The organism is Paenibacillus xylaniclasticus (genome assembly GCF_004001065.1).
Taxonomy (GTDB): domain Bacteria; phylum Bacillota; class Bacilli; order Paenibacillales; family Paenibacillaceae; genus Paenibacillus_T; species Paenibacillus_T xylaniclasticus.
This window is the reverse complement of record NZ_BIML01000005.1, coordinates 346,029-403,699: the sequence shown is the minus strand read 5'-3', so window position 1 is coordinate 403,699 and position 57,671 is coordinate 346,029. Positions and strand designations below refer to the sequence as shown.

Here is a 57,671-nt window from a genome sequence, read left to right as displayed (position 1 = left end):
TAATCGAGCCGACAATAGGCTTTCTCGTTTGCTGCTGGTCTATGCTGTTGGGCTGTTGAGGATAAGGTCTATATTGAGCCTGATAGACAAGATGAAGCTCTTCTTTCTCAAATGCCTCTCTCAGAATGCACTCAAGCTCGACTCTCTTTAAATTGGCTGGAGGATGAATGTGGTGTGGTTCGGTCGCAGTCTGATAACGAGGGTCTTTATCATGCGGCTCACTATGAAAAGATAGTATCGTGTTCCCGCTTTGATCCACCCAGTAGTATGAAACATCTATGCTGTCACTGTCCAATTCCTCAGTGACAAGTAAACGCGACCCATCGACGAAGACGAATGTATGGCGTGTAAATTTGCGAGAGGACATCAAACCAGATCCGTCTCCGTCTCTAGAGTCCATAATGATGTGGGCGTAATCCCGTTCTAATTGCGTAATGTTTGATGAAGGTCTTACCGCTCTTTGAGACTTGGTCAAGAGTCGGCTCCCCGCCTTTCGATTGAACGCAACAAGCCCCCCCACTGCTGTGCGTCACGGGTCTCGTTAGCGGTTAGCTTCGGCTGCTTCTGCTACTGTTGATTTCACGCCAGTTGGAGCAACGTATATGGCATTTTCGGGTATACGAGCCTGCTTAAACCGTTCGCCTTTCTCAACGCCGATGAAGCGTCCTTGATTGATCCAGTTATTGATCGTGGCGACACTGACGCCGAAGAAGCGCGCAACTTCTCCCGTCAACTTGCCGTTGCGGACAGCGTGGTGAACCTGCTTTATAAGTAGGGCGGTTGTTTAGCATATTTCAGATTCGTAAATTATTGTCGATCTTGACGAAGAGATCTGAGATGCCCTTTGCGGTAAGCAAAAATCAGCATAGGGATGGCAATCAACAGGCTGATGATAACGGGCACGATCGAAGCCTCAAGGCCGAATTGGCCTCCAGTAAGAAGGGTCGGACCCGTAACCTCAACTGTGAAAAGGCCTGTGGAGGGGTGGCCTGATACGGGAATACCGCTAAGTCCCTCTATTGTATTCCACATGAAGTGGAGACCTATGATGAACCAAACATTGCGACGCCACAGGAAGGCTGCACCCAGTAATACGCCAGCTTCAAGGGCAATACAGACGGCTCCCCAAACCGTAGCTCCTGGGTTGCCCAGGTGAGCGATCCCAAAGAATAGTGATGTTAGGGCTAGTGCAAGTAAGCTTCCGCCCATCTTCTCAATGGCTTGAAAGGCAAGCCCTCGAAAGACCAATTCTTCTACGAAGGCAGCGCCAAGTTGTGCGGCGATAATAGGCAAGACGACAGAGCTGACGTTGTCGGCTGACCACTTGAATGAATACCCGCCCAACAGGACGATGAGGGCTGTAGAGACGATAATAAAGATAAGGCCGATGACAGCGCCGAGAATACTTTCCGATAATGCACGCCGTGGGATTAGAAGCTCAGGAACCGGTCGCCGCGCCAGAAGCTTCATCGCAAGCCAGTAGACAACGATGGCAACCGCGCTTCCGAGGAGTGCCAATGTAATGGATCCTAGTGCTTGTGAATCCCTGGATAATGACCCGAATATCACTTTGGTAAGTATGATCCCGAACGCTCCCACGAGCATCCAGATGAGGGGGAACTGAAAGAACGAAACAATCTTAGATTTTCTCCTATCGTTAAGTGCTTCATTATTTTGTACAGTAGTCTTTCTCATGAGTAGTAGCCGCTCCTTTCCTCTGACAGATATTGATTTTCTATATAATAATTTATAAAAGTCATACGGCAGTAGTGCCGTTTCGTCATATCATAGTCATTTGAAGCTCACCAAATAAAAGCCGAAGCCGACATCCGTTATGATGTCGGCTTCGGGCAGATTAGCTGCATTCTTCTGCAGGGCGTATTCTTTAACAATCTATAATTCCAGTTTCCCTAGCCTTATAGGCTGCTTCCCTTCTCCCTTTTACATTCAATTTCGAATAAATATTCGAGATGTAATTTTTAACCGTACCTTCACTAAGATATAATGCCTTAGCGATGTCCTGATTGCGTAGACCTAAGGCCAGCTTGTGAAGAACTTGGACTTCGCGGGCGCTAAGTCCGAATTCATTGTTTCTCTCAAGCCATTCGGCTTCCGGGGCCTCTGTATCCATTGTCGATGAATTACCGCTTTCGAGCATTCTTTTAATCATTTTGTCTGCCATTTCCGGCGAAATGAGTGTGCCGCCTGTGTGAACCACCCGTATGCCGGCGATGAGGTTTTTGGGATGGATGGCTTTGAGCAGGAAGCCTTCAGCTCCATGGCTTAACGCCGCCAGCACATATTCAACCTCTTTGTAAGAAGTTAAAATAATAATTTTCGTTAATGGGAATCGAGGCTTGATCTTCTCAGTAGCAACAACGCCATCCATAATCGGCATATTGATATCCATGAGAATGATATCCGGCTCGGATTTCTCACAGCAGCGGATTGCCTCTTCACCATTCTTAGCCAATCCGACAACCTCGATATCGTCTTCCATCTCGAGTACAATTTTTAGACTTTCGAGGATCAACTCTTGATCATCCACGATGAGTACTTTAATTTTCGGCATCCGACTTATCTCCTTTCAGTGGTATTTCGCACCTGACTTCAACGCCAGTGACCGCTAAGGTGGAGATGGAAAAGGTACCCCCAAGCATCTCAATTCGATTCTTCATCGTTGTCAGCCCGAACCCATGCTCAATCTTGCCCAAGGGCCTTCCGTTATTACGAATAGAAACCTGCAGGGTTGATGGATAGAAGTGGAGGTCCAGCTCGATTTCCGTTGCTTTGCCATGCTTCAGCGCATTCGTGAAAGACTCCTGTATCACCCGAATAATCGATTGCTGCACATCGAAACGAAGGACCCGATCTGCTCCGTTCAGCGTGAATCGAATGGCTGTCCCGGTGTATTCTCGAAAGCTGTTAATGAGTCGCTCCACGTGGTCCACTAAACTTAAATTCTCTTCCTCTCCCATTTGGTGCACGATGTCTCTCATTTTATCTAAGTTCTGTTCTGTCAATCCTCTTATACGAATCAATTTATCTTTTGCTAGATCTGGATTTTTGTCTAGAAGTGCGATAGCGGCATCGAGGCTCATAATAAGGGAAATAAAAGAATGTCCTAACGTGTCATGCATCTCTTTGGACATACGATTTCGTTCCTCCAGGAGAGTCATCCTTTCAATCTCGGCAGCATATTGGGTTAACAATTTATTCTGCTCATCAATTTCTTTGGCTAATTTATTTTTCTCATGATAAGCCTTGGCAATGTAGTTGACCCAAATTCCGATAAAAGAGAAGAGAATATTATCTGAGCTTGAACCGAGCGCCAAGATCCATGTAACCTTTCCGAATATCATGCTGGTAAAGGGCAGCAATAATAATACTGGCATTGACCAGGCCGTCTTTCGGGTTAGTAAGTAACCGATTGTAAGGCTTGGAATGAGATAATCGACACTCCCGAGCTGCTCCGACTGCATGAACGATATAAAATAAAAGGACCCTCCCAGCAATAGTTCAAGTAAGATGAACCATTCCTTGCTCTTCCTAATTGGCGGAAACCAGAATAAAATCGGAATAATAAAGGCCGCTAAAAGCCAAGCAATGCTCACGGGCGAATATTCATTCTCCATTAAAATATGAGATAACAACAAAATATAATAATAAGACCGGAGCCCGAATATCCCCCAATCCATGAAATAAAAAACTTTCTTCATCGGTATCCTTCCTTACTCAAGCGCAGCTGGCCAAATTTCCTTAATTATACACCAAATAAACTACACTTATTGTAAGCAGAAGACGCGGTAAAAACAAAGGGGCACCGCTTTCTGTCCCGGCTTTGACTTGGGCTATTTTCCCAGAGCCGCAATGTGATCTACAAAAACTATGGGAACGCATCTATACTGAGTGGTTCCCGACATCCGGATACGAGCAGGTTGAGGCTCCTCAATTCGAAATGTATTATGGAATGTCGGGGCATACACAGGGTGAGATCTGGATACCTGGACTCATTATCTTACAATATAGACAACTGTCTCTTAGAGTAGATTTGTGCTGTAATAGAGAAGTAACTTTTTCGGGCACAAATTGTTGCGAATCCAAATTCTGGCCCATCTATACTTGGGTATGAAAGGAGGGACTTAGATGGAGTGGCTTGAACGAATGAATCGGGCGGTAGACTATATTGAAGCAAGGCTGGCCGATAAGATCGATCTGGGCGAGGCAGCCCGTATGGCCTGTTGTTCGTCGTACCAGTTCCAACGGATGTTCTCGTTTATTACAGACGTAACGCTGGCGGAGTATATACGGCGCAGGCGTCTGACACTTGCGGCTCTGGAGCTGCAGAACGATGGGGATGCGAAAGTGATTGATGTCGCGCTTAAGTACGGTTACGAATCGCCTGTCTCGTTCGCACGGGCATTCTATGCATTGCATGGGATAACGCCGGCTATGGCTCGCCAGGAAGGAATCGTTCTTAAAGCCTACCCCCGTCTGTCCTTTCATATCACAATTAAGGGGGCAGAAGCGATGAATTATCGGATTGAAACGAAGGAAAGCTTTGAAGTGTTCGGCATTGAAGGTCTATTTCGAGTTGACGGAAGCGGAGAGGCTCCACAGACACCGGCCAAGCTGTGGGAGCAGTGTCTGGCGAACGGCGACGTGAAGCGGCTTGAAGAAGCCGCAGGTCGATTGCCATCGTTCGTCAGTCAGAATTTGCATCTCGTGAATGCGGTGTGCAGCTACCGTAAGACGGGGCCAGATACGTTCCCGTATATGCTGTTCGCCTTCAAAGACGAAAGCAGCAGAACGGATGGATATACGACTGTGACGATCCCGGCGCATACGTGGGTGATCTTCCCGTCGGAGCCGCATCCGGAGGAAAGGTTTGGCGAGGTCATAGAAACGCTGTACAAACGCTTTTACACCGAGTGGCTGCCGACAGCAGGCTATGAGCAAGCAGAAGGAATTGAACTTGAAATATCCGGAACCAAGGATGGACTCAACTATGTCGAGCTTTGGTTCGCGGTGCGGAAGTCGTAATGGGTATTGAGAATAACATATGAGATGATCCACAAGGCCGTTCTAATATAGGAGCGGCTTTGTGTTATTTAATAGAGAGTATATTCAAGTCTATACTATGGGATTTATTTCCCGTATTCTGTTAATGCTTGTAAGAAAAATGTGTGTCGGGGGGTGCTGTTTTGGCTAACAATTTGGTAAATCCAAGAACCCATAAGGATTGGTTAACGCCCCATTCTCGTGAATGGTATGCTCAGCTCGGCCAATTGACGGGACGATATTCACTGCCGTGGAATTCCACAGCGGCGGAGCCGGATGCTGAGGCATTGTTCGAAGAAGAGGTCTCTCGAATGGTTGTTCACCGTAAGGTTCTCGATGTCGGCTGTGGACACGGCGACTTTACGATTCGTTGGAGCTCGGCAGCCAAGCAAATTGTAGGAATCGATATTACGAGTGGTTTTATTGAAACCAGCAGAAACTATAAGATATCGAATGTTTCCTTTGTAGTTGCCGACACGGGCAATCGCCTTCCGTTTGAAGATGAGGAATTTGATTGTGCGTATAATCGCAAGGGTCCGACTTCTGCTTATCAGGATTTAAGAAGAATTATTAAACCAGGCGGGCGCATTGTTAGTCTCCATCCCGGCGATCATTCGTACCCAGAATTATCATATTTCTTCCCGAACCTATTCGAACCGGTCAGTGAAGGGACTCCAATATTGGATAGAATAAAGGCCAATTTGGAACGGGGGATGCTGCTCAAGCAGGCGAGCATTGAAATGATTAGAAGTGTTTCTTATTTACTTGAGCCTATGGATGTCGTCAGAGTGTGCTGTTTTGGACAGGTGCTGTCGGTGTATGAGATGGTCATTAACGAGAGTATGCGTGAGATAGAAAGAATATTTTTCGATAACGCAACAGAACAAGGGCTTCGCGTCACGAATGAGATGTATATGGTTCGCATAACCGTGTAACAGATCTTGAGTATCTATGCTCTAATAAACTGTGATTCTGGTTATTCTTGCGGCAGTAGGAATGGGTCTCTGGTTTACAGTTCGTCTGCCTGTCTCCGTGGCTAATATTGCACATCGTTATGCTGGACATGCTAGAATTGATACAGCGTATACTCCGTGTGCGAATTAAGAGAGGGGATAAGGCGATGAAAATTATTGTTTTTGGTGCAACGGGCGGTGTAGGCCAATTCGTTGTGAAGCAGGGGCTTGAGGCTGGGCTGAAAGTAACGGCATTCGTACGAAATCCTGCAAAGCTTGAAGGATCGCATAGCCATTTGCGCGTTATTCAAGGGGATGCGCTCAATCAAGAGGAGGTCACAGCGGCGATTGCAGGTCATGATGTTGTTGTGTCATGTTTAGGTTCAAGCAAAGGGATGAAGAAATCTACGGAGCTTCAAGAAATGGCGAAATGCATGGTGAATGGCATGCAGGAGCATCATATAACAAGAATAGTCTACACCGCGTCTGCGGGAGTCCATAGAGAATTGTCAGGCGCTATCGGAAAGCTGGTCATGGCCATGCTTCGCAATCCTCTAGCCGATCATCGGGCTGCTGTAGATTATATTCAAGCGCATGGGTTGAACTATACAATCGTTAGACCAATGGGATTAACGAATCACCCCTTTACAGGACGGTATAGAGAAGCGGCGGTAGGTGTACCTGAGAAGTCCAGGTCGATCCCACGCGCTGATGTTGCACATTTTATTATCAAAGCATTACAAGATCCCCGTTATGATCATACGTCGATCGGACTCGCTACTTAATCATATACCTACTGTCCTTTATAGGTAACGAAGCTGACATCATAGATAACAGGAAGGGCAAAGACATGAACGACAGAGTAGTTATGCCAATATGGATGTTTGGCGTGTTTATTATCGTGATGAACACAACAATGTTTAATGTATCGATTCCAGGGATCATTACCGAGTTTCATATTACAGCAGACTTAGGATCATGGATTATTTCCAGCTATTCCATAGGCTATGCCTTATCGACGATGATATACAGCCGGTTGTCAGACAGTATCCCTATGCGAGGGCTGTTATTGACGGGCTTGACCATCCTAAGTTTATCCTCGATATTCGGAATTTTCGCTCACAGCTTTGAGTTGCTGCTAACCGTACGCATTCTGCAATCAGCGGGCGCGGGAACGATGGCAGGCTTAGGCCTAGTCATGGCGAGCCGTTACATTCCTTTCGAACGGCGTGGGCGAGCGATCGCTATGATCTCGACAGGCAGTGCCATGGCTTTTGGGTTCGGTCCGATTATTGGGGGCGTTCTCAGTGAATATTTCGGATTTAATGGGCTGTTTGCTGTCACCTGCTTAATTCTTGTCGTGCTTCCTATATTAATGCGACTGCTTCCGAAAGAAGAGCCAAAGCCGCTTCGTTTCGACGTTCCCGGAGCGATCTTCACGATTGTAAATGTCGTGACCTTATTAATCGCTGTCATGCAGCGCTCTCTATTGTGGGTCTCCGGAAGCCTGCTCTCTCTGGTCCTGCATGCTTGGTATTTGAAGAAAGTGAAGAGAGAAACCTTCATTAACCCAAAACTTCTGCTACAAAGGGATTATCGAAAACTAACAACGGTCGGATTCTGTATCTTAATACTGAACTTAGGAAATTTATTTCTAATGCCACTGGCCTTAGCTAATTTGGGTGATCAATCGGAGATCGCCATTGGATTAACTATAGCACCGGGAGCGTTAGTATCGGCGCTGCTAACCCGATATGTGGGCAAATGGATCGATCAATATGGGAATATTAAATTTCTGCTCCTAGGCCATATTGTACTGGCGGTTGTGCTGGCCGTATTCTCATTTGCTATTGAGGTCTCCCCTCTCATTATTCTGTGTGGATATTTATGTTTCTCGCCTTCGTTCTCTGCCACATTATCTGCATTAAATAATGAAACGACTCGCATACTGCCGAAGCAGTGGATTGGCTCAGGCATGGGGCTGACGCAGCTAATTCAATTCTTTGGAGGATCGGTATCGGTTGCTGTAATTGGGATGATTCTTGCCTTGGAGAAAGACATGCCCCTTGGGTTAGCGTATGAGAATGTATACCGCATTCTGCTCGCCGTATGCCTGCTCTCTCTAGCTATTGTGGTGTGGTACATCAAGACAATAGGAAAGTCGGAGAAAATGGCGTAGCTGCGATTGCACGACAGCTATATCATCGTGTCGTTCGAGACAGACAGTTGGAATGGATAGAATGATAGATAAGGAAGCGAGCCTTTAATGGGCCGCTTCTTTTTTTAAGGATTAATTAATAGGTCATGAGTATGCTGTAGAGCAACACATATTTCAGTGATCTTTATCACTGATTGTATTGTTGGTTCTTGTTATAGTTTTCCTAGAGAATGGAATTATTTCACTCTAATATTTTAAATATGTATTGTTAAAGCGGAGGAAAACAACGATGAAGCATGCAGCATTCGATAGGCTTTCTGCAATATCCATGCGTACGAAGCTATTTCTTTTAATTTTAATTATTTTAATGGGCTCATTCTCGATGATGGGTTACCAGCAAGCAGCAAATATTACGACCGTAATCCAAAGGGATGCGTTGGAAAAAGCACAATCAGACCTGATGACAGGTATGGAAATTATCGATGCACAATATCCGGGGGATTGGCATGTCAAAGAGAATCAGTTATACAAAGGGGAGACATTAATCAACAATAATTATGAGTTCATTGACCTTATTGGCCAGTTAACGAATGGGGATACAGCTACTATCTTTCTTGGCGACACCCGGATTACAACTAATATTATTGTGAATGGACAACGTGCAGTAGGCACGCAAGCGTCAAGCAAAGTGGTTGAGCAGGTTCTTCACCAAGGCAAGACGTATTTAGGTACAGCTGATGTTGTGGGGAATACCTATCAGGCTGCGTATATGCCGATTCATGATTCTAGCGGCAAGGTCATCGGAATGTGGTATGTGGGTGCTCCTGATGCGGACGAACGTGTTCAACAAGTAAAGAAAGACATGATGATCCGGCTGACCGTTGAAGGAACTATTATTCTTGTTGCTGCGTTCTTGCTGTTTCTCGTGCTCACCCGTCCATTGATTCGACGTATTGGAGACGCTGCCCAAGCTCTGCAGGTTGTGGCAAGCGGTGATCTGACGTCTAAGGAGCTGCGTGTGAAGAGTAAGGATGAGACAGGAATGCTGCTTGCCGCGGTGAATACTATGTCAGCCGATCTTCGCGCTGTCATTAGTCGGGTTAAGGAGTCCTCCTTGCTCGTTGCGTCCTCGTCCGAGCAGTTGACAGCCAGCATAGAGCAGTCGACTCAAGCGACCGGACAAATTAACATGGCGATTCAGGAGGTAGCAGCAGGGGCAGCTGAGCAATCGACCAGCGTGACTCATTCAACCGAAGCCGTACTCGAAATTTCGAGAGGCATGGATCAAGTTGCGGAAGCTATTCAAAGTATGGCAGATTTCTCATCTGCTGTAAGCAGCAATGCAAGTCTAGGAACCCAAGTGGTATCCGAGAGTATCGAGCATATGAATTTGGTGAAAAGCACAGTTGAGAATGCCTCGCGGATCATGAACAACTTAGAGGTGAAATCGAAGGAAATCGATGAAATCGTAGTTGCGATTACAGCGATTGCGAGCCAGACTCATTTATTAGCTCTTAATGCTTCTATAGAAGCTGCCCGCGCTGGAGAACAAGGTAAAGGCTTTGCTGTCGTCGCATCGGAGGTGAAGAAGCTGGCGGACCAGTCAGGGCAGTCGGCGGAGCGGGTTAGTGAGCTTATTCGACAAATTCAAGCGGATTCATATAAGGCTGCGCTAGCTATGAATCAAGGGACGAAGGTCGTAGAGCAAGGGCTGTATCAAGTGCAGCAATCCGGTATGACCTTTCGAGATATTGCCAACGCTATAAGTGAAATTTCATCGCAGTCTCAAGAGGTATCCGCCATTGTCGAACAGGTTCATGCCAATTCCCATGAAACGGTAAACAGGATGGAGCGGATTACGGAGATTCTGCAGAAGGCTTCTGACAATACCACCGATATTGCGGCCTCTTTGGAAGAGCAGAATGCGGCAAGTGAAGAGATTTCCGCTGCCGTCGTCCATCTGAGTGAAATGGCAGAGGAATTGCAGCAGCTAGTCCAGACGTTTAAGGTGTAGTGGAATTTGCATGACCATTATTTTTTGTTGGAAAATTATATAAATTATAGCTTCTAGTGGTATGATTATTTCTTAACTGGATAGAGAAGTCGATTTACTGCCATTTCATTCGCAACTAGCTCCTGAAAGTGGTATCATTCTATATGTAGGGGAGGCAATCCTTGAGCGATTTTCGCAAGAAGCGAGGGGCGCACCCATAATGCTTTTAACGAAATGAGGCTGAACATGGAGATGGGACAGAAGGAAGAAAGACAACAATCTGTCATGCTGAGAAGGATTATGAGAGGATTCATGATCGTCATTGGGGCGTTCATTACGGCATATGGGCTTGAAGCCGTATTAATTCCGAATAGTGTATCCGACGGCGGCGTGACGGGTCTTAGTATCGTAGGCTCGAAGCTGATCGGGTTGCCTTTGGGACTTCTTATCGCGGTTCTTAATATTCCGTTCATCTTCCTGGGGTACAAGCAGATTGGCAAAAGCTTTGCGATCTATTCTGTACTGGGGATTGCTTCGCTTGCAGTCGGTACTGCCGTCATGCATGAATTAACGCCTATTATTGAAGGGGATACGCTGCTGGTAACCGTCGTGGGCGGTATTATTATCGGTTTTGGTATGGGTCTGGCCTTGCGGAACGGCGGCGCATTAGACGGTATCGATATGCTGGCCGTACTGCTCTCCCGCAAATTGCCTTTCGGTACCAGCGATCTTATTCTATTCCTGAACACCTTTGTATTCATTGTCGTTTCGAGTGTATTTGGTCTCAAAGGGGCAATTCTATCGGGTATTGCTTATTTCATCGCCTCGAAGGTGATCCATATCGTCGAGGAAGGCTTAAGCGGAGCCAAAACGTTCAAAATCATTACGAGACAGCCGGAGGCGATGGTCGAGACGATTCGCAACCGTTTAGGACGCAGTGCTACGTATAACCTCGTGTCAGGCGGATACTCGAACGAGCAATTCAAAGAAATTACTTGTGTCATTAACCGAATGGAAGAAAGTAAAATGAAAGAGATTATTCATGAGCTTGACCCACATGCTTTCGTAATGGTGTACGACGTCGCGGAAGTGAAGGGCGGTAACTTCAAGAAGAAGGACATCCACTGATTTAAGGGGATGGAGCATCTTAGCTGAAGTTAGCTGTGTTAATCTAGAGTGAACATGAAGACAATCGGGGCGCCCTAACGGGGCGCCCTATTTCGTACCGGCTTCAGTTGTTTTCTTGAGCTTTCGTTTCTTTAAGTAATAGAATACTCCGATGACCAGAACTATGAAGACAGTCAGCACCAGATAAATAAAGTTATGCACGGACGCCGATAGGATGCCGAAGGATACGGAAGATAGGACAAGTCCGTAGATTAAGTTGCCAATCGTTGTCGCAACGATAAAGTGCAGCGTCTTGATGGAGCTCAATCCTGATGTAATATTAATTAAGTTAGTCGGCATAAAGGGAAGAATGCGTCCGAGCAGCACGAAGGTGAAGCCGTTCTTCTCGATTTTATCTTGAAGCTGCCGCAGCTTCGGTGAGTCTTTGAATAGACCATGAAATAAGAAACGAACTGACAGGAAGACTAGCGTACTGCCAATCACACTGCATAAACAGCCATACAGATAACCGTTCCAGAAGCCGAATAAGGTGATATTCGCTGTAATGACTAGAATAAGCGGAATAAAGGTGAAGATGTTCTGCAGCGTCATAATGACGAGCATGATCAGCATGAGCAGGGCAGTGTTGTCGTGTGCGATCTCCCGGATCGCTTCTGGTGTGATGTCTGCTACCGTGTAGCCGCTGCTTCTTAATATGAAGAACAAGCAAAGCAAGAAGATGATATAGCCGGTAATACGTATGATCAGTTTGCGTTTATTCATGGCGTACGGGCTCCTTTGGACTACAAACATAACTACATCATTATATCGAAGATTATCTCCCGGATGTAAGATTTAAGCAAAAATTAGGATAGGAGGCTTGGAAATTGTCAGGAGCTTGAACAGATGCTTTTATTGCTTGACACATTGTATACAATTGAATACAATCATACTTGAATTCTTGTATACAAATGTATACGAAAGTGAGTGAGCGTATGAAGGCCTCTGATAAACCAATGGATGGGGATTGTCATCACAGAGCAGGACATAAAGGCAGGATGCATCATTATCGCGGGGCGCAGACCTTTCGAAGGGGAAGGGCTCTAGAGTTTTTCGACCGATTGGCGGCAAGACGAAATACGTTAAGGCAGCAGCTTGATGCGCCGGAGTTCGAGGAGATCAAGCTCCTCATTCAAGGGGAGCTTAAAGCTCTTGAATCGGTAATTGATGATTACACCCGGCATTTCGAGCTTCAAGAAGTCGAACAACTTAAATCATAAGGATGAAGAAAAGGAAGCTTATAGTATGTGGGGATTACGAGCTTATATTAAACCGTACTGGAAATATTTCATTCTCGGGCCGCTGTTCATGCTGTTTGAGGTGTTTTTTGATCTACTCCAGCCGCGCTTGGCTGCCCATATCGTCGATTCCGGCGTTGCGGAGCGCGATTTTTCGGTCATCCAGCAAACCGGGCTTATGATGGTGGCGGTGACGGTATTCTCGCTCATTTCGGGCGTAACCTGCAATATTTTTGCCAGCCGTGCTTCACAGAACTTCGGAGCTGATATTCGAGAGGCATTGTTCACGAAGATTCAGACCTTCTCGTTCGAGAATGTGGACCGTTTCCAATCGGGTTCGCTCATTACGCGCATGACCAGCGACGTGTCGCAGGTGCAGAATTTGATGCAGATTTTGCTGCAGCGTATTGTGCGTGCGCCGAGCCTGCTCATCGGCAGTGTCGTGATGGCGCTTCTTATCAATTTTAGGCTGGGCATGATTCTACTTGGTGCATTGATTGTGCTCGTAGCGGTGCTCGTCTTGTTGATTCGGTTCTCGATTCCGATGTTTAAGAGCATTCAGGATAGGCTCGATAACCTGAATATGCGTATGCAGGAGAATCTCGCTGGAATTCGGGTCGTCAAAGCCTTTGACCGTGCGGACTATGAGACGAAGCGGTTTGCCGCGGTCAATCTGGATTTTACTGAAATCTCGATAAAAGCGGCCCGTTTTATTGCCTTGAACTCACCGATCGTCACGTTGATTATGAATGTGTGCTTGGTGATCATTGTGATGTACGGCGGAAACTTGGTGTGGGATGAGTCGATGCGGGTAGGCGATCTAGTCGCTTTCGTTAACTATGTCGTTCAGGTGCTGTCATCCTTGCTTATGGTTAGCGGTCTATTGATGAATATTTCGCAGGCCAACGTGTCTGCCAAACGCATCAGCGAGGTTCTGGCAGAAAAACCGAGCATTGAGGACAAGGAGCAGAGCGCACTCGACAAGCTTCCGGCCAGCCATTTGAAGTTTGATCACGTATCCTTTTCTTATCCGGGCGCTATTAACGCAGCCGACTTGGTATTAAAGGACATTAGTCTGGAGGCGCGGCGCGGTGAGACGGTTGCAATCATTGGCTCTACAGGCTCGGGGAAATCGACACTGGTTCAGCTCATCCCGAGACTGTATGACGTTACATCCGGCTCCATTCAGATGGATGGGAAGGACATTCGTGATTTGCCTGTAATGGAGCTGCGCCGCCGTATTGGGATGATCCTTCAGGAATCGTTCTTGTTCACTGGTACGATCCGGGACAATATTTCGTTCGGCAAGCCTAATGCGTCGCAAGAGGAGATAGAAGAGACTGCAAGAATCGCTCAAGCGCATGATTTCATCCTGCAGCTTCCGGACGGCTATAATACGAGGCTGGGGCAGAAGGGCGTGAATCTGTCTGGCGGTCAGAAGCAGCGTCTTGCTATCGCCCGGGCGCTGCTCATTAAGCCGTCGGTTCTAATTCTAGACGACAGTACGAGCGCTCTGGATCTTGGAACAGAGAAGCGGCTGCGCCAAGCGTTGAACGATCTAATGAAGGAAAGCATCACGCTGCTGATTGCTCAGCGCATTACTTCTGTGATGCATGCCGACACCATTCTAGTCTTGGACAATGGAGCGATCGAAGGAATGGGCACACATGACCAATTAATGGCGACGTGTGAGGTTTATCGGGATATATATCGATCGCAATTCGGGGAGCGGGAGATGCAGGATGTCGAAGCAAAACCAATCTGATTCAGCTGAACTGGATAAGGGCATGGCAGATTTGTCACAGATGGGATTACAGCAGGGCCGCGGGCCGCGTCCTGGGGAAGTACAGAAGGTCAGATCGAAGGATGCTGCCGGGACGGTTCGCCGCCTTTGGGGATATTTGAAGCTGCAGCAGCAAGCGTTATGGATCGTTGTAGGATGTACCTTAGTTACGACGATGCTTACTCTGCTAGGGCCTTATTTGATCGGTAAAATGATTGATAATCATATTGTGCCGCATCAATATGACGGGTTTGTACGCATGGGTATGATACTGCTGAGCGTGTATGTGATGGGGGCGCTTTTCACTTGGATTCAGCAATATGTCGCTTCCAGCCTGTCGCAGAATACAGTTAAGGATATGCGGCAGGATCTGTTCGAGCAGTATCAGCGCTTGCCGATACAGTTCTTCGACAAGCGGACGCATGGGGAGCTGATGAGCCGGGCGACCAATGATTTGACGAACGTCTCGAATACGCTGAACCAGACCGTCGTGCAGCTCATCTCCAGCGTATTGATTTTAGTGGGCAGCGTTGTCATGATGCTGAGCTTGAGCCTCTGGATGACGCTTGTGACCGTTCTCACTGTACCGCTAATTGCCTGGATCACGCAGCGGATCACGAAGTATACGCGCACATTCTTCTCTCAGCAGCAGAAGCAATTAGGCGAAGTGAATGGTTTCGTGCAAGAGAATGTTTCCGGTCTGAAGGTGGTTAAGCTATTCGTTCGGGAATCGGAAGCTGTCGAGCAGTTCCGCGAGATGAATGAGCGGCTGCGGTCCATTGGCGTGAAGGCGCAAAGTCTATCTGGCTCGATGGGCCCGATTATGAACTCGATGCGCAATCTGAACTTTGTCGTCATTGCGGTGTGCGGCGGTATGTTTGCCTATCATGATGTGATTACAATTGGTGTTATTGCCAGCTTTCTAAGCTATTCCAGTCAGTTCAGTCAGCCGATTAACCAGCTCGCTAATCAATACAATTTGTTGCAGGCCGCTATTGCCGGTGCTGAGCGGATCTTCGAGATCATGGACCAAGAGCCGGAGACGATGCAAGGCGAGGATACGGATGCGAAGCGGCCGATTCAAGGGGAAGTGGTGTTCGATCAGGTTCGTTTCGGTTATAAGCCAGAGCTTCCTGTATTGAACAATGTGTCCTTGCACGCGATGCCAGGTCAGATGATTGCCTTGGTTGGACCTACAGGCGCGGGCAAGACGACCATTATTAATTTGCTAACGCGATTCTATGAGATTCAATCCGGGCAAATCCTGATAGATGGTAAGGATATTCGGCAGATGGACAAGCATGTGCTGCGTCAGCAAATTGGATTGGTGCTGCAGGATGCGTATGTATTCTCGGGCACGATTCGGGATAGTATTCGATACGGCCGTCTGGATGCGACGGATGCGGAGGTTGAGGAAGCGGCGCGACTGGCTAATGCCGATGCGTTCATCCGCAAGCTGCCGAGCGGCTATGATACGTATCTGAGTGCGGAGGGCGGCAACATAAGCCAAGGCCAACGGCAGCTGCTTACTATAGCGCGCGCGATACTGGCCAATCCGGCCATCCTCATTCTGGACGAGGCGACCAGCAGTGTGGATACACGCACGGAGCTTCATATTCAAGCGGCGATGAAGACGCTCATGAAGGGGAGAACAAGCTTCGTCATTGCCCATCGGCTCAGTACAATCCGCGAGGCAGATCAGATTCTTGTGATCAAGAGCGGCGGAATTATCGAGCAAGGCTCGCATGAGGAGCTGTTAAGGCAGAAGGGCTTCTATGCGGATTTGTACCAAAATCAGTTTGTACAAGGGTCGGCAGGCTGATGGGAGCGAGGGCTATCCCGTTAAGGGATGGCCCTCTTGCTATGGAATTAGCCAGCGAGGCGTGGTTTTATATATAATATAGAAAATGGTCAACAATTAGAGGGTGATCCGCATGGGGAGAAAGCAGGCATTCACGAGGTCGGAGCTGCTTGAACAAACGAAGAAATTGCTGCTTGAAACCGGATATGAAGGGTTCCAGCTGAAGCTGTTATCAAAGCACTTGGTTGGAGCGAGAAGCACCATTTATCGATACTATTCGAATAAAGAAGAAATTGTCGCCGCCTGCATGAGAAATGTAATGGAGGAAGTTCTGGACAGAGCAATGGCTGTGGATGAGACCGATTGTATGAGCGCCCTGCAAAGCCTGCTTACGGTTTATTTGGGAGAGGCGAGCCTCCATCAGCTGCTCGGCAGCGCCCATAAGATCAATAAATTGAACTCCGCGGCGGCGGCTCATGATTTGGAATATGTGGAGCAGGCGCATATCACGTTAAAGAAACAGCTTGAGCGACTGTTTGCTCGCGCGCAAGAAGAGGGCTGCTTAAAGACGGACATTCCGCTTCCTGCTGTTATTTCGGTATTCTTCAATCTTATCGATACTCCCAATATGATGAATATTCCTGTCCCGCAATGGAGCGAGCTGTTATTTCGAATGTGGTTAGGCGGAGTGGGAAGGCAATAGGAGGAACAAGGAATTTGACATGCGTGTCGAAATGGAGTTATATTGTTGTGTAGTCGTATACAAGCGATTAATTTGACACGTGTGTCATATATGAAAGTGAAGGAGAGGGTCAGACTATGTTTTTGGCATTGAAGGAATTGAAGCATAGCAAAACACGGTTTCTCATGATTGCTATTATTTTTGTCCTCATTGCCTGGCTAGTATTCATACTGTCAGGTCTGGGGAATGGTTTGTCCACATTGGCGGCATCGACATTCAAGAATATGAAGGCTGATTATGTGGTGTTTCAACAAGGGTCTAAGGCTTCGATGAGTAAGTCGCTGCTGTCCAATGAATTAACGGCGAAGGTAGCAGAGATGCCGAATGTCAAAGCGGCCTCGCCAATGGGCGTATCGATGGCATCGGCCATTAAAGGGAACAGCACATCGAATGAGGATAAAGTCGATATCGCGATTATCGGGATCGTTCCGGGCAGCTTTCTCGAGCCGAAGACTGTAGAGGGCGAAGGTTTGACCGCTGACAATATTACGAGTGTTATTGTCAATGACACCTTGAAGGACGAAGGGTTTAAGCTTGGCGATACCTTCCAATTGGACGGCTCTCCAGAATCGTTGACGATTGTCGGGTTTGTTAAGGACCAGACGTATAACCACGTAGCATCAGTATTTACCCCTATTAAAGAGTGGCAGAAGATGGCCTTTGCTGCACCTGGGTCGGATAAAGGTGTTGCTGACCCGGTGAATGCGATTATGCTTCAAGGCAGCATCAATCCTCAAGATATTGATGCACAACTGTCGGATACCGATACGGTAACCCGTGCAGCAGCTGTACAAGGGATGCCGGGTTATAAGGAAGAGAACGGCACGATTCTGATGATGCTTGCATTCCTGCTTGCGATATCTGCCTTTGTGCTTGGCGTATTCTTCTACGTCCTTACGCTGCAGAAGAGCAATCAGTTCGGAATTATGAAGGCGATCGGTGCCAAGAACAGCTTCTTATACAAAGCGGTCGTTTCTCAGGTGTTCGTTATCTCATTAGCGAGCATTATAGTTGGCGTGATTTTGACTTACGGCACTGCAGCTATTATGCCTGAAGGAATGCCGTTCGCGCTGGATGTCACGCTGGTGGTCGCTTATTCCATCGGGCTGCTGGTCATTTCATTGCTTAGCTCGTTAGCATCTGTTCGCATGATTTCGAAGATTGATCCGCTTAAAGCACTTGGGAGGGTGGAGTAATGAGTAAAGGATTGCAGATGACGGCTGTTTCGAAGCATTACGGCGAAGGCAGCAATCGTGTGTCGGCGTTAGACCACGTGTCGATCCAAGTAGAGCCGGGAGAGTTTATTGCGGTAGTAGGGCCGTCCGGATCGGGCAAAAGCACATTTTTGTCCATAGCAGGCGCGCTGCTGAAATGCTCTGAAGGGCAAGTCATCATCAATGAGCAGGACATCTCGAGCTTGTCGGCTAATCAATTAGCGGATATTCGATTGCATGAGATCGGATTCATTATGCAGGCGTCCAACTTGGTTCCTTATCTCAATGTTCTGGATCAACTGCTTGTGGTTAAGCGGATGGCGGGAAAGGTAAGCGCAGACGACAAAGCTTATGCGGTTAAATTGCTTGAAGAGCTGGGCCTTGGAGCGAAGCTGAAGAAATACCCAGAGGAGCTGTCTGGGGGCGAGAAGCAGCGTGTAGCTATAGCTAGAGCTCTCATTAACGATCCAAGTATTATATTAGCGGACGAGCCTACGGCAAGCCTGGATACGAAGCGGGCACATGAAGTCGTCTCCTTGATTGCTCAAGAGGTAAGAAAGCATAAGAAGGCAGCGGTTATGGTCACGCATGATGAACGACTGCTTACCTACTGCGATAAGGTGTATCGTATGGAGGATGGTAAGCTGACATTAGCTAAGGCGTAGCCGGCAGTTGAAATATCTATATCATAATTGGCGATCCTTCAAGGGTCGCCTTTTTTATTTGCAGCTTATCCTTCGGGATGCAGCAGATTAACAGGTTCCATATTTTAACGTAGAACTTTCGATGGTATTTGACGTACTTAACTATTGAAAGCGGGGGATTAGAACGTTGAATAGTTGGCGAAGAATGAGTTTTGCGGTAGGCTTAGCGAGCCTGCTGTTGTTGTTGCTGAATACAAATCCTTCTGCCGCAGCCGCAGGTCAGCGTTTTAACGATTTGCAGCAAGCCGGCTGGGCATCAGATGGCATATATTATTTGGCGGATAGAGGGACGGTGGCCGGTTACGGCGGCGGAAAGTTTAAGCCTTTGAATTCGATCACTAGAGCGCAAGCGGTGACCTATCTGGTGCGCGAGCTATATCCAGAGGCATCTCCAGCTCTGCAGACGGGGTATGCCGATGTGCCGAAGAGTCATATGTTCCACCGGGAGATTATGATCGCCGCGGATAAAGGGCTGGCAGGGGGCTTTCCTGATGGCTCATTCAGACCAGACGAGCCGGTCAGCCGTGCGGAGACAGCGGCTATGTTAACTCGTGCATATGAGCTTGTGAAAGGGGATCGCGAGCTAAGCTTCCGGGACATTCAGGAGCATTGGGCAGCGTCGTCTATACAAGTGCTGACCTCCAATGGCTTAGCAGGAGGATATCCGAACGGTACGTTCATGCCGAACCGGTCTGTGAACCGGGCGGAATATGCTGTGTTCTTGTCCAGAGTCATTCAGTTTAAGCGGGCGCAGGCTATCGAGGCTGATAATTGGGATGCTCTATTATCGCTGATGACGGTAGAGGAGAAAGCAGGACAAATGCTGATGCCTGATATTCGTACATGGAACAACAAGCCGACAACGGCGGTTCATGCGGGTATTACATCAACGGTTCAAGACCATAAGCTGGGCGGACTCATTTTATTCGAGAAAAATATTACCGGCATTGAGCAGCTGACCACCTTTAATGATCAATTGCAGAAGCTTTCCGGTGACATTCCTCTATTCCTCGGCATCGACCAGGAGGGCGGTGTCGTGAGAAGAATACCGGACGGTACTAATCTTCCCGGCGCAATGGCGCTCGGTGCGGCTGGTGATGCGGCTTTATCGCTTGAAGCGGGAAAGGTCACAGGGGCTGAGCTTCTATCGCTTGGCATCAATGTAGATTTTGCGCCGGTGCTGGATGTGAACGTCAATTCTGCAAACCCTGTCATCGGGATTCGTTCCTTTGGGTCCGATGCTGAGCTTGTCGCCGAACAGGGAACGGCGTTTATGAAGGGCTTACAGCAGGAGGGGGTTATCGCGACGGCGAAGCATTTTCCCGGACATGGGGATACGAGTGTTGATTCCCATCTAGGCTTGCCCGTCGTGGCTCACAACCGCCGGCGGCTGGAGCAAGTAGAGCTTAAGCCGTTTCGCGAAGCGATTAAGCAAGGGGTAGATATGATTATGACTGCCCATGTCGCTTTTCCAGCGGTTGAGAATGAGATGGTAATTTCCAAGAAGGATGGCACAAGGATTAGTCTGCCCGCCACCTTATCGAGGAAGGTCGTAACGGGATTGCTGAGAGAAGAGATGGGCTTTCAAGGGGTTGTCATCTCTGATGCGTTCACGATGAATGCCATTGCGGAGCATTTTGGAGAACAGGAGGCGGCGGTGCGTGCCATTTCATCAGGGGTAGATATCATTCTAATGCCGCAAAATTTAACGGGAGTATTCAATGCTATCGTAAAGGCTGTCCATGAGGGAGAGCTGAGCGAACAGCAGCTCGACACGTCGGTCAAGCGCATATTAAAGCTAAAGCATAAATATGGACTGTTCGAGCCATCCGATTCATTGCAGACGAAGCTGAAGCAGGCGAAGGGTATCGTTGGATCGAAATCGCATCTTGCCGTAGAGCGGAGGATCGCGGAAGAGGCAGTTACCTTGACGAAGGCGGAGAACGGGCAGCTTCCTCATCCTCCGGTAAAGGCTGGCAGCACTATTGCGGTGGTCACCTCTGCTTCCACACAGGCACAGCTTATAAAGAGTAAATTGAAGGAGCTTGGTCTTCCGCAGCAGGTCAGCGTAAATACAGCTGTCCAAGGTGCGGTAACGACTGGTGAGCTTCAAGCCTTGCTCTCCACAGCGGATTATTTCATCGTAGCAACGAATGACTTCCGCAGTACCTCGGGCAGTTATAACTGGTCGGACTATCAGGTGATCATTGATGCCTTGAACGCGGCCTCAAAGCCGTATGTACTGCTTTCTCTTGGCAATCCTTATGAGCAGATGTATCTTCATGATGTACAAAATATGATAGCGGTCTACGGTGCCGTAGAACCGAATATCACGGCGGGCTTAAATGTGATCTTGGGGAATCAAGAAGCACGCGGCAAGCTGCCGGTTGCACTGTCGTTGAATACGCCGTAGAGAAGCTGGGAGCTGTCGCTGTGCGACAGCTCCCTTTATATGTATAGCGACAGCCTTGTTCAGCTATTGTTCGGCGGCGGAAGGGGGTTATTCTCCGCGGGCTTTAACTAGGCGATTGACCTTTAATGCGAGGTTGAGGTGGAATTGAACCTCCGGGTCTTTCAGCTGTACCCCTAGTATCTGCTGAATTATGTATCTTCACAGAATGTATGTTTGCTGATAGGCATTCAGTCCTCTTTTCGTGCTAGAATAGAATAGGCAACCGTGAGGGAGAGATGATGAAATAATTCCAATGCTTGCCACTAATAGTCTGAAAATTCAATAAAATAGGAAGATATTAGGCATATTGAGACAAAGAGGTGTATGAAATTGTGAACAAAGCTATGATGAAATGGGTGTTGACCCAGCAGGAACCAGCAGCATTATACGATCTAGCTAATGTTACGGACTGTAAAGTAAAAGGCTTTCGTGAGATCACAAGAGCCAATATAAAGCAGGTTCGGTCTCAGGTTATTCATGAACTGCAGAAACCGGCCAAGACCGTGAAGCTTAAAGTGGGGCTGTACCAACAGGTCCTTAATACATTAACCGAAGAGGTCGTCAAGGAGCTTCGAGAGAAGAAGCAGGATGAGCTCTTGGAGCTTATAGATACGAAGAAATATAGCCCTGCAGATGTGCTTCTGGCTCTTATAACGGGGGAGGCGGAGCAGCTGGCACTGGCAGAAGCTCTGTTTCAAACGATTTCGGAACAAGAAACTATGGCCGAGAACGAGCCGCAGGCCGATTCTCAGCATGACCAGGAGAAAGAGCAGGCCGTCATCGAGACAGCTGCCCCGTCTTTGGAGCCAATTGTTCGAGAGCTGGAAGAACAGCTTGCTCAGGCGAAGGACAAGGCAGCACAGCTTGAGGCCGCATTGAAGGAGCTTCGAGAGAAGAGGAAGACTGAGGCACAGGAATGGAAGAAGGAACGAAAGGGTTATACAGAAGAAATAAAAGCATTAAGAACGGAACTAGAGCATACAAGCGGCCAAGCTGCCTGGCAGGAGGCTGTAATCGCTAAGCTGCAAGCAGAAGTGATTCAGCTTCAAGAAGAGGTCACAAGCTTGACAGAACAGGCTGAGATGAAGACAGCAGAAATCATTCAGCCTCCGGCTCAGCCAGCTAGTCCGACACTAAGTCCCATGAAGGTTGTACTGGTAGGCGAATATATTAACGAATCGATCCTAGACACACCGAAATTTGATATTGAATTGGTCAGCAATAATCAGATTGAGGACCTTCTTCGACGCAGCGTAGAGGCCGAGGAGATTTGGATGTTATCGTTTCAAATTTCACCTTCCAAGCAAAGAAGGCTGCGCAATGCTTGCAAGGACAATAGCTTTAAAGAATTTGCTACATTGGTAGAACTCCAATCGTACATCAATAAAAAGTGAGGGAACGACAGCATGAATAAAGATTGGAATTTGGATTTTGTAGGAATATTGGCAACGGAAGAAGATCTACAGAGACGGCCAATTATTATTAACTCGCAGAACGTGCTGCAATTTTTTGTGAGACTCATTTCTGAAACCCCGTATGGATTCCCCAATGCAAATTTGTTTACCTGTTATGCGAGCGATCTGACCCGATACGGCTTCGAGGATGATTATTTTCGGCCTGATGATGAGCGGAAGGATAAGCTGGAACGGTTTTTGAACGACTATATGCTCATATTCCGGCCGCAGAAGAAGATTCTTCCGAATCATAACGAGATCTATGCCGGCAAAGAGGTGCGGCTGATTCGGAAGTCGGACAGCTACGTAGACGGTACGACATTCATTCCTGTTCCTGTATTCAGTGCGGAGCAACATGATATTTCCTACGACGATTTTATTCAGAAATTGTTAAACGGTAAGTTTGTAGGCAGAATCGAGAGCATCTCGACGGAAGCGAATGATACTCCACAATTTATTATTTGGAAGCAGAAGGATAAATATAGTCTCATTGGTGAATTCGACAAGCATCAGTATGCCCATGGAGGATACTGTTTAAATATAGCTGGACAGCTGAAGGTAACGGAATTTGAGGATGATTTGTTAGAGGATTGCTATAGCACGTCGGAAAACTCGACTCTTATGTTCGTGCCGTTAAGTATTTATCAGAGTATGAGCACGATGTTAGAAGCAGCAGCTCCACTCGATAGCTTGCAGGACGCTGGTTTGGCGGTCGCCGCTGCGGTGGCTCCTGAGAAGCCTGTGGAAATCAAGCAACCAGAGTCTGCTCCAGCTGCAGCATCTGTTGTACTGAAGGAGACGGCCAAAGAAGCGCCTGAACCTATGCTCTCCTCGGATAACGAGGAGCTTCGGTTCATGGAGCATTTTATTCAAGTGACGAGAGAGCTTGGTCTGCAATATTCCGAGAAGGATCTGTTCAATTTTCATACGGCTATGAAATCGAATACGCTCAACATTATTGCCGGAATGAGCGGGACAGGGAAATCCAAGCTCGTTCAGGCGTACGCGCGTGCTTTGGGGCTCGATGATGATCAATTCGTCATTATCCCGGTGCGGCCTTCTTGGACCGATGATTCCGATCTGATCGGATATGTTGATGCCATGAACATGGTATACCGTCCTGGCGATTCGGGGCTGATTAACACCTTGATTCAGGCGCAGAAGGAAGAGAACCGTAAGAGTAAGCTTTATCTGATCTGCTTTGATGAGATGAACCTGGCCCGGGTGGAGCATTACTTCTCGCAGTTCTTGTCTGTCCTTGAGATGGACCCGCAGCGCCGGTTCCTGCGGCTGTACAATGACGATCTGACGGGCCGATTGTATAACACGGCTCAATATGAGCCTGTTATTACGATTCCGGAGAACATTATGTTCGTAGGAACGGTTAATATTGACGAGTCCACGTATCACTTCTCGGATAAGGTGCTCGATCGGGCCAATGTCATATCGCTTGATATTTTGCCCTATGCAGGTCTGAAAAACTTAGGTCAAAAGGAGCGTAAGCCTCAGGGTCGGAAGACGGCGTACTCTTTCGAGGAATACAGCAAATTCCGTCAGACGGAAGGCTTTACGCTAAGTGATCGGGAAGCGGAGTTTTTCTGGATCTTGCATCGGACGCTTCAAGAGTCGAATAAAAATCTTGGCGTTGGTCCTCGCGTTGTTCGTCAGATTGATATGTATATTCGGAATTTGCCGGACAACCCTTACATTACGAGGCGGGAAGCTTTGGACATTCAAGTGGTGCAGCGTATTCTGACTAAGCTGAGAGGTCCGGAAGGACTGCTTCGGGATTTGATTGGCAAGGTGGATGCGAGCGGTGAATTAGTAGGCAGTAAACTCGTCGAGCGATTGAATGAGTACAAGGACATCTCTGACTTTACCGAAACGAGAAATGCACTGATTCACAAAGCGAAAGAGTTGAAAATTAATGGCTACACCATTTAATGAGCTCCCGTTTGAGCTCTCCTTTCAGGTAGGCAATACGCACCACAGTGTACGCCGGTTTTATGACAATGAGCACGGTTTCTATGAGCATATTGATGACCCTTCGGTTGTGCTTGTTGAGAATCTGAAGATCACAATCGATTTTAAGTCATCTGATGATAACGCTAGACTTTATATGTATGGGCTGGAGACGATCCCTTACCGCGGGGTGGAGTTCGATGAGAGGGGAGAGGCCTTCCTCTTCCCGAATGAAGGAAGCATTTCCCTCTTTGACGAAAGCTATTATCCATTAATTCCGGGGACGTATCAGATCCGGGTCGAGAGCGAAGATAAGGTGTGGTATGCTCCCTTCGCGATACAGCCGAAGCAGATATCAACGCATCAGCTGAACATTATGCGGGATCAGCTGGAGGATGTGATTAGGGGGCTGGCGTTTGATTTTATTGGCAAGCAGTTCGCCAAGGGCCAGCAGCTTGGCAAATCGCTCCCCCCAAGGCTGCTAATGCAGTTCATGATCATCTCCAATCACTTTCCGAATGTGATGGCTGCGCTTAGCGATCTGTACACGAAGGTCAACTTCCGAACGCGCAAGGAGTATGACATCGTCCGGTCTGATCGGGCGAACGTCGTCGACGAGGAGACGGTGCGGCATCGGCTGAAGCATCCGGAGATGAAAGGCTTTCTGAAGGTGCCTGTTCGTACGATTGACTATAATTTACCTGAGAATATATGGATCAAGCATATTGTCAGACAACTCATCTTAGTGTTGAATGACTTCGTGCTTTCTGTCGAGCAGCATGCATCGGCTCTTCAAGGGGAGATCGAGCAGCTGCAAAAATTCGATTATCAGGCCAGTACGAAGATCGTACTCGAACAGAAGAGCAAGGTGCTCGATGAGCTCCAGCAGTACTTGGACATGGTGCAGCGGATGAAGATTGGCTTTCAGCTTATTACCTCCGCCCACTGGTATGACCAGCTGCAGGAGAAGCCGCTCACCGTCGTGCCCTATGTGCTGACGAAGGATGCCCGGTACCGCTCCATCTATATGCTGTATCGGGAGCTCCAGCAGGATGAGCTGGAAATTATGCTAGACCCGATGTATTCCTATCAATGGAAGCGCACCGATAAGCTTTATGAAATGTGGGGCTATGTGGAGCTGCTGCGAATTTTGGAGAAGAAGCTGGAGTTTAATCCCGTTCGCGGCTGGATTTACAATTTACACTTCAATGGAGAGGGGATGCTGATTCCATCTTTACCGGCAGGGGAGCGAGTCATTCTAGAAAAGGGTGAGCTTCAGCTTCACTTCGTCTACGACGGCGTTGTGCCTTTAACGAGTAAAGAGACGCAGCTGTTCGTGCATCCGCTCTATGTTCGCCAGCAGTATAACCGTCCGGATGGACGATTGGATGTCTATCGAGCTGGAGTATATTGCGGATCGATTATGATAGACTTTAAGTATCGCCCGCGCCATAACTTCTGGGAGAAGGATAGGGTGAATACGATCGCTCGCACTCGCGAGATGAACCAGTTGATTGCATATAGTGACAGTCGCTCTAGCTTCCTATATGGGGAGGACAGACTCAATAATAAGCCGCTGCAACGGCTCAGTCCGGTTGCCGAGGTATGGGCGTTCTATCCGGTCAAAGAAGGGCGCGAAGAGAGTCCGAGCTCATCGGTCGATCACAGCTTGCGGCTCATTCCTCTGACCCCAGGGAATTCGAATGCGCATGTGACGGGCGAGTTTGAACGAATCCTTCAGCAGCTGCTGCAGGATAGCGAAGCATTCGCAGGCAATTCCAAATAAGCTGAATTCGAACGAAAGGACTGCTGAAGTGACAGCAGTCCTCTTTATAATCCCCATTCGGATTGTAGAAGCTCTTTCAGCAGGGCTGCCCGCTCGCTCCCGATCGACTCGACGATTTTGGCTTCGAGCGAGGCTTTAATAATCGCATTCTTCTCATAGCATTGTTCACCGAACTCGGTTAAGCGTATGCATTTATCTTTATTGTTATGCTGTGCCTTGCTTATTTCGACTAGTCCCTTGGACTCCAGACTTTTAATGAATTTATGAGTAGCCTGCCGCGAAATGTCTACATGCTTGGTGACATAGGATATGGTGGGCTGTTTCTTGTAGATTCTCGCCATAATAAACCATTCTGAATTCGAGATGTGCAGGTCATGATTTTCATTCCACAATCGATTGGTCAGGCTGCGCAGCATAACATGACGTTCTCTTATTAAGTCTATCAAGTTTAAGTCTGGTAATTCGGAACTCATTCTCTCACCGCTTTCCGCATATCTCCATTCAATATACAAAAAGCGTCCGTTCATTGTCAATTAGGTTGACAATGGTGTATAATAGAACTAAATTGTCATCTTAGTTGACGATATCGAGGGGGCAACAGCAATGTTTGAAGTGGGTAGTCTAATCATATATTCAGCACATGGAATTTGCCGAATCGATGGGATAAGCGAGAAAACGATTTCCGGGGTTTCAAAACATTACTACGATTTGCATCCGCTGCGTTCCGCTGGGTTAAAGATCAGCATTCCGGTCGATAACGATTCGATACTCATGCTGGATCTTATTGAAAGGGATGAGGCGGAGGTCATCATAGAATCCTTCAGGTCTCCCGGTGTGGAATGGATAGATAAGAGCTCGGATCGGAATCATACCTATTCGAATATATTGAATTCAGGGGATCGGAAGGAAATTGCGAAGGTTATTAATACTTTAATGCGTCAGAAGCATAAGCTTCAATCCAACCATAAGAAGCTGAATCAACAAGATCAGAATATGTTGAACTCCACTCAACAGATCTTGTTTAATGAGATCGCTATTTCATTAGACACGACCTACGATGCCATATTGGATCGAGTTAACCGTATCGTCGAGGCTGTCTTTCACAGTGAAGAGCGAGTGCTGAGTCATTCAGGAAGGTGAGCCCATTATTCCAAGCGTGTTCGAAGCGACCGTTGACCGGTGTTAACCGGAGACGGTCGTTTTTTGTTGTATATTTGTGGCAGTCCGTGGAACGATATGCAAGGGAAAGAAGCGTTACCTCGGTGGTTGTCGAGGATCGAGGATGGATAAAGGGGTGCTGACATTGAACTCGTTGGACTGGAGCCGGGGATTGACAGAAATGACGCTTGCGTTTCACATCTTGTTCGCAACGGTTGGAGTGGGTATTCCAATATTTATTTCCGTGGCCGAATGGATTGGAATTAGGAAAAATGATTCGCACTATTCGCTTATGGCCAGGAGGTGGACTCGCGGCTTCGTCATCACAGTGGCGGTAGGTGTCGTTACCGGTACGTGTATCGGTCTGCAGCTTAGCCTGCTGTGGCCCAATTTCATGAGATTCGCTGGCAATGTAATAAGTTTACCGCTCTTTCTGGAAACGTTCGCATTTTTCTTTGAAGCCATATTTCTCGGTATCTACCTTTATACATGGAATCGATTCTCGAATCCTTATTTGCACTGGCTGCTGACCCTTCCGATTATTATCGGATCATCGGCATCCGCCGTATTTATCACGATGGTAAACAGCTTTATGAACACGCCGCAAGGATTTACGCTAGAGAACGGCATGCTGACGCATCTCGATCCACTTGCGGCTATGTTCAGTCCAGCCACACCTTCTAAGGTTGCCCATGTACTGTCTTCCGCTTATTTAACCTCTGCTTTCGTATTGGCGATGATCGCAGCGTTCTCTATGCTGAGAGGAAGAATAAGCGACTACAACAGAAAGTCTATCCGTCTTAATATGAAGCTTGGTCTGATTCTGGCGGCAGCTACGATCTGGATTGGTGATTTGTCTGCTATCTTCCTTGCGGAGGAGCAGCCCGAGAAGCTTGCTGCGGCTGAATGGCACTTTGAGACTAGCAACAGAGCTTCTCTTATTATTGGCGGACGGCTTCACCCCGATACGAACGAAGTTACGGGGGCCATAAAAATTCCTAATATGCTGAGCTTGCTTGCCACCCATGATCCTAACGGTACCGTGATCGGACTGAACGATTTTCCGCAGGACGAATGGCCGCCGCTGTACGTCCACTATTTGTTCGATGCGATGGTCGGCATCGGCTTTTATTTGCTGGCCGTGCCCGTTTTGTTTCTCGTTTTGTCCCGGATGAAAAGCAGGAATGCTTATAATCGCTGGGTGCTCGGAGCGATCCTTGCTGGGGGGCCGTTCTCTCTGCTTGCAATAGAGCTCGGATGGTTCTACGCGGAAGTGGGCAGATTGCCGTGGATTCTAAGGGGATACATGCGCGTATCCGATGCGGCTACGACTAGTTCCAACGTCGGTTTCACGTTCTGGCTCTTCGCCGCATTGTACCTCTTACTAGGTATTGTCTGTTTGCTTGTTCTAAGCAAGCTGTTTCGCAATAAGCCGGCGGAGCTTGAGCTTGAGGAACGTAGAATTATTTTATAGGGGGCGTTTCGGTGTCAATTGAGCAACTGGGGATTACGGTGCTATGGGTCTTTCTATACGGCTATCTGATAGTAGCATCTATCGATTTTGGAGCTGGGTTTTATGCTTACTACGGCAGGATAATTGGTATAGACACCGTGATTGGACCTGTCATTTCAAGATACTTGTCGCCGGTATGGGAAGTGACAAATGTGTTCCTCGTGTTCTTCTTTGTAGGTATCGTCGGTTTTTTTCCTGATACGGCTTATTACTATGGAACAGCCTTGCTGATCCCCGGAAGCATCGCGCTAGTACTTCTGAGCGTACGGGGATCATTCTATGCGTTCGCGAATTATGGCGCAAGGAAGAGTAACCTGTACCTGCTTGCCTATGGCGCGACGGGATTGCTTATTCCGGCATCCTTATCGACAGTGTTTACCATATCTGAAGGAGGATTTTTGTCCGTTACGGGTAATAAAGTGTCGCTGCTGATGGATGAGCTGTTCTTTAGCGCTTATTCCTGGGCTGTCGTACTGCTGGCAATATCGAGCGTACTGTTTATCAGCTCGACGTTCTTGACCTATTACGCTGACCATGCGGAAGACGAGAGGGCGTTGGAATGGCTTCGTTCCTTTGCGCTAATGGGGGGCGCGCCGACGATCGTCTCCAGCCTATTTATCTTCATTGCACTGCGCAACCACAATCAGGAGCATTTCCGGAACATGCTTCATTACTGGTGGCTATTCGGTCTGTCGCTGGTATGTTTTGTTATTGCAAGCTATTTAATATGGAAGCGACGAAAATACGGAACGGCGTTTGTTATGGTTATGCTTCAATTCGCATTCGCCTTCTTCGGCTACGGCATCTCGCATCTTCCTTATTTGCTGTACCCGTATCTAACGGTTGCAAGCAGCGCTACGAATCCGGTTATGGGCAGGGCGTTAGTCGTATCGTTCGTGGCCGGACTTTGTCTGCTGATACCTGCGTTGACGCTTCTGCTTCGGTTGTTTCTATTCAATGTTAATTATGTAAAGGGGAGAACGTCATGAATTCCTTCGATCGCCAGGATCGGTGGCTGATGCGGATATGCTTTGGAATCGCTTTGCTTCTATTGCTATCCGCGATTCGTTATATTTAACGGTTGCGGTCATCCTTTAGAACGTCCTTTTTACCTTGGGCATAGTATGGTTAACATCCCAGGAAGGAGTGACTCCGATGTATTATCATGCGGCTCCTGTTACTTATGGACATCCATACTATACGAACGGGCATATGGCGGTTTACCCTTCTGTTCATGTGAAATATCCGTTTGCTCAGCATGGATACCCTTTATATCCGCCAGGTAAGACACCCATACAAGATTATGGACCAAGGCCATACGTCATTAATATCGCTGAGGCTGCGAGACGAAACAAGACGTACAGAACGACTCTATGGACGGGGAAACACTTTCAAGTGACCGTGATGAGTATCCCTGTTGGGGATGACATCGGTCTTGAGGTGCATCCGACAACAGATCAATTCATACGGATTGAAGAAGGTCAGGGGCTGGTTCAGATGGGGGATGCGAAGGACCGATTAGACTTTACGGCATACGCATACGATGACTATGCCATAATGATACCGGCTGGCAAATGGCATAACGTCACGAACACGGGCCACAAGCCGCTCAAGGTATATGTCATTTACGCACCGCCTCAGCATCCCCATGGCACGGTTCATATAACAAAGGCTGATGCTATGGCCTCCGGAAGCTAATGAGAATTGGATAAACGGAAAAGTAGAGGAACTCAGGGCACCCCGTGGGGTGCCCTGAGTCTATTAAGAATATTAATCCTTATTTTATTTATTTAAGCAATTGAGTTTCCTGCTGGAACTTAGCTTGTTCGATAGTGATCCGTCTAATTATGCGGATGGTCTCCAGAATATGTAGTAAGTCTCTCATTCGAAAATTAGATATTCGATCTTGTTCGGACTTATTTGGAGAAGGCTCATCGTGTTGATGATAATGAATCGTATCTGTCCAGTATCTTTTTGGATGATACGTATCGTAATGAAATTTCCATTGACGGTTGAGAGTATAGTTCCAGTTATATTCAAACTTTTCAATGGTTCTTGTTTTTCTATCAATGTATTCGTTTACTTCGAGCACTCCGAGACCATCCTGAAGAGTGATTGTCTTTCGAACCTGCGGCCACCCGTCTCTTCCATCGTGATTACCGGGCTTTACTTCCCCTTGGATGATGTCCGCGAACTGATTGGCGATGTAATCAAAGTCGGTTTCAGGCATCTTCTGGTCTCTATTTACTGCCCAGTGCTCATAATTAACCATTATTCAGTTCGCTCAGCTTTCTCTCATAGAAATTCCACCATGACGCATCACTTTCCTCGCTGGGCGATAAAACACGTCCACCGAATGCCTCATCATACGACAATGTTTCGTATTTATCCTGTAGTCGACGCAGCTCGTTATGGAGTAATTGACGTTCATCATCATCAGCAAATGAAGCAGCGGGATTTCCCGAGTATTCATCAATTAGTTTACCCAACGGAACAACAGACCCATCTCGCAGGCGGAAGGGTGTAAAATGGGGTATTCGTGCATGCTTTCCTGGTTCAGGGCGACGATACCCAATAAATCTGCCCTCATCGATCCATTTATTAATTGCAGTAACTGAAACGTCAAAGATTTCAGCGAGTTTTGTTGTCTTATAAAATGTTGGCTTGGCTTTAGTGACTTCAGTAGATGCTTGATCGACGTAGTCTGCTACACATGACAAAGCAGTCGCGATTTCCGAATCTGAGTCGCTTAAGTGAGTCATCACTGCATAATCCCGCATGACATTTAAAAATGCTTTAAAATCACTAATATTTAAAGCAATTTTCTCGCTATCTTCCATGGATTCGATTGTTTCGATTAATGCACCAAAATGTCGGACCTTTTCTCTATCCAAAACGGTGGACATTAACTTCACCTCTTTAGGCATAGGCTTACACCTCCTATTATACAAATCACAACCTCAAACTGCAATAAAACTGCAACTAAAATCTACAACCAATCTATGCATGTAAGTCTAACCAATATGAACATTTTTATACGAAGTGATTCTAGCCATGAAAATTTGTACTGGCACATGCAGAAAGCGGCATATAGAATACAAAATAATAAGAATGATTCCTATACTAATTGGATAAAATGAGTAGAATCTATTGAATTAATGATAGAACCACAGCAAGTTACATAAAAAACAGTTTGAATTATTACGAATTATTTTGCTATAGTAGTAGTCAGACCGGTTGGTCTGGTGAAAGGATAATGGTATGGACAAAAAAACGTACATTATTGAAGTAGCTACTGCTCTATTTCAGAAGAAAGGGTATATGGGGGTAGGGCTTTCCGAGCTGCTACAGGCATGCGATATTTCCAAAGGGGCATTCTATCATTACTTTCCTTTGGGCAAGGAGCAGCTGCTTGTCACATGTCTGGAAGCGTTAGGCCAAGTGATTGTACAGGACATGGAGAGTATTTTCGGAGGGAATAGAAGTACTCAAGAAGCGCTTTCGGTGGTGCTGGATAAGCTGATTCAGCTGTACGACAATGAGGGCACAATCGCAAGCTACACGTTTACAAGCATTGTTAGCGAGATGGGTGCACTAAGCGAAAATGTTCGATCAGCATGTGAGCGAGTATACGAGAATTATGAACGCATTATAGCCCGCAAGCTTGAACAGGAAGGCATGTCGACGGATGAGGCCAGACAGCATGCACTGTTCATTATTGCGACCCTGGAAGGCGGCATTATGCTTTCATTGACCAAGAAGACCAGTCAGCCGCTTCGAATGATTTCACAGCAATTAGGCCGCATATTAAAGACAGAATAGGAGTTACTCATGAACGCTCATGTGCAGGTGAAAAGTCCCAAATTAATTGCATTCGTATTGATGTTCGGTGCATTCGTCGGCTTGTTCGGCGAAACGGCATTGAACATGGCTTTAACCGAAGTCATGGAGGATTTCGAGATCAGTCCGAGTACGGCCCAATGGTTAACGACAGGCTATCTGTTAGTATTAGCGGTGTTGGTTCCGTTGTCGTCCTATTTGGTACGTTGGTTTACGACACGTCAATTAATTATTAGCGCATTATGCTTTTCATTAATCGGTTCTTTGTTAGGAGCGATAGCCCCTGCTTTTCCAGTATTGCTGATTGGACGTATGGTACAAGCCCTTGGAACAGGCATCTTCCTGCCGTTGATGTTTAGCGTTGTACTTATGATTTTCCCGATTCACAAACGCGGCGCCGTAATGGGTATCGTTGGTCTGGTCTTGACGACAGGCCCTGCATTAGGCCCGACAATTGCAGGTCTTATTATTAGCTCCTCGAGCTGGCATTATATTTTTTGGATTATGATCGTGTTATATGCAGTTGTCTTCTTGATTGGTGCTTCGAAGGTAGAGAACACTTCGACCATTACGAAGCCGAGCATCGATTTGGTGTCGCTGCTGCTGTCGACGATTGCTTTCGGAGGCATTGTGTATGCGTTGGCTACGATGGCCGAAATTTCGTTCTCGGACCCTCAAGTGTGGCTGCCGTTGGTCGTGGGGATTATTGCGTTACTGCTGTTTATAATCCGCCAGTTGAAAATGGCTGAGCCGATGATTAATTTACAGGCGTTTAAGTATCCCATGTTCTCCTTGGGCGTCGTGATGATGTTCGCCACGATGTTTATGATCCTGTCGGTGGCGATCTTGACTCCGCTCTACTTGAAAAGCGTATTGGCCTACACTGCTATTGGAGCGGGTCTCTTGATGCTGCCAGGTAACGTACTGAACATTATTATGGCGCCTATTGTAGGGACGAACTTCGATAAAGTAGGGGCCACAATATTTACGCGCATCGGCTTCTCGCTGATTACGATTGCGTCGATTCTGTTCCTAGCTACAATTTCGTCTACAACGCCAGTATGGCAAATCGTTGCGATTCTGTGTGTCTTTTTCTTAGGAGTATCGATGGCGATTATGCCGTCTCAGACGAATGCGATGAATGCATTGCCGGCTAAGCTATATGCCGACGGCTCCGCTGCTCTCAATACATTGACGCAGGTAGCTGGCGCCGCAGGTACGGCAGTTGCGATTACCGTATTTACATCGGCCCAGAATCGATATATTGCAGAGCACGGTCCTAATGAACCGCATAAGTTTTTGGCTTACGGTGTCAATCATGCGATGATTCCGGTACTTATTGTAGCAATCGTGGGCTTAATCTGTTCTCTGTTTATTCAAAACAGCCGTTCTGCTCATTAATCAAATGAAGGGCAAAAGACCGCAATTTTGCGGTCTTTTGCTATGTTCAATGGGAAAAAAGGGTCATCCAATTTGCTTCGGGGATTGAGATGCCCGTTTCCGGGCTGCGCTAATCAGCATCGGAATGGCAATGAGAAGTCCGAGTATAACCGTGATAAAGGAGGCCTCGAGTCCAAATTCACCTCCTGTAAGAAGGATATCTCCCTTCAAATTTTTCGTGAACAGACCGCCCACATCGTGTCCCGAGACAGGAAAGTCGAGCAGGCAATCAACGAAATCCCAGGCAAAATGCAGCCCCATGGCAAACCACAGGTTCTTTCGCCACATGAAGGCAGCACCAAGCAGAATACCTGCCTCGATCGCAATGGCGATTCCGCCCCATAGGGTTGCCCCTGGATTTCCAAGATGGGCAACTCCAAAGAATAGGGAGGTTACAGCGAGAGCTGCCCAGTTTCCCGCCAGCTTTGAAATAGCCTGAAGCGCAAGACCACGAAAGACCAGCTCTTCAACAATGGATGCGCCTAAAGAGGCACCTATAGCGGAAATGATAACAACGTCTATATCCGCATCGGCCCATTGGAAGGAGTAGCCTCCAGCGGCAGTGATAATAAGAGTAGCAGCGCCAATGAGACCGATTGCGATTAGCGCCCCTAGTCCGGCCTCTTTGCCTGCGCGTGCTATTGACAGCTCTGGAGTTGATTGTCGGGCTAGATACTTCATTGTAAGCTTATAAATAGCGATTACGATTAAGCATAGCACTACGTATAAGAGCAGGGAGGCAATCCCCTCCGCCGGCTCTATCAGCAGGTAAAATAAATCATTCACGACCAGGATACTCAGTAACCCTACGATCATCCAAACGAGAGGAAAGCGCCAGATTCGGCTCCATGTACTTTTGCTCCCGTTGGTTTGCTGCGCCTCATGGCGCGCAAAACGATTCGTCATGCTATCTTTCAGCTCCTTAATGGTTTGATGTTAATGAGTATAAGCTGAAAAAGTCATAGTAAGAGAGTGCACTTTAGTCATGATTCGTATATGACTATATGTATGATCTGTTAAGATTAACCATATGCTGATGAGGCAGACACTAGCGAGAGCTCAACTCAGTTCGATACTAAGAGCCTGCTTCAAGGGAAATTCTAAGCATAATCCTTAATTCTAGGTTTTGTGAATATTTATATACCATATACTGGTTTATAAATGGTATATAGAGTTGATGTGCACGTTTGAGGTGGAGGCAAGTAATTGAAAGACCTAAATATCAAGTGTATGATATGAGAAAATTAAGGATAAGGAGTGAGAAGCATTGGCTAAAAAATCATCTCAATTTTGGGCCTTGCTTTTATTCTCAATTGGCGTATTTATGGCGCAGCTGGATAACGGAATTATTAGCTCCGCGCTCACGACCATTAATCGCCATTATGATGTGACCGATAACTGGGGCGCATGGGGAATTACCATTTATACGTTAGGCTTAGCGATTAGCTTGCCGGTTGTAGGTAAGCTTTCCGACAGATACGGAAGAAAGAAGCTGTTTCTGATTGAAATCGCCTTGTTCGGCTTAGGTTCATTATTAGTCGCGCTTAGTCCATCGTTTGGCTTATATTTAGCCGCACGCTTTATACAAGCACTTGGCGGCGGCGGTATTTTCATTATCGGGAACTCTCACATATTAAGTACAGTTGAGTCAGGCAAACAGGCGAAATATTTAGGGCTTCTCGGCGCAATGAACGGGGTCGCGGCTGTATTGGGGCCGAATATCGGCTCGTTCTTGCTCGATGCAACGGGGAATTGGCATATTCTATTCTTGATTAACGTTCCCATTGCCGTTGTCCTGGTTATTCTCGGCATCGTGAGATTGAAGGAATCGTCAGATCCAAGCCCTGGGCGGCTCGATTTGCTGGGAACGATTATTTTATCGCTCGCCATCTTGTCACTGATGTACGGATTGACCAACATCGATGTTGATTTCTGGGCAAGTCTGCAGCAGCTTGATGTATCCGGTTATATCGGTGCAGGAATCTTATTGTTTATCGTGCTGATGTTCTATGAGTCAGCATTGGCGCGCAAGGAGCATGGCGACCCTATTCTGCCCTTGTACTTAGTTAAGCAGCCTCGTTTCTTAATGGTTCTTCTCATTGGTGCTCTATCAGGCGGTATTTTGGCGGCGATGATATTTATTCCGGCCTTTACTGAGAACGTGCTCGGTATTTCAGCTGAAAAATCAGGCTACTGGATGACCCCTCTTGCGGTAGCAGCGGGCTTGGGAGCGGGACTGGGCGGTACGCTTGTGACGAAGCGCGGTCCTGTGTTTACCGTAATCATGTCCGGATTAATTGCTGCAATCGGGTTCGCTTTATTCCCGTTATGGATTGATGCGAAATGGGAATTTATCGTCTCCAGTATGATTGCCGGCGTCGGGATAGGGGTCATTCTAGGCGCACCGTTAAACATTCTGGCCACTGAAGGATTACAGTCGAACAAAGGTACGGCGCTCGCTTCATTATCGTTGCTCCGCCAGGTCGGGATGACGATCGCTCCAACGATCTACGCGGGCTTCATTGCGCGAGGCTATAGCAATATCGGCAATCTGTTCAAGAATGATTTCCAAGAGGTTCTGCAGGATCATGTTGCACAGGCGAATTTATCTCAAGAAGCACTTGGCGAGCTGGCTCAAATCGGTCAACAGATGGCTTCAAGCGCGGGGCCAATTGATGCCAATCAAATGAATGAGGCCGTTGATGCCATTCAAGACCCTGCACTTAAAGAAGTTGTCTTAAAGAGCGTTGCTGAAATGACCAAAAGAGCTGCGGAGAATGGTTACGGCGGCTTATACTGGTCAGCGGCAGTTCTAGGTATTTTGATTATCGTTGCTTCATTTATATTGGTACCGCTGCGCGAGAAAGCCGCTTCCGCAGCACGTGCTGAATAGAATTTGGATTTACAATTGGAAGCCCAGCCTTTATAGTTCAATCAGTGGGTAAACAACCAAATATTATTTGTGGTTATGGAGGCGATAAGCATGGCGAAGATTACAGTAGGACATGAGAATGGTGCACCCATTCAGCTTCATTATGAAGATTACGGCACGGGCAAGCCGATCATTCTTATTCATGGCTGGCCGCTTAGCGGGCGCTCTTGGGAATACCAGGTTCCCGCTTTGGTAGAAGTCGGCTATCGAGTGATCACCTACGACCGTCGTGGGTTCGGACAGTCCTCGCAGCCTTGGGAGGGTTATCATTACGATACTTTGGCAGCCGATCTGCATGAATTGATTACGCAGCTCGATCTGCGTGATCTCACACTTGTCGGCTTCTCCATGGGCGGCGGCGAGGTTGCAAGATATATCGCCAATTATGGCACGGAGCGGCTATCTAAGGCGGTGCTTGCTGCTGCGGTTCCGCCGTACTTATATAAAGCGGAGGATAATCCGGATGGCGGTTTAGATGATGCAACGATCCAAGGGTTCCTCAACGGTGTAAAAGCAGATCGTTTGGCATTCCTCGATTCGTTCTCGAAAGGATTTTACGCTGCAGGGGGAAGAACCGACCTCGTCAGCGAGCCATTCCGTCAGTATCATTGTAATATTGCTGCCTTCGCATCGCCGAAAGCAACCCTCGATTGCATAACGGCGTTCAGCTATACCGATTTCCGCGCGGACTTAGACAAATTCGATCTGCCGACACTTGTTATTCATGGAGACTCGGATGTAATCGTTCCTATCGAAGTCAGTGGTCAAAAAGCACATGAGCGTATAGCCGGAAGTCAGCTAGCGGTCATCCAAGGCGGCCCTCACGGCTTGATCGTGACGCATGCTGCGGAGTTCAACGAAGCTCTGCTTCGGTTCCTGGAGGACTAATTAGCCGAGAAATAACAAAGCACCTCGATGGTCGAGGTGCTTTGATCCTTTATTGAGCTTGAGCATATGGGTTGAACTCATTGGTATACAGATCTTCAAGCTTGACCTCTCCAGGCTTTAACTCGCCGTTCTTCTCCAGCCAATCGATCCATATACTAAAGTTTTTGTCTTGAATGACGCCGCCTGTAGTCGCGATGCCGGTGCTCTTCCAATACTTTAAGTTTTCGGTTGGTTCATTGCCTTCACGGGAGGATACGATCTTCTCGAAGCGGGCAATAACTTCTTCGCGAGGCGTGTTTCTTGCCCACTCGATGGCTTTGGCGACGCCTTCCGTGAAGGTTTTGACCGTCGTAGGATTTCTAGCGATATACTTTTCCGTGAAGAAATAATCACCAGCCGTAAACTCTCCGCCGAACACGTCGATATCCTTGAACAGCTCCACGAGTCCGCCGCGTTCAACTGCGCGGTCTCTAGCTACGCCGCTCGTAATAATAATATCAAGCTGTTTGTTTCTTAAGGTCTGCTCGGCGCTTCCGGAAGGAATCGTCATGAGAATGACCTCGCTAATTTCCTTTTCCGTCAGTCCGCCTTGCCGCAAATAATCTTTGACGAGAAACTCTGCATGCGCGCCGAGGATGTTCATGCCTACTTTCTTGCCTATAAAGTCCCTCGGCTCTCGAATAGGGCTTTCTTCAAGCACATAGGCCCCCATATAAGTGTTCTCATCGCTTCCGTAGCTTCCGACAACCGATATAATTTTGACGTTTTTGGATACGGCCTTAATCGTTGCGCCGTTAAAAGCAGTGCCGAAATCGATCTCACCTGTCGCCGTTAACTGGATACTTTCAGGTCCGCCGACGGTGTTGCTCACCTTCTCCAGCTTTAAGTCGCCTAAGTAGCCGAGATCGGCCGCCAGCTCCGGAAAGTTAACAAGACCTGGTGAGCCTTGGTATTGCAATACTTTGTCTTCTTCACCGGAGCTGCTGCCCGATGAAGAGCAGCTGGCCAGCAGACCGGCAATCAGAGTACTCATGAGGAAAGCGAGGACGATTTTATAAGACTTTTGCATAGGCTAGTTGATGTCTCCTTACGATTGAATAGTGTTTAAAGCTTGGCTTGCAGGGTGAACAGGGACCGAGAGACCTAAATTTTCACGCAGCGTCGTGCCCTCATACTCGGTACGGAACAAACCGCGACGCTGCAGCTCCGGAATGACGAGCTCCACGATATCGTTCAACCCGTCAGGGAAAGTAGGAGCCATGACGTTAAAGCCGTCAGCCGCTTCATTATCGAACCATTCCTGTAACTGGTCCGCAATTTGTGCCGGCGTACCGACAATTTCGCGATGTCCCCGAGCGCCTGCAATAAATTCATACAGCTCCCGAATCGTTTGAAGACCTTCGCGCTCCGCGATGCCGCGGACAATATTGGCGCGGATTTGCGGATTGGTTGGATCGTCGCTTTTAGCGTGTGCTGGGATTGGATCATCGACATCATAGCCGCTAAGATCAAGGCCAACAAAGTTAGAGAGATAAGCTAGACCAGCTTCCGGCGAGATATAAGCATTTAATTCTTTGCGCTTAGCAATAGCCTCGGCCTCTGTATTGGCAACTGTGATGAAAACTCCTGGCATAATTTTAAGATCATCCGGTTGGCGTCCGTATTTCGCCAGACGTCCCTTCACGTCACGGTAGAAGGCTTGAGCCTCCTCGAGCGTCTGCCAAGCTGTAAAAATAACTTCAGCTGTTTTGGCGGCAAGCTCTTTACCAGCCTCAGAGGAACCGGCCTGCACAATAACAGGATGGCCTTGCGGGGAGGCTGGCGCATCCAATGTTCCCTTAACCTTGAACCATAGTCCTTCATGGTCTACGGGATGGACCTTCGTAAGATCGAGATATTTGCCGCTTTCCTTATCAATGACAAGCGCTTCGCGCTCGATAGAGAGCCACAGCTTTTTCACGACATCAACGAACTCTTCCGCACGGACGTAACGATCGGCGTGGGCGAGATGCTTTTCCTTGCCGAACAAGGTCGATTCCCTCGGGTTTGCAGAAGTCACGACATTCCAAGCGGCTCTGCCTTTCGATAAGTGATCGAGTCCAATAAATTTACGGGCGACTTGGAATGGCTCATTGTACGTTGTTGTCAGCGTCGCTACTAAGCCGATATTTTTCGTTACAGCGGTTAATGCAGACAGAATAATGACAGGATCCAGCTTGAGGCTGGAAGGCGAATTCTCTTGCAGCGCCTGCCCGAATACATCCGCGAAGAAAATCGTATCGAACTTGCCGCGCTCAGCGATTTGGGCAAGCTCAATGAAATAATTCAAGTCAAAGGATTGCTCCGGACGAGTCGTTGGGTAACGCCAGCTTGCAAAATGATGTCCCGGTAAATTTAAAAATGCACCCAGTTTTAATTGTCTCTTGGTCATGGTATCCACACTCCTACTATCCAGATATATTTACTTGGTTTACGGCGCAACAAAGACTATGCTGTCGGGTCTTGCTTCCAGCGGGACAATCTTCTCTCCAGCGCTAGTAAACCGTAGTTAATGATTAAACCAAGTATCGAAATCGTAACAATTCCTGCATACATCTCGGGGATCAGGAAGTTATATTGCGAATACGTGATGAAATATCCTAAGCCTGCCTTGGCACCAACCATCTCAGCAGCGATTAGCACTAAGATGGCCCCTGTTCCCGCCATCCGAATGCCAGTAAACATAGTTGGAATCGAAGCAGGGAGAATTACTTTAACGAATAGAGCAAACGATGAAATGTTCATGGAGCGTGCAGACTTAATAAGAAGAGGATCAACGTTACGAACAGCTGAGATCGTATTCAATAGGATAGGCCAGGTACAAGCGAATAACACAATGGCGATTTTGGACGTTTCACCGATTCCTAGCACGAGGATGAATACCGGTAACAGCGCCAATGCTGCCGTGTTACGGAATACCTCTAATATAGGATTCAGCAGGTCACGAGCAATCGGGTACCAGCCGATGATGAGACCTAGCGGTATTGCAACTGCAATAGCTAAAGCGAAGCCTGCAATCGAACGCGTAATACTTGCACGGAAGTGCGAGTACAGCTCATTCGATAGGACCATATCCCACCATGCGGAAGCAACCTCAGAGAAAGTAGGGAAGAAGGCAGCGTCCACTAAGCCGATTCGGGGTGCAATTTCCCAGAACATTAGAAACAGCACAATGACGATGGACTGCTTGAACAGCTTTTGAATCGTTAATAAGGATTGGAAAGTAAGATTAAATTGTCGTCTAGACGACTTCACTGGATTCGTAACGGCGTCTTGTTTCACTACTGCGTCTTGTTTCGTTACTGCGTCCATTCATCCCACCCCTTTCGTAATTTATATATATTGTCCGGCATATTCATCGACATGAAGCAGGTTCCATACTTCACTGCGCGCTTTGATGAACGCTGGATTCGAACGAATATCCGCATCAGCCAACCGATGAGTTAAGGGGATATCGACAATATGCTTTACACGTCCTGGATTGGCGGACAGAATGACAACTCGCTGGCCAAGATAGACGGCTTCATCTATTCCATGCGTAATGAAAATAATCGTTTTTTTCGTTTTCTCCCAAATTCGCAGCAGTTCGCTTTGCAAGGTTTCGCGGGTTTGAGCGTCTAGTGCGGCAAATGGTTCATCCATGAGCAGAACATCGGGGTTAAAGGCTAAGCTGCGGGCTATCGCTACACGCTGCTTCATTCCGCCGGATAGTTCATGAGGATAACGATCGGCAAAGTTTTTTAATCCGACTAGCTCTAAGTAATAGTCTGATTGCTCGCGCCATTCGCGTCTCGGAATTCCCTTGGCTTCAAGTCCGAATTCGATATTGCCGCGTGCTGTTTTCCAAGGGAAGAGGGCATATTGCTGAAACACGGTGCCGCGGTCTAGACCAGGACCTTTAATTTCTTGACCGTCAATTAATATACGTCCTTGGGTTGGAGTGGACAGTCCTCCCAATAAATCGAGCAGCGTGGACTTTCCGCATCCGCTAGGACCAACAATGGTGAGGAATTCCCCTTCATTCACAGAGAACTCTAAGTTGCGAATCGCAGTGAATTGCTTCGGGGCACCCTTCTGCTTGGTGTCGCGCACGGTAAAGGTTTTGGTAACGCGCTCGACTCTAATTTTCTCTCCCATTCCATCAGCACCTTTCACTTAAACACCGCCAGATATAGAAAAACTCCTACTTCACTTATAAGCGTGAAAGCAGGAGCCTTTAGTCGACTAATCGGCTTCTATATGGCGGTTTTAATTCCAAGTAAACTTATGCGTTAAGTGTATCACATTTCTAGATTGTGTCAATCCTGTATTTTGTGATCATAATAAGCTTGGATTAGAAAAAAGCCCCTCCAACGACAAGGCGGAAGGGGCTTTGCGATATTATGGCGTCGATACAGCAGCTTGTACTGCCTATCGAACAGGCTGTTTCCATCTCAGTAAGTAACGCTCCGAGAGAACGAGAGCATAGTTAATGCATAGGCCGAGAACCGAAATGATAAGGATTCCTGCGTACATCTCCGGAATTTTGAAGCTGTTCTCCGAGTAGATAATGAGGAAGCCTAATCCTTCGCTAGCTCCGAGCATCTCTGCGGCAACCAGTGCGAGTATGCAGCTTGTACCCGCGATTCTGATCCCGACAAAAATGGCGGGCAGCGCGGCGGGAATAATGACTTTGGCAAACAGCTTCAATGGAGATATGCTCATTGATTTGGCCGACTTGATGAGCAATGGGTCAATCGTGCCAATGGCCGTAATACTATTAAGCAGAATAGGAATAATGCAGGCATAGAAAATCAAGGTCACCTTCGACACCTCGCCAATTCCTAAGAATAGGATGAATACCGGCAGTATGGCCAGCTTGGCGGTGTTGCGCATCAGCTCGAAAATCGGATTCAATAATTTGCGTACGATAGGCGACCAGCCAATTAATAAACCGAGCGGAATTCCTACGACTATGCCTAAGATTAAGCCCGTGATGGCACGTTTGAGGCTAATACTCACATGATCCCACAAGGCGCCCGATAGGAGCATATCCCAAATCGCTTGCAGTACCTCGGATAGAGGAGGGAAGAAGGCGCTTTGAACCATACCGGTTCTAGGCGCAACCTCCCAAGCAATAAGCAGAACAATAACCAGAATCGAGTTCTTGAATAAAAGAAATAATCTCGCGCGGTTAAAAAACGTTTCTTTCTCGATGAAAGCCTCTGTTTCGACATTAGACGCCATTATATATCACCATGTCCTTATACTAGGCTGCCTGTGTACCGGCTTACTGGTCTTTTCAGTGAAACACGGTCACGCAGCGTATTCCCTTCATACTCGGTGCGGAACAGCCCGCGCTTCTGTAATTCTGGAATGACAAGCTCAGCGAAATCGGAAATACCGGAAGGCAGGATCGGTGGCATAATATTAAAGCCGTCCGCTCCTTGCTTCTCTACCCATTCCTGCATCAGATCCGCGATTTGCTCCGGAGTGCCGACGATTTCTTTATGTCCTCTCGCCCCGGCTATTCTCTGGTAAAGCTGACGTATCGTTAAGTTCTCGCGATCCGCAAGATCCTTAAGCAGCTGGAAGCGGCTCTTAATGCCGTTGATTTCCGAGATTTCCGGCAGCTCCGGAAGCGGTCCGTCAGCCGGATATCCCGTTAGATCTACGCCGAAGTGAGCGGATAAGTAGGCAACGCCTACCTCGTCAGGGATGAGGTCCAGCAGCTGTTGATGCTTCGCCTTCGCTTCCTCTTCTGTACGCCCTACGACCGGATATAATCCAGGCATAATTTTCAGCTCGCTGGCGTCGCGATTATATTTGGCCATACGGCCCTTCAAGCTTTTGTAGAACGCTTGTGCTTCCTCTAACGTCTGCCAAGCGGTAAACACGATTTCACCATAACGTGCTGCCAGCTCCTGTCCATCCTCGGAAGAGCCTGCTTGAACAAGGACAGGATGTCCCTGAACGGGACGCGTAATATTAAGCGGCCCTTTGACGGAGAAATGCTCTCCTTTATGTTGAATAGGATGCACTTTATTCGTGTCCAGATATTGACCTGTCTCTTGGTTGAATACAATCGCATCATCTTCCCACGAATCCCACAGCTTGGTGACAACATCTACGAATTCATTGGCGCGCTTGTAGCGCTCATGATGCAGAGGCTCAACGCCGTTGTAGGCGTCAGCAATTTCTTTGCCGCCGCTTGTAACGATATTCCAGCCGGCCCGGCCCCCGCTTAAGTGGTCGAGGGAGGCGAACATACGCGCTACGCTGTAAGGCTCATTATATGTTGTAGATGCCGTTCCGATGAGACCGATATGTTCCGTAACGGCTGCCAGTGACGACAGTAGGGTGAGCGGTTCAAATCGTGCAACAGCTTGCTTGCCGAAGTTGCTTTTGTCGTACCCTGTTACAATGCCATCGCCTAGAAACACTAAATCGAATTTCGCCTGCTCGGCTAGGAGAAGCTGATGCTTGATAAAGTTGAAATTGATAACCGAATCCTTGTTTACCTCAGGATGCCGCCAGGCTGCAACGTGGTGGCCTGGCTGCGTCAAGAACAATCCGAGTTTCATGTGTGTGTTAGCCATTCGTGAAGTCCTCCCTTGATGTAGTCCCTATGCTAATCCAAGTTACTTAACGTACGGATTGAACTCGTTCGTATACACTTCGCTTGGCTCAAGCGGCTTGATCTGACCGTCATTGACCAAGTAATCGATCCAAATCGTCCAATCTTCATCTGTCATCGACGCGCCTTCATATGGCAGGCCTGTGCTCTTCCACAGCTTGACATTCTCATAGGACTCGTTAGGGTTTCTCTTCTTAATGATGTTTTCCATGCGTTCAATAACTTCTTCTTTGGATGCAGTGGTCGTCCACTCGTAAGCTTTAGCTACACCTTCAACAAACGTTTTGACTGTGTTAGGGTTTTGCTCGATATACTTTTTGCTGAAGGAGTAGGAGCCGCCCGTAAAGCCATGGCCGAACATCTTCACGTCGTTCGTCAGCTCGCGAAGTCCGCCGTTTTCGAGTGCTTTCTCTTTCACAATATCGCCAATGCGAATCGCGTCTACTTGCTTGCTGCGCAGCGTTTGCTCTGCAGTCGTGTAAGGAATCGCAACGAGCTGAACCTTCTTAATTTCTTCAGGCGTCAAGCCGCTGTCGCGCAAGTATTGCACTGTAATAAATTCAGCCTGTGCGCCGAGCGTGTTCACGCCAATTTTTTTGCCAACCAGATCTTTAGCGGATTGAATCGGGCTGTCTTCGAGTACGTACAAGCCGCTCGCTGTTAATTCGTTCGTGCCATATGCGCCTACAACGGCTTTTAAGTCGACACCTTCAGCGATCGCTTTCACGACAGCGCCGTTAAATGCGTAAGCATAATCAAGCTGCTTGGTTGCAACGAGCTGGATTTGCTCCGGTCCGTTACCTGTAGTCGATACCTTCTCAAGCTTAAGATCGCCCAGGTAGCCCAGATCCTCTGCCAATTCAGGGAGCGTAATGCTGCCATCAGCGAAGCTGTATTGCAGCACCTTGTCTTCGCCGTCTGCGCTTCCATTCGATTGCGAGGAATCCTTGTCTTTACCGCATGCAGATAGCACTAACGTCAATGCCAGTACGAGGAGGAGCGTAAGTTTAAATTTTTTCATGTTGTTCAATCTCCTTTGTCATATGAATTTATCTTTAGGCCGGGGTAAGCCTGAAAAATTACTCTTTCCACTTCAGAAGCCTTTTCTCTACCAATTTCAGAACGGCATTAATGAGCAGGCCCAAGCATGTAATGGACAAGATGCCAACATACATTTTCTCGGTTTCAAAATTGTATTGAGACGATAGAATGAGCTGGCCAAGACCGGATCTTGCGCCGATCATCTCTGCAGCAACAAGGATAAGCACACATCCTGAGGCCGCCATACGAATACCAACGAAAATAATCGGCAAAGCTGCTGGCCATATCACCTTCATAAAGATGCGAATGGAGGAAACGTTCATCGATCGTGCCGCTCGAATGAGCAGAGGATCGACATTTTTCACACCTGATATGGTCTGGATAATAATCTCCGCCGTACATGCATAGAAGATAAGGGCGACTTTGGACTCTTCTCCGATACCTAGAAACAGAATAAAGATCGGCAGCAGTGCTAATGTCGATGTGTTCCGGTAAATTTCAAAGAGCGGGTTGAAAATGTCCCTTACCAGCGGATACCAGCCGATCAAGAGGCCAATCGGTATCCCGAAAATTAAAGCGAGTACAAACCCATTCAACGAGCGGGTAATACTAATCGAGAAGTGATCCCATAATTCACCGCTTTCAATCATCGACCAGCCCATCTTCAAAACTTCTGATAACGGCGGCAAATAGTCAGGATTAACGGTGCCGGTCCGTGGTGCAATCTCCCAGAACAGAATAATTAGCACGATCACCAAGGACTGCATCAGAATGTCTTTAATAGCGGCAATAAACTTCTCTTTCGTCTCTTCTTTGGGAAAGGTTGAAGACTTATTGCTCGTTAAAGCGGACTCCATAGTTCAACCTCCTATATGAAGAATTCAGGCTCGTGAAGCAGCTGCCATATTTCATGACGGGCCTTCACAAAATCAGGGCTCGAATGGATATCTTTGTTCTCCAGACGATCTGGGAGCGAAATAGGCACGATTTTTTTCACGCGTCCCGGGTTAGGCGTTAATACGACTACTCGCTCTCCTAAGAACACCGCTTCATCAATGCTGTGCGTGATGAAGATAATCGTCTTGCCCGTTTCTTTCCATATGTTGAGCAGTTCCGATTGCAAGGTGTCCCTTGTTTGCGCGTCTAGTGCGGCAAACGGCTCATCCATGAGTAGAATGTCTGGATTGAAAGCTAAGCTTCTCGCAATCGCGACACGCTGCTTCATGCCGCCGGACAGCTCATGCGGATATCGATCAGCGAATGAGGTTAACCCTACCAATTCCAAATAGTAGTCGGACAGTCTCTTCCATTCTTTCTTCGGAATCTTCTTCGCTTCCAGACCGAATTCAATATTGCCTCTGGCCGTCTTCCATGGGAATAGCGCATATTGCTGAAACACAATACCGCGATTCAAACCCGGGCCGCTGATCTCCTGTCCATCAATCTTAATCGAGCCGCTCGTAGGCTCAGTCAAGCCAGCCAGCAGGTCGAGAAGAGTCGATTTGCCGCATCCGCTCGGTCCAACGATCGTGAGAAACTCCCCTACATTTACGGAAAACTCGATGTCCTTGATTGCCGTGAAGATGGTCTTTTCCTTCTGATTCGTTCTTGCTCGAGTAACGAATGACTTCGTAACCTTCTCAAATTTAATTTTTTCGATCTTCATTTTTCCACCCTCAATAGTCGGATTTATGAGCTGGCTCGGCCCTAATGAAGAAGGTTAAAGCCCGTATAGAAATAAATATGTATAAAATAATCCCGCATAATTATACTGGTTTCAACAATGGAGATGCATACTATTATGCATTTATTTACATATACTCCATTGATAAAGCCGAGTATTTTCATGGGGATTAGTATATATTTCGGTAATAAAATTGTCAACAATAAATTATTTACGATGTAAAGGTTTGAAAATAGATAACAGATAGATCGCTAAGCCGGCAGCTCCGATTCCTGTAATGATATTGAACGACTCGCCCGTGTAGAAGCCGCTGCCGAAGTAGAAGATCTCACGTAATCCATCGCCGGCGAAGCGGATCGGAATCCAAGGTCGAATGAAGTTGACGAAGAAATCCGGAATCATTTCTTTCGGCATCATAATGACTCCCATACCAAGAAGCATAACAACCATGAAGAGGGTAATGGCAGGTTTGCCGATCCATGCCGTAACCGCCGATACTAATAAGAAGAAGCAGAAGGCAGCGAAGGATACGAACGAGCCGACCAAGAAGTAGCTTGGCATATTAACGCCCGCAATGGAGCCTAATGTTGCAACTGTAAAGCCAGAGAACAGGGCAATAATAATACCGAACAGCACTTGACCGCCCATGATGCGCAGCGTTTGCTTACGAGTTAATACGTCCTTCTTCATTATGCCTGATGTCACCAGGAACAAGATGAAGCCGCCAATTAACGCACCTACCCAAGCAGGCATTGCCATAAGAATTGGCGCATTGCCATTCGCGGTGGCAGAGGCAACAGGATTGAATACTTGTTCCTCCGAGACGACCGGGTTCACGAGTACGGCAGCTTGGCTGGCATCAATTTTTTGATCGCCCATTTGCTCCAATAAGCTTGCGGAGTGCTGGGCGCTGACCTGTGCCACTAATGCGTTGAGTGCCGTCTTCGCATAGGTTGCGCCTGTCATGTTGAAGCCTTGGTTCACATAGATTCGTAAGGCCGCGGCTGTATTGTTGGTCGCAGCATTTTGCAGCGCACTATTGTAGCCTTCAGGAATCACCAAAGCAGCGTAATATTTTTTGTCCTTGAATAATTGTTCGATGTCTTCTTCCTTCTCGTTCGTAAAAGCGACGACAGGCTCGGCGCCATCGATCCCTTTGCTCATCTGTTCTACAGCTGCTCGTACAGCCTCTACATGTTCGCCTTCATCATTGACAATGAATGCAACAGGCAGGTTGGTCGCTTTGGGATCTCCTTGAACGAATAAGTTCACCGAGAATAAAGCGATAATCAATATAACCGCAATAGGCGCCGCCCACGCCAACTTCTCCTTAAAGAGTCGCAATGATCTTCACCCTTTCTCAAAATTCAACACGTTGATCAGTAGCGTGCTTTAATCTTATAATTTGGGGGGCACACAAGCAATGAACAGATCGGATGAGGTTGTTGCATTTTGAGTAAAGGGGATTCGCTATGGGCATTTATAAGGAGAAAAAACAAAAAACGATGCAGCTGATCCAACAATCATTCATACAGCTACTGGAGGGCAAATCGTTCGAATCGATAACGGTAGGAGATATTGCAAGAACGGCGCAAATTAACCGCGGAACCTTCTATTTGCATTACCTGGATAAATTCGATTTGCTTGATCAGATGGAGCAACAGCTATTCTCGGATTTAGGCAATCATATCGATCAATTGCAATCCCGCTATTTATCTAAGCATACGTTTGAGACCGATCAAGAGCAGCTGGCCGATGCGTTATTCAGCTTCATTAAGATGAATGCCCCCATTTTAAAAATATTTTTGAGCGATCACGGTAGGGCAGGCTTTCACATTCGGTTTCGTAATGCCTTCTCCGAGAAGGTGCGCTTCAACCTAGAGTACCACGAAAGCTTCTATGCGGATCTAAAGGTGCCAATGGACTACTTTTTATCTTTTATAACCTCGGCTTTTCTCGGATTAATTGAACAGTGGATTCACAATAATCTGGATAAGACTCCGCAAGAGATGACGGCTTTATATCTCGAAATTATCGAATTCATTCAGAAAAGAAAATAAGAGCAACACGCAGTGTGCAGCACTGGTGTTACTCTTTATTCTCTCTTTATTCAGGCCCGCGTCTTCTTGATGACAGGAATCCATACTTCTATTTCATGCATACCGTCGCACATGGATGTTTTGAATCTTTTTCGATAGGACAAGTTGAGTTTCCTCTATATAGATTATATAATAATTTCCATGATATGGTTATTTTTGATTGGGATGAAGGTTTCTCCACGGCGATAGCGAATACTAGGTGCAAAGGAGTGATGATATGTCGTATGTCGTTGATTTCAAACAAGTGTCCACAGTTGGTTTGGAGTCTTCACCTGTAGCCGAAGCGCTTGCTGGTCTGCGTGCGAATGAAGCCCGATATTTTATGAACAAGTATAAACACGAATTTACGGTTGTACCTGCCAGCGAAAGTCAGAAGAGTCTTGATTATGTGAACCGGATTTTGAAAGAAGAACGCGGCATTGAATTTGCAGCCAAACCTTTAGAGACGTCGCACTTTCAAGTGGAGAATATCCAATTCACTTATGTTTTCTATGAAGACGGTCTGGGACTCAATGTCATGTATACGGTTGATGACCCCAAGAAGCGGGCTGTCGGGTTTAAGCTGTCTGAGGGGATGGAGGTTCCGAAGGAGCTGGCCGATAAGTTTAAGTTCGCTAGACAGAAGTCTAAGCTGGCCGGAACGATTCGGGGTTCGTTCTTCGTTATTAAAGGCCAATATGAATGGTAACAAATAGTCAGAGATGACCAAGGCGCTTTAAAGTGGCCCGCCACTTTAAAGCGCCTTTTGATCAATTCAGGATAGATAGCGGCCCCTTTCTTATCTCGACCATCTTCCGATTAACGATAGGACAATAATCATTCCAATGACGACGAACAGGTGTACGGAGAATAGAACGACGGATTTGAGCGAGATGACTAGGATTAGCCATGCAACTGTCGTTATTCCGAAGGCTGCTCCCCATAGAAACTGCACGAGATATGGCTTCTTGGCGAGCGGGCTTGAAAGCTGGAAGGACCGCTTCCCGATCCAATAGGTGATCAACCAGGCTGCTGCAATGGTGGTGGACGTCATGAACAGGAGGTGGATGAGCAGCAGAACAGCACCTCCGTTGGCTATGATAAATATAGCTTCCTTCACGTATTCCCACTTCGTTTTGCGAGTGCCCTGACTTACAATTTCATCACAGAATGCTTTATAATCGCTGCCGATCACGTCAGCGAGGTCTTCGCCTCTCTCCTGAGCAGCAAGCGCCATTCCAGCAAGTCGTGCCGGATCTGTTCAATTTGCTGTTCCGATAAGCTGCTAACACGCAGATAGACAACCATGTCCGTCATAATAGCAGCATTGCTCCCGGTGAGTCTTTTTTGAAGCTCATTATTGGTTTTACATAGTTGAATGGTCGAGTGGGCCATGCTTAGGTTTCCTCCTTCTCTATGAACAATTGGTTAACAGCCGACTGCAGCTCTGTCCATTTGTTCCAAAAGTGCTCGAGTTCTATGAATCCTTGATCGGTGAGCTTAAAATATTTTCTCTTTGGGCCTATGGAAGAGCTTCTGTAGGTTGCAGCAATGAGTTCATTCTTCTCAAGCCTCAGCAATAAAGGATAGATCGTACCTTCCGAAATATTGGGGAATCCATTCATTTTAAGCTTCTCTGATATTTCATAGCCGTACGTTTCATTGTCGCTGATGACTTTCAGAATGCAGCCTTCTAGCGTTCCTTTGAGCATTTGCGAATAATCGTTCATTCCATCCCCCTACCTTGCAATACCTAATAGCTAACCACTTTGTACTGCAAGGTAGTGTATAAATCAACGGGCATAAAGTCCCGATATACGGTAGATTAAGCGGCGATCTACTCATTTTTTTTTTGATTTTTCTCATCAATTGTGAGGAATATGTTAACAATCTAGGTCCAAATGCCGATAGAGTACTTCATATACATTACAACAGAGGAGAGTATACAAATGAACAAAAAGGCATCAAAGTGGCTGGCTATTCCATTGGCAGCGAGCCTGCTCTTTCCGAGTCTAGCTGCGAATGCGGCAGCTAAGTCGTCGGAGGATTTTTCCGATTTGAAGGACGTGGATGCAGGGCTTAAGGCAAAGATCGATGAGTTGTTAAGCAAAGGCGTCTTCGACGGAGTGTCTGAAGATAAGTTCGGACTCAATGAGAATATGAATCGGGCACAAATGGCGAAGGTCGTTACGTTAATTTACGGTATCCCGGTGGACCAAAACGTCAAGACCTCCTCCTTTAAAGATGTAGGGGGCGAGGACGGATCTAACCCATGGGCAATTCCTTATATCGAAGCCGCGAAGAAAGCTGGAATACTTGACGGCGTAGGCGGCGACAAGTACGATCCTTCCGGAGAAGTATCCATCGGGCAGCTAGCTACCGCATTGGTTAGAGGTTTAGGGGAGAAAGTAGACGTATCGGGTACACCTTGGTACAGCGATGCGATCCAAAAAGCTGAGCAATTTAGCATTATTCCGGCAGGCACCGATGGCAAGAGACCTGCGACTCGCGCAGATCTTGTAAACGGTGCTTATGAAGGAGAGCAGGCTTTCCAAGAGAAGAAGGCAGCGGAGGAAGCTGCTAAGAAGGCTGAGGAAGAGGCTAAGGCAGCCGAGGAAGAGGCTGCTAAGAAGGCTGCAGAAGAAAGCAGGAAGCCTGTAGCACCTATAACGCCAAACTTAAGTGTCGGAGACGCGACCGCACCGGTTATTACTGCAGCTGCCGTCAATGGCAAGAGTGTAACCGTGACGGGAGGAACCTATGGTACAATCAGCCTTGCTGGCGACGAGTATCTGACAAGCGGCACGCTTAGCGTGAGCGAATACGCTACACTGACGATTACTTCGATCGAGGGCATTGACCTAACGAAGCTTTCATCCCTGTCGTTGACGCAGACTTTATACGGCGGCTCGAATACTCTTGATTTCATAAACAAGCTTGGAGAGCTGGACCCGCAGCAAGATGGTGTATCCATGGCGCTGCTTAGCCAACTCGATACGGATCAAGACGGCGTGACCGTCAAAGGCACGCTTACAGATGCTGCAGGCAACAAGACTGCCGTAGAGCTGACGTTCAAGGTTGAGGAATTGAAATAATCCCTTTATATCTAGAACATATATCTAAAACAAGCCATCCCGCGATCGTTGGAGAGATCATAAGATCATCCGACAGCGGGATGTTTTTTTATATACCGCCCCAGCGTATTTCGTCACAATGGCCCTACTCGGCTAATGCGCGGGCGCGTATAATGAAGGTGCATGTCCATTTTAACTAAAGATGGGAGAAATGAATGGTGATGGAAAATGAAGTTACCTTGACAGTAGAGACCTCCGTTAATGCGCCTGTTGAACGCGTGTGGAGTTGCTGGACGGAACCGCAACACATCACGAAATGGTCATTTGCATCCGAGGATTGGCATGCGCCAAGAGCTGAGAATGATCTGAGGGCTGGCGGTAAATTCCTTACTCGTATGGAGGCGAAGGATGGCAGCTTCGGATTTGATTTCAGCGGCGAATATGATGAAGTGAGAACGAACGAGCATATTGCATACACGCTTGATGATGGAAGGAAAGTGACAATCGATTTCATTAGCCAAGGCGGCGAGACGAAAGTTGTGGAGTCATTCGAAGCGGAGTCCGAAAATCCTGTCGAGATGCAGCAGGCGGGGTGGCAGTCGTTTCTGGACAACTTCAAGAAGTATTGCGAATCGTCCAGCTAAGAATAGGCATGATAGATATTATGGCGAAGACTGTCCTAGCGGATGGTCTTTTCTTTCTGTGCAACAAATCCCCATCCGACGGAATGAATCGAATGGGGGCTGGTCCAATGGAGGAAGGGTCGCTTTATCTCTTGACCTGGGCATGGAGCTTGCGGGCGACGTGCTCTCCAAGCTCGGCGGATGCCTTGCTCAAGTAGCCGAGCACAATCGATTGTGTCTCGCGGGAGATGCTCGCCAGCTCTGCGGCCAGGTTGTCGATCAAATGCTCCTGCTGCATAGGCACAAGGGCACGATAGTATTGTCCGGCCTGTATGAAGTTGTTCTGCTTCGGTATACTGGAACGCGCGATGTGCCCCTGCACGTATTGCCCGCTGCCGCTAGTAACCAGCGACTTCGGCGTCCAGTCCTGCTGATGATTGACCGGAATTTGGCGAAAATTCGGACCGAGCCGATGGCGCTGCGAATCCCAATAAATATTAGCGCGGCCCTGCAGCATTCGATCGTCTGACAGCTCTGCGCCCTCCAGCAGATTGGAAGGAGAGAAAGCAAGCTTCTCCACCTGCTCCATATAGTTCTCCGGATTGCGGTCGAGAATCAGCCTCCCGACGGGCTGCAGCGGATACTGGCGCTCATCCCATACCTTCGTGTCATCCAGCGGATCGTAAGGGAGGAAGGGCTCGTCTTGCGGGTTCATCAGTTGGACGTACAGCCCGTATTCGATCGTCTTGCCCGAGGCCAACGTGTCGTATAAGTCCTTTCCGGCATAATCCGGGTTCTCGGCGGCGAGCCGGGCCGCCTCATGACGGTCGATATACTGAATGCCCGCAAGGGGCATCCAGTGATATTTGACGTAAGTCCGAGCGCCCTGCGCGTTCTTCCAGACGAACGTATTGACGCTATGGCCCGGGATGTGGCGAAAACTTTTGACGGTGCCCGCATCGGAATACAGCCAGAAGAGAAAAGCCATTGCTTCCGGCGCCCGGGCAACGAAGCTCCAGAATCGCTCCGGATCTAGGAGATTGTTAACAGGCGAGGGCGAAAGAGCTCTGATTGACTCCGGGAAGCGAATCGGGTCTCGGATGATGAACACGGGGATATGGTTGCAGACCAAGTCAAACACCCCATGATCGGTATAAAATTTGGTCGCGAACCCACGCAGGTTACGGGAGGTGTCCGGCGTCCCCCGGTTACTGGCCGCCAGGGAGAATCGGACGGCGACAGGCACCTGCTGGCCTGGATGCTGCAAGAAGCAAAGCTGCGTATAGGCTGACATCGAATGGATGGTCTGAAAGGTGCCGAATGCGCCATAGCCTTTGACATGAACGGGCCTTTCTAGCAGCTTAGAGTGGATGAATGTCTCTAGCGTTTCATGCAGAACGTTATCCTGCTCCAGAATGGGGCCGCGCTCGCCTGCCGTCTGCGAATGCCAAGGTGCTGAAGCATCCCCTGCCCTCTTGTCACGACGATTGTCATCGATCTCGCTCATCTTCCTACCTCCTATGCCGGCTTCGCGAATGAATTGGACATATTAGGGTATGAGGAGACTGCACGGAAATAGTACTTGGGTTACGGATGAAGCAATTTGTCTTGATATTTGTAATATGAGCCAGTGCGCTCATACCGCTGCCTTTAATGCCGATAAAGTGATAACTACCCATAGTGATCCCCTGTATAAAGAAGACGAAATAGGTATAAGCCGATGAGAGTTAAGCTCTATATTATGGATATACATATATTCCATAAAAAGAAACAGCGGCCTTAACGAGAAGACACCGCTCCTTAATCGGGAGCGGTGTCTTTCGTATTCTTGATCTAACCTAATGCTGCTGCTGGTTTACGCGACCGAGCAGTTCCCGCTAACAAGTGATACAGTATGCAGCCCAGCAGGCCGCCAGCCGTATTCAGAATCAGATCGTCGACATCAAACTGGCCGATGCTGCACAGCAGTTGAGCACTCTCCAGCATTAGGCATAAGGCGAACGAGAGAATGATCGCTGCCCCGTACACCAGAAGAGCAGGCAGTCTGCCGCGCATGAAGTATGGGACGAACAAGCCCAGCGGGATGAACAACCCGATATTGCCGTAGAACTGAATATATTCGTACAGCGACCTGCTGCGCAGGTTGCCAGTAATGGTACGCAGCGGTACGAGGTTGGCGCTGTGCAGCCGATAGTGCAGTCGGCTTACGTCGTCGAGTGCCGCGTCGGCCCGCTGCCATAGAAACAACAAGTCGACTTGTCCGAACTTGAACAGAATAATTTTGACCAGAGCATACATATATACCGCAAACAACACGATAGCCGGCATCATTCGAATCGTACGCTTCATCGCTTGCATCCCTGCCTTTCTACAACTAGCATAGAGCAGCAGGCTTAATTAAACCTAAGTAAAACCTTTCGATTTTCTTAAAGCTTATAGTAAAATAATCTTTGTCTTGATTATATCCAAAATCGAACATAAAGGAGCAATACGATTTGTCACAATTGCCTAATTGTCCGAAGTGTAATTCAGAATATACGTACGAGGATGGTACGCAATTCGTCTGTCCGGAATGTGCTCATGAATGGGGTCTCGATTCGAGCGCGGAGAGTAACGAGGAGCAGCAGGTCGTCAGGGATGCGAATGGCAACGTATTGAATGATGGCGATACGGTCACCGTAATTAAGGACCTCAAGGTAAAGGGAACCTCCTCTGTTGTCAAAATCGGCACCAAAGTCAAAAATATTCGTCTAGTGGACGGCGATCATGATATCGATTGTAAGATCGACGGCTTCGGAGCGATGAAATTAAAATCGGAATTTGTGAAAAAAGTATAGCACATTGGCAAGCAAGGGCCCTTCTGCAGCACGCATAAGGGTCCTTTGCCTTGCCGCTGCAAGGGAGGGCCGTTATTTGATCGAGCTGGCGAAGGAGATTAGTCCGTATAATGAGCTTGGCGTATATGAGACGTCCGAGCTGTACGGGAAGACGGGCAAATACCGCGTGCTGCAGTTCGCAGACGGAGCCGTGCAGGGTGCAATGGATATGCGGGAGCCGCAGCGCGTCGTACTGGAATATCAGCGTGCGATGATTCACCTGATGGATGATAACGATCCTGCTTTCAGCAGCGCATTCGTCATCGGACACGGGATCGGAACGATCGCGGGGCATTATCCGGACAGGCAGTTTGTTACAGCGGAGATCGACGAGAAGATTGTAGAGCTTAGTCGGCGGTTTTTTCGTTATCGGATGAACAATGTCGTCATCGGAGACGGGCGAGACATTCTTGTAGAGCAAGAGTCGGGCCGTTACGATTACATCCTCCTCGACGCTTTTACTTCCAAAGGAACCCCGCGGCACTTGACGACGCTGGAGTTTTTTCAGACGGTGATGGACAAGCTTCGCCCGGGCGGAGCGGTCATTCTGAATGTGGCCGGAAAGCTTCGCAACGACAGGCGGAGTGCCGCTATCCATACGACGCTAAGCGAGACGTGCGCGTACACAAGAGCGTTCTATCTGCCGGTTCGCGGAGCGGGTGTGGATGATCTTGGTAATTTAATTATTATAGGCAGCAACAAGCCGATACAGGCGCAGCCAGGGCTTACGGCAGACTTTGCGGAGATCGCTATGGAACGGGGGCATGTGATAAGGGATTAATGGACACGCCGCTCTTCTTCTGAACCGCTCCCCGTCAGTAGCTCTTATTCTCTGTACGACATGCTAGGCCTTCGACTCCGTACAGTTTATAACGACGTCGCCATTCTTTCAAAGTACTGACGTTAATGTTATATTTACAGGCGATCTCACTTCGTGATCCCTGTCTTGCGTCATGCTCCTTCAAACTGGCAAATTTCTCTTCCACGCAGTACTCATTTTTATGGACATGAAAAAACTCCCCTTGATAAACAGGTGTTATTATTTCACCTGTCTACCTAAAGGGGAGCACATCAATTCAAGGGCGGTTTTGTAGCTTTATGCTTCACGCAGTTTCACGGGTGTCGCCCTTATTGACCCATGCTGCAGCTCCTCGAATTGAATCACTCTTGTAAAGTAGTGGAGAATGTGAGTGTTATGAGTAACAACCACGACGGTTTTACCTCTTTGGTTCAGCTCTTGTAGATGCTCCATAATATACTTCTCATTCTCGTTATCCAAGCTTGCGGTTGGTTCATCAGCCAGAATTAGTTCGGAATCCTGAAGCATTAGTCTTATGACTGCGATTCGCTGCTGTTCTCCCCCGCTTAGTTGGTAGACTTTCTTGTTTTTAAGATCGGCCA

Annotated in this window: 58 protein-coding genes (2 of these 58 cut by a window edge); 31 read left to right on the top strand and 27 right to left on the bottom strand. The window is 47.7% G+C overall.

Annotation, left to right across the window (positions count from 1 at the left end; translation table 11 throughout):
• The 5 genes from PXY01_RS09155 to PXY01_RS09135 form a co-directional block, all read right to left on the bottom strand.
• Window positions 1–475: the 5' portion of a toxin-antitoxin system TumE family protein gene (locus tag PXY01_RS09155; protein WP_127569503.1), read on the bottom strand. It extends 188 nt beyond the left edge of the window; the window shows 475 of its 663 coding nt (coding positions 1–475); it begins with the start codon at window positions 473–475; its stop codon lies off the left edge, out of view.
• A gap of 66 nt (window positions 476–541) precedes the next feature.
• Window positions 542–733: a helix-turn-helix domain-containing protein gene (locus PXY01_RS09150; protein WP_246027849.1), complete on the bottom strand. Its 192-nt coding sequence runs from the start codon at window positions 731–733 to the stop codon at window positions 542–544.
• A 74-nt stretch (window positions 734–807) separates the two neighbouring features.
• Complete coding sequence (locus PXY01_RS09145) at window positions 808–1,695, bottom strand: CPBP family intramembrane glutamic endopeptidase (protein ID WP_127569499.1); 888 nt, start codon at window positions 1,693–1,695, stop codon at window positions 808–810.
• Window positions 1,696–1,885: 190 nt separating this feature from the next.
• Window positions 1,886–2,572, bottom strand: a complete 687-nt coding sequence (locus PXY01_RS09140; protein ID WP_127569497.1) for a response regulator — start codon at window positions 2,570–2,572, stop codon at window positions 1,886–1,888.
• Window positions 2,559–3,719 carry a sensor histidine kinase gene (locus PXY01_RS09135; RefSeq protein ID WP_127569495.1) on the bottom strand — a complete coding sequence of 387 codons (1,161 nt, stop codon included), beginning with the start codon at window positions 3,717–3,719 and terminating at the stop codon, window positions 2,559–2,561. The genes PXY01_RS09140 and PXY01_RS09135 overlap by 14 nt, the downstream gene beginning before the upstream one ends.
• Before the next feature lie 68 nt (window positions 3,720–3,787).
• On the opposite strand from PXY01_RS09135, the gene PXY01_RS23280 reads away from it, so the two are divergent.
• The 7 genes from PXY01_RS23280 (at window position 3,788) to PXY01_RS09100 (ending at window position 11,293) form a co-directional block, all read left to right on the top strand.
• Window positions 3,788–4,132, top strand: coding sequence for a GyrI-like domain-containing protein (locus tag PXY01_RS23280; protein WP_373864287.1), 345 nt, complete (start codon window positions 3,788–3,790; stop codon window positions 4,130–4,132).
• A 14-nt stretch (window positions 4,133–4,146) separates the two neighbouring features.
• A complete protein-coding gene (locus tag PXY01_RS09125) occupies window positions 4,147–5,043 on the top strand; it encodes an AraC family transcriptional regulator (RefSeq protein WP_127569493.1) in 897 nt (298 codons plus the stop codon).
• Window positions 5,044–5,204: 161 nt separating this feature from the next.
• Window positions 5,205–5,996, top strand: coding sequence for a class I SAM-dependent methyltransferase (locus tag PXY01_RS09120; RefSeq protein ID WP_127569491.1), 792 nt, complete (start codon window positions 5,205–5,207; stop codon window positions 5,994–5,996).
• Window positions 5,997–6,181: 185 nt separating this feature from the next.
• Window positions 6,182–6,799 (top strand): NAD(P)-dependent oxidoreductase, encoded by a 618-nt coding sequence (locus PXY01_RS09115; protein ID WP_127569489.1) that lies wholly within the window; start codon window positions 6,182–6,184, stop codon window positions 6,797–6,799.
• Between the two features lie 65 nt (window positions 6,800–6,864).
• Window positions 6,865–8,193: an MFS transporter gene (locus tag PXY01_RS09110; protein WP_127569487.1), complete on the top strand. Its 1,329-nt coding sequence runs from the start codon at window positions 6,865–6,867 to the stop codon at window positions 8,191–8,193.
• Window positions 8,194–8,461: 268 nt separating this feature from the next.
• Complete coding sequence (locus PXY01_RS09105; protein ID WP_127569485.1) at window positions 8,462–10,186, top strand: methyl-accepting chemotaxis protein; 1,725 nt, start codon at window positions 8,462–8,464, stop codon at window positions 10,184–10,186.
• A gap of 264 nt (window positions 10,187–10,450) precedes the next feature.
• Window positions 10,451–11,293, top strand: coding sequence for a YitT family protein (locus PXY01_RS09100; RefSeq protein ID WP_373864286.1), 843 nt, complete (start codon window positions 10,451–10,453; stop codon window positions 11,291–11,293).
• An 87-nt stretch (window positions 11,294–11,380) separates the two neighbouring features.
• Here the strand turns inward: PXY01_RS09100 and PXY01_RS09095 are convergent, their stop codons facing one another.
• Window positions 11,381–12,055 carry a TVP38/TMEM64 family protein gene (locus tag PXY01_RS09095; protein WP_127569483.1) on the bottom strand — a complete coding sequence of 225 codons (675 nt, stop codon included), beginning with the start codon at window positions 12,053–12,055 and terminating at the stop codon, window positions 11,381–11,383.
• A gap of 275 nt (window positions 12,056–12,330) precedes the next feature.
• Between PXY01_RS09095 and PXY01_RS09090 the strand changes: the two genes are divergently transcribed.
• From PXY01_RS09090 to PXY01_RS09045, 10 genes are all read left to right on the top strand, one after another.
• Window positions 12,331–12,552: a hypothetical protein gene (locus PXY01_RS09090; RefSeq protein WP_127569481.1), complete on the top strand. Its 222-nt coding sequence runs from the start codon at window positions 12,331–12,333 to the stop codon at window positions 12,550–12,552.
• Window positions 12,553–12,577: 25 nt separating this feature from the next.
• Window positions 12,578–14,335 (top strand): ABC transporter ATP-binding protein, encoded by a 1,758-nt coding sequence (locus PXY01_RS09085; protein WP_127569479.1) that lies wholly within the window; start codon window positions 12,578–12,580, stop codon window positions 14,333–14,335.
• A complete protein-coding gene (locus PXY01_RS09080) occupies window positions 14,313–16,175 on the top strand; it encodes an ABC transporter ATP-binding protein (RefSeq protein ID WP_127569477.1) in 1,863 nt (620 codons plus the stop codon). Before PXY01_RS09085 ends, PXY01_RS09080 begins: the two co-directional genes overlap by 23 nt.
• Window positions 16,176–16,287: 112 nt before the next feature.
• Window positions 16,288–16,857, top strand: a complete 570-nt coding sequence (locus tag PXY01_RS09075; RefSeq protein ID WP_127569475.1) for a TetR/AcrR family transcriptional regulator — start codon at window positions 16,288–16,290, stop codon at window positions 16,855–16,857.
• 116 nt (window positions 16,858–16,973) lie between these two features.
• Window positions 16,974–18,092 (top strand): ABC transporter permease, encoded by a 1,119-nt coding sequence (locus PXY01_RS09070; RefSeq protein WP_127569473.1) that lies wholly within the window; start codon window positions 16,974–16,976, stop codon window positions 18,090–18,092.
• Complete coding sequence (locus PXY01_RS09065; protein ID WP_127569471.1) at window positions 18,092–18,775, top strand: ABC transporter ATP-binding protein; 684 nt, start codon at window positions 18,092–18,094, stop codon at window positions 18,773–18,775. The genes PXY01_RS09070 and PXY01_RS09065 overlap by 1 nt, the downstream gene beginning before the upstream one ends.
• Before the next feature lie 166 nt (window positions 18,776–18,941).
• Window positions 18,942–21,227, top strand: a complete 2,286-nt coding sequence (locus tag PXY01_RS09060; protein ID WP_127569469.1) for a glycoside hydrolase family 3 N-terminal domain-containing protein — start codon at window positions 18,942–18,944, stop codon at window positions 21,225–21,227.
• A 371-nt stretch (window positions 21,228–21,598) separates the two neighbouring features.
• Entirely contained in the window at window positions 21,599–22,660 is a 1,062-nt protein-coding gene (locus PXY01_RS09055; RefSeq protein ID WP_127569467.1) for a coiled-coil domain-containing protein, read from the top strand.
• Between the two features lie 12 nt (window positions 22,661–22,672).
• Window positions 22,673–24,664: an McrB family protein gene (locus tag PXY01_RS09050; RefSeq protein ID WP_127569465.1), complete on the top strand. Its 1,992-nt coding sequence runs from the start codon at window positions 22,673–22,675 to the stop codon at window positions 24,662–24,664.
• Window positions 24,648–26,468 (top strand): DUF2357 domain-containing protein, encoded by a 1,821-nt coding sequence (locus PXY01_RS09045; protein WP_127569463.1) that lies wholly within the window; start codon window positions 24,648–24,650, stop codon window positions 26,466–26,468. The genes PXY01_RS09050 and PXY01_RS09045 overlap by 17 nt, the downstream gene beginning before the upstream one ends.
• 44 nt (window positions 26,469–26,512) lie before the next feature.
• On the opposite strand, the gene PXY01_RS09040 is transcribed toward PXY01_RS09045, so the two are convergent.
• A complete protein-coding gene (locus tag PXY01_RS09040) occupies window positions 26,513–26,941 on the bottom strand; it encodes a MarR family winged helix-turn-helix transcriptional regulator (RefSeq protein ID WP_127569461.1) in 429 nt (142 codons plus the stop codon).
• Window positions 26,942–27,071: 130 nt separating this feature from the next.
• Between PXY01_RS09040 and PXY01_RS09035 the strand changes: the two genes are divergently transcribed.
• The 4 genes from PXY01_RS09035 to PXY01_RS09020 all read left to right on the top strand — a co-directional run bounded on the left by PXY01_RS09035 (window position 27,072) and on the right by PXY01_RS09020 (window position 30,837).
• On the top strand, window positions 27,072–27,608 hold the full coding sequence (locus PXY01_RS09035) for a CarD family transcriptional regulator (RefSeq protein WP_127569459.1): 537 nt from the start codon (window positions 27,072–27,074) through the stop codon (window positions 27,606–27,608).
• A gap of 157 nt (window positions 27,609–27,765) precedes the next feature.
• A complete protein-coding gene (locus PXY01_RS09030; RefSeq protein WP_127569553.1) occupies window positions 27,766–29,100 on the top strand; it encodes a cytochrome ubiquinol oxidase subunit I in 1,335 nt (444 codons plus the stop codon).
• Between the two features lie 11 nt (window positions 29,101–29,111).
• The gene (locus tag PXY01_RS09025) at window positions 29,112–30,128 is read left to right on the top strand and encodes a cytochrome d ubiquinol oxidase subunit II (RefSeq protein ID WP_127569457.1); all 1,017 of its coding nucleotides are present in this window, start codon (window positions 29,112–29,114) and stop codon (window positions 30,126–30,128) included.
• Window positions 30,129–30,294: 166 nt separating this feature from the next.
• Window positions 30,295–30,837: a cupin domain-containing protein gene (locus PXY01_RS09020; protein ID WP_127569455.1), complete on the top strand. Its 543-nt coding sequence runs from the start codon at window positions 30,295–30,297 to the stop codon at window positions 30,835–30,837.
• A gap of 88 nt (window positions 30,838–30,925) precedes the next feature.
• Here the strand turns inward: PXY01_RS09020 and PXY01_RS09015 are convergent, their stop codons facing one another.
• A complete protein-coding gene (locus tag PXY01_RS09015; RefSeq protein WP_127569454.1) occupies window positions 30,926–31,369 on the bottom strand; it encodes a toxin-antitoxin system TumE family protein in 444 nt (147 codons plus the stop codon).
• A gap of 34 nt (window positions 31,370–31,403) precedes the next feature.
• Window positions 31,404–32,066 (bottom strand): MerR family transcriptional regulator, encoded by a 663-nt coding sequence (locus PXY01_RS09010; protein WP_127569452.1) that lies wholly within the window; start codon window positions 32,064–32,066, stop codon window positions 31,404–31,406.
• A 334-nt stretch (window positions 32,067–32,400) separates the two neighbouring features.
• Between PXY01_RS09010 and PXY01_RS09005 the strand changes: the two genes are divergently transcribed.
• Both PXY01_RS09005 and PXY01_RS09000 read left to right on the top strand, forming a co-directional pair.
• A complete protein-coding gene (locus PXY01_RS09005) occupies window positions 32,401–32,961 on the top strand; it encodes a TetR/AcrR family transcriptional regulator (protein ID WP_127569450.1) in 561 nt (186 codons plus the stop codon).
• 9 nt (window positions 32,962–32,970) lie between these two features.
• Window positions 32,971–34,380: a DHA2 family efflux MFS transporter permease subunit gene (locus PXY01_RS09000; RefSeq protein WP_127569448.1), complete on the top strand. Its 1,410-nt coding sequence runs from the start codon at window positions 32,971–32,973 to the stop codon at window positions 34,378–34,380.
• Between the two features lie 63 nt (window positions 34,381–34,443).
• Here PXY01_RS09000 and PXY01_RS08995 read toward each other — a convergent pair whose 3' ends face one another.
• On the bottom strand, window positions 34,444–35,325 hold the full coding sequence (locus PXY01_RS08995; RefSeq protein WP_127569446.1) for a CPBP family intramembrane glutamic endopeptidase: 882 nt from the start codon (window positions 35,323–35,325) through the stop codon (window positions 34,444–34,446).
• Between the two features lie 361 nt (window positions 35,326–35,686).
• Between PXY01_RS08995 and PXY01_RS08990 the strand changes: the two genes are divergently transcribed.
• Window positions 35,687–37,312, top strand: a complete 1,626-nt coding sequence (locus tag PXY01_RS08990) for an MFS transporter (protein WP_262385111.1) — start codon at window positions 35,687–35,689, stop codon at window positions 37,310–37,312.
• A 90-nt stretch (window positions 37,313–37,402) separates the two neighbouring features.
• Window positions 37,403–38,239, top strand: a complete 837-nt coding sequence (locus PXY01_RS08985) for an alpha/beta fold hydrolase (RefSeq protein ID WP_127569444.1) — start codon at window positions 37,403–37,405, stop codon at window positions 38,237–38,239.
• A 49-nt stretch (window positions 38,240–38,288) separates the two neighbouring features.
• On the opposite strand, the gene PXY01_RS08980 is transcribed toward PXY01_RS08985, so the two are convergent.
• The 10 genes from PXY01_RS08980 to PXY01_RS08935 all read right to left on the bottom strand — a co-directional run bounded on the left by PXY01_RS08980 (window position 38,289) and on the right by PXY01_RS08935 (window position 48,963).
• Window positions 38,289–39,308 (bottom strand): ABC transporter substrate-binding protein, encoded by a 1,020-nt coding sequence (locus PXY01_RS08980; protein ID WP_127569442.1) that lies wholly within the window; start codon window positions 39,306–39,308, stop codon window positions 38,289–38,291.
• An 18-nt stretch (window positions 39,309–39,326) separates the two neighbouring features.
• The gene (locus PXY01_RS08975; RefSeq protein ID WP_127569440.1) at window positions 39,327–40,670 is read right to left on the bottom strand and encodes an LLM class flavin-dependent oxidoreductase; all 1,344 of its coding nucleotides are present in this window, start codon (window positions 40,668–40,670) and stop codon (window positions 39,327–39,329) included.
• Window positions 40,671–40,726: 56 nt separating this feature from the next.
• On the bottom strand, window positions 40,727–41,590 hold the full coding sequence (locus PXY01_RS08970; protein WP_127569438.1) for an ABC transporter permease: 864 nt from the start codon (window positions 41,588–41,590) through the stop codon (window positions 40,727–40,729).
• Between the two features lie 21 nt (window positions 41,591–41,611).
• Window positions 41,612–42,415, bottom strand: coding sequence for an ABC transporter ATP-binding protein (locus PXY01_RS08965; protein WP_127569436.1), 804 nt, complete (start codon window positions 42,413–42,415; stop codon window positions 41,612–41,614).
• Window positions 42,416–42,688: 273 nt separating this feature from the next.
• On the bottom strand, window positions 42,689–43,504 hold the full coding sequence (locus PXY01_RS08960; RefSeq protein ID WP_127569434.1) for an ABC transporter permease: 816 nt from the start codon (window positions 43,502–43,504) through the stop codon (window positions 42,689–42,691).
• A 17-nt stretch (window positions 43,505–43,521) separates the two neighbouring features.
• Window positions 43,522–44,856, bottom strand: a complete 1,335-nt coding sequence (locus tag PXY01_RS08955) for an LLM class flavin-dependent oxidoreductase (RefSeq protein ID WP_127569432.1) — start codon at window positions 44,854–44,856, stop codon at window positions 43,522–43,524.
• 42 nt (window positions 44,857–44,898) lie between these two features.
• On the bottom strand, window positions 44,899–45,915 hold the full coding sequence (locus PXY01_RS08950; RefSeq protein WP_127569430.1) for an ABC transporter substrate-binding protein: 1,017 nt from the start codon (window positions 45,913–45,915) through the stop codon (window positions 44,899–44,901).
• A 58-nt stretch (window positions 45,916–45,973) separates the two neighbouring features.
• A complete protein-coding gene (locus PXY01_RS08945; RefSeq protein WP_127569428.1) occupies window positions 45,974–46,792 on the bottom strand; it encodes an ABC transporter permease in 819 nt (272 codons plus the stop codon).
• A gap of 11 nt (window positions 46,793–46,803) precedes the next feature.
• On the bottom strand, window positions 46,804–47,601 hold the full coding sequence (locus PXY01_RS08940; protein WP_127569427.1) for an ABC transporter ATP-binding protein: 798 nt from the start codon (window positions 47,599–47,601) through the stop codon (window positions 46,804–46,806).
• Window positions 47,602–47,826: 225 nt separating this feature from the next.
• Complete coding sequence (locus tag PXY01_RS08935; protein WP_127569425.1) at window positions 47,827–48,963, bottom strand: YhgE/Pip domain-containing protein; 1,137 nt, start codon at window positions 48,961–48,963, stop codon at window positions 47,827–47,829.
• Between the two features lie 128 nt (window positions 48,964–49,091).
• On the opposite strand from PXY01_RS08935, the gene PXY01_RS08930 reads away from it, so the two are divergent.
• Both PXY01_RS08930 and PXY01_RS08925 read left to right on the top strand, forming a co-directional pair.
• On the top strand, window positions 49,092–49,679 hold the full coding sequence (locus tag PXY01_RS08930; protein ID WP_127569423.1) for a TetR/AcrR family transcriptional regulator: 588 nt from the start codon (window positions 49,092–49,094) through the stop codon (window positions 49,677–49,679).
• 256 nt (window positions 49,680–49,935) lie between these two features.
• Window positions 49,936–50,406, top strand: a complete 471-nt coding sequence (locus PXY01_RS08925) for a DUF8821 family protein (protein WP_127569421.1) — start codon at window positions 49,936–49,938, stop codon at window positions 50,404–50,406.
• A 90-nt stretch (window positions 50,407–50,496) separates the two neighbouring features.
• Here the strand turns inward: PXY01_RS08925 and PXY01_RS08920 are convergent, their stop codons facing one another.
• Genes PXY01_RS08920 through PXY01_RS08910 form a run of 3 tightly spaced genes read right to left on the bottom strand, consistent with a single transcriptional unit; the run spans window position 50,497 to window position 51,427 of the window.
• Entirely contained in the window at window positions 50,497–50,934 is a 438-nt protein-coding gene (locus PXY01_RS08920) for a hypothetical protein (protein WP_127569419.1), read from the bottom strand.
• Complete coding sequence (locus PXY01_RS08915; protein WP_127569417.1) at window positions 50,889–51,092, bottom strand: hypothetical protein; 204 nt, start codon at window positions 51,090–51,092, stop codon at window positions 50,889–50,891. Before PXY01_RS08915 ends, PXY01_RS08920 begins: the two co-directional genes overlap by 46 nt.
• 2 nt (window positions 51,093–51,094) lie before the next feature.
• On the bottom strand, window positions 51,095–51,427 hold the full coding sequence (locus tag PXY01_RS08910) for a PadR family transcriptional regulator (RefSeq protein ID WP_127569415.1): 333 nt from the start codon (window positions 51,425–51,427) through the stop codon (window positions 51,095–51,097).
• Window positions 51,428–51,646: 219 nt separating this feature from the next.
• Here PXY01_RS08910 and PXY01_RS08905 point away from each other — a divergent pair, with 219 nt between their 5' ends.
• Together PXY01_RS08905 and PXY01_RS08900 are read left to right on the top strand one after the other, a co-directional pair.
• Entirely contained in the window at window positions 51,647–52,792 is a 1,146-nt protein-coding gene (locus PXY01_RS08905) for an S-layer homology domain-containing protein (RefSeq protein ID WP_164744352.1), read from the top strand.
• Between the two features lie 194 nt (window positions 52,793–52,986).
• Window positions 52,987–53,415: an SRPBCC family protein gene (locus tag PXY01_RS08900; RefSeq protein ID WP_127569411.1), complete on the top strand. Its 429-nt coding sequence runs from the start codon at window positions 52,987–52,989 to the stop codon at window positions 53,413–53,415.
• 124 nt (window positions 53,416–53,539) lie between these two features.
• On the opposite strand, the gene PXY01_RS08895 is transcribed toward PXY01_RS08900, so the two are convergent.
• Together PXY01_RS08895 and PXY01_RS08890 are read right to left on the bottom strand one after the other, a co-directional pair.
• A complete protein-coding gene (locus tag PXY01_RS08895) occupies window positions 53,540–54,901 on the bottom strand; it encodes a catalase (protein ID WP_127569409.1) in 1,362 nt (453 codons plus the stop codon).
• 326 nt (window positions 54,902–55,227) lie between these two features.
• Window positions 55,228–55,743: a VanZ family protein gene (locus PXY01_RS08890; RefSeq protein WP_164744351.1), complete on the bottom strand. Its 516-nt coding sequence runs from the start codon at window positions 55,741–55,743 to the stop codon at window positions 55,228–55,230.
• A gap of 146 nt (window positions 55,744–55,889) precedes the next feature.
• Here PXY01_RS08890 and PXY01_RS08885 point away from each other — a divergent pair, with 146 nt between their 5' ends.
• Window positions 55,890–56,231, top strand: coding sequence for a zinc ribbon domain-containing protein YjdM (locus PXY01_RS08885; protein ID WP_127569406.1), 342 nt, complete (start codon window positions 55,890–55,892; stop codon window positions 56,229–56,231).
• An 85-nt stretch (window positions 56,232–56,316) separates the two neighbouring features.
• Entirely contained in the window at window positions 56,317–57,051 is a 735-nt protein-coding gene (locus PXY01_RS08880) for a spermidine synthase (RefSeq protein WP_127569551.1), read from the top strand.
• Between the two features lie 34 nt (window positions 57,052–57,085).
• On the opposite strand, the gene PXY01_RS23275 is transcribed toward PXY01_RS08880, so the two are convergent.
• Together PXY01_RS23275 and PXY01_RS08870 are read right to left on the bottom strand one after the other, a co-directional pair.
• The gene (locus PXY01_RS23275; RefSeq protein WP_164744350.1) at window positions 57,086–57,256 is read right to left on the bottom strand and encodes a helix-turn-helix domain-containing protein; all 171 of its coding nucleotides are present in this window, start codon (window positions 57,254–57,256) and stop codon (window positions 57,086–57,088) included.
• Between the two features lie 110 nt (window positions 57,257–57,366).
• Window positions 57,367–57,671, bottom strand: partial view of an ATP-binding cassette domain-containing protein gene (locus PXY01_RS08870; RefSeq protein ID WP_127569404.1) — the 3' end only. It continues 385 nt past the right edge of the window; 305 of the gene's 690 nt are visible here — the last part of the coding sequence; its start codon lies beyond the right edge, outside the window — the gene reads right to left on this strand; its stop codon occupies window positions 57,367–57,369.

Bases quoted from the DNA above. Each gene is read 5' to 3' on its own strand.
- PXY01_RS09145 (WP_127569499.1), bottom strand. From the start codon at position 1,695: ATGAGAAAGACTACTGTACAAAATAATGAAGCACTTAACGATAGGAGA.
- PXY01_RS09140 (WP_127569497.1), bottom strand. From the start codon at position 2,572: ATGCCGAAAATTAAAGTACTCATCGTGGATGATCAAGAGTTGATCCTC.
- PXY01_RS09135 (WP_127569495.1), bottom strand. From the start codon at position 3,719: ATGAAGAAAGTTTTTTATTTCATGGATTGGGGGATATTCGGGCTCCGG.
- PXY01_RS09125 (WP_127569493.1), top strand. From the start codon at position 4,147: ATGGAGTGGCTTGAACGAATGAATCGGGCGGTAGACTATATTGAAGCA.
- PXY01_RS09115 (WP_127569489.1), top strand. From the start codon at position 6,182: ATGAAAATTATTGTTTTTGGTGCAACGGGCGGTGTAGGCCAATTCGTT.
- PXY01_RS09110 (WP_127569487.1), top strand. From the start codon at position 6,865: ATGAACGACAGAGTAGTTATGCCAATATGGATGTTTGGCGTGTTTATT.
- PXY01_RS09105 (WP_127569485.1), top strand. From the start codon at position 8,462: ATGAAGCATGCAGCATTCGATAGGCTTTCTGCAATATCCATGCGTACG.
- PXY01_RS09100 (WP_373864286.1), top strand. From the start codon at position 10,451: ATGCTGAGAAGGATTATGAGAGGATTCATGATCGTCATTGGGGCGTTC.
- PXY01_RS09095 (WP_127569483.1), bottom strand. From the start codon at position 12,055: ATGAATAAACGCAAACTGATCATACGTATTACCGGCTATATCATCTTC.
- PXY01_RS09090 (WP_127569481.1), top strand. From the start codon at position 12,331: ATGCATCATTATCGCGGGGCGCAGACCTTTCGAAGGGGAAGGGCTCTA.
- PXY01_RS09085 (WP_127569479.1), top strand. From the start codon at position 12,578: ATGTGGGGATTACGAGCTTATATTAAACCGTACTGGAAATATTTCATT.
- PXY01_RS09080 (WP_127569477.1), top strand. From the start codon at position 14,313: ATGTCGAAGCAAAACCAATCTGATTCAGCTGAACTGGATAAGGGCATG.
- PXY01_RS09075 (WP_127569475.1), top strand. From the start codon at position 16,288: ATGGGGAGAAAGCAGGCATTCACGAGGTCGGAGCTGCTTGAACAAACG.
- PXY01_RS09070 (WP_127569473.1), top strand. From the start codon at position 16,974: ATGTTTTTGGCATTGAAGGAATTGAAGCATAGCAAAACACGGTTTCTC.
- PXY01_RS09065 (WP_127569471.1), top strand. From the start codon at position 18,092: ATGAGTAAAGGATTGCAGATGACGGCTGTTTCGAAGCATTACGGCGAA.
- PXY01_RS09050 (WP_127569465.1), top strand. From the start codon at position 22,673: ATGAATAAAGATTGGAATTTGGATTTTGTAGGAATATTGGCAACGGAA.
- PXY01_RS09045 (WP_127569463.1), top strand. From the start codon at position 24,648: ATGGCTACACCATTTAATGAGCTCCCGTTTGAGCTCTCCTTTCAGGTA.
- PXY01_RS09040 (WP_127569461.1), bottom strand. From the start codon at position 26,941: ATGAGTTCCGAATTACCAGACTTAAACTTGATAGACTTAATAAGAGAA.
- PXY01_RS09035 (WP_127569459.1), top strand. From the start codon at position 27,072: ATGTTTGAAGTGGGTAGTCTAATCATATATTCAGCACATGGAATTTGC.
- PXY01_RS09020 (WP_127569455.1), top strand. From the start codon at position 30,295: ATGTATTATCATGCGGCTCCTGTTACTTATGGACATCCATACTATACG.
- PXY01_RS09015 (WP_127569454.1), bottom strand. From the start codon at position 31,369: ATGCCTGAAACCGACTTTGATTACATCGCCAATCAGTTCGCGGACATC.
- PXY01_RS09010 (WP_127569452.1), bottom strand. From the start codon at position 32,066: ATGCCTAAAGAGGTGAAGTTAATGTCCACCGTTTTGGATAGAGAAAAG.
- PXY01_RS09005 (WP_127569450.1), top strand. From the start codon at position 32,401: ATGGACAAAAAAACGTACATTATTGAAGTAGCTACTGCTCTATTTCAG.
- PXY01_RS09000 (WP_127569448.1), top strand. From the start codon at position 32,971: ATGAACGCTCATGTGCAGGTGAAAAGTCCCAAATTAATTGCATTCGTA.
- PXY01_RS08995 (WP_127569446.1), bottom strand. From the start codon at position 35,325: ATGACGAATCGTTTTGCGCGCCATGAGGCGCAGCAAACCAACGGGAGC.
- PXY01_RS08985 (WP_127569444.1), top strand. From the start codon at position 37,403: ATGGCGAAGATTACAGTAGGACATGAGAATGGTGCACCCATTCAGCTT.
- PXY01_RS08980 (WP_127569442.1), bottom strand. From the start codon at position 39,308: ATGCAAAAGTCTTATAAAATCGTCCTCGCTTTCCTCATGAGTACTCTG.
- PXY01_RS08975 (WP_127569440.1), bottom strand. From the start codon at position 40,670: ATGACCAAGAGACAATTAAAACTGGGTGCATTTTTAAATTTACCGGGA.
- PXY01_RS08970 (WP_127569438.1), bottom strand. From the start codon at position 41,590: ATGGACGCAGTAACGAAACAAGACGCAGTAGTGAAACAAGACGCCGTT.
- PXY01_RS08965 (WP_127569436.1), bottom strand. From the start codon at position 42,415: ATGGGAGAGAAAATTAGAGTCGAGCGCGTTACCAAAACCTTTACCGTG.
- PXY01_RS08960 (WP_127569434.1), bottom strand. From the start codon at position 43,504: ATGGCGTCTAATGTCGAAACAGAGGCTTTCATCGAGAAAGAAACGTTT.
- PXY01_RS08955 (WP_127569432.1), bottom strand. From the start codon at position 44,856: ATGGCTAACACACACATGAAACTCGGATTGTTCTTGACGCAGCCAGGC.
- PXY01_RS08950 (WP_127569430.1), bottom strand. From the start codon at position 45,915: ATGAAAAAATTTAAACTTACGCTCCTCCTCGTACTGGCATTGACGTTA.
- PXY01_RS08945 (WP_127569428.1), bottom strand. From the start codon at position 46,792: ATGGAGTCCGCTTTAACGAGCAATAAGTCTTCAACCTTTCCCAAAGAA.
- PXY01_RS08940 (WP_127569427.1), bottom strand. From the start codon at position 47,601: ATGAAGATCGAAAAAATTAAATTTGAGAAGGTTACGAAGTCATTCGTT.
- PXY01_RS08930 (WP_127569423.1), top strand. From the start codon at position 49,092: ATGGGCATTTATAAGGAGAAAAAACAAAAAACGATGCAGCTGATCCAA.
- PXY01_RS08925 (WP_127569421.1), top strand. From the start codon at position 49,936: ATGTCGTATGTCGTTGATTTCAAACAAGTGTCCACAGTTGGTTTGGAG.
- PXY01_RS08920 (WP_127569419.1), bottom strand. From the start codon at position 50,934: ATGGCGCTTGCTGCTCAGGAGAGAGGCGAAGACCTCGCTGACGTGATC.
- PXY01_RS08915 (WP_127569417.1), bottom strand. From the start codon at position 51,092: ATGGCCCACTCGACCATTCAACTATGTAAAACCAATAATGAGCTTCAA.
- PXY01_RS08910 (WP_127569415.1), bottom strand. From the start codon at position 51,427: ATGAACGATTATTCGCAAATGCTCAAAGGAACGCTAGAAGGCTGCATT.
- PXY01_RS08905 (WP_164744352.1), top strand. From the start codon at position 51,647: ATGAACAAAAAGGCATCAAAGTGGCTGGCTATTCCATTGGCAGCGAGC.
- PXY01_RS08900 (WP_127569411.1), top strand. From the start codon at position 52,987: ATGGTGATGGAAAATGAAGTTACCTTGACAGTAGAGACCTCCGTTAAT.
- PXY01_RS08895 (WP_127569409.1), bottom strand. From the start codon at position 54,901: ATGAGCGAGATCGATGACAATCGTCGTGACAAGAGGGCAGGGGATGCT.
- PXY01_RS08890 (WP_164744351.1), bottom strand. From the start codon at position 55,743: ATGAAGCGTACGATTCGAATGATGCCGGCTATCGTGTTGTTTGCGGTA.